The sequence below is a fragment of the Alkalimonas cellulosilytica genome (assembly GCF_036325985.1).
In the GTDB taxonomy this organism is placed as follows: Bacteria; Pseudomonadota; Gammaproteobacteria; order Enterobacterales; family Alteromonadaceae; genus Alkalimonas; species Alkalimonas cellulosilytica.
In genome coordinates this window covers 173015-230685 of sequence record NZ_JAUHLI010000001.1, presented here as the reverse complement: position 1 = coordinate 230685, position 57671 = coordinate 173015, and the positions used below count along the sequence as shown (strand labels likewise).

The window sequence follows — 57671 nt, the reverse complement described above, 5'->3', positions numbered from 1 at the left end:
GTTTGATTGGCTTAGCTTGGCTTGAACGGCGCCCGTCATGTATGGCTGTATATTTACACCCTTTATTGCAAGCATAAGATGTTCAGTAGAAATACCATTCTTCCCTTGGAGTACATGGGCATGATTGTTGACCCAAATTTTTCCCCAGACATACTGGGTAATTGGAAAACCATTTTTGTCTGCAACAGAGCCATCTTCACCCATCAATAAATAAACCCCATCGAATATGTAATCATCAACCCAATCCATTAGAGATGCAGCACCATAATACGGATATGGCCCTTTACGTTTAGCTCTGTCTTGTCCTGATAAAGGAACTCTCTTTGAATCAAAAATCTGAGTTGCTTCTTTTAGGCTTACCCACTCCCACCCCTCCGGTATTAACTCCTGCGGGGATTCCTCCAGGCGGGAAGGGAATAGCGCTTGTATCTCGGGTGGTAAGCTGGGGGCTTGGGTGCCGGCATTGGCGTGCACCGGGTCAAAATCGACAAACCAGGATTTAAACAGCGCCTGGGCGATGGATTCTAAGGTGGCGTTGGTTTCGCGTAGTAGGGCTATGCGTAAGTCTAAGTTTTTCAGAACTGAGAGAATTAAATCTTGAGCTGCAAGCGGTGGAACTGTAATTCGGAATGATCGTAAATAAGCAAGATTAATTTTAGGAACACCGGTGTGTTCAGAATCTCTGAGGATTTTATCTATTGAAGACTTTTGAGACAGATAGTAATAAGCAAAGTCAGGACGAACCAAATCTCTATTCACCCTAAGTCTCATTTGATTTGAAGATAGAAGATACTTTGTGTGAGGAACATGAGGGACTATTCCGACTTGGCCCAAAGTGCCCTTTTTTGTAAAAACTATGTCGTCAGGAATACAGGTCGCTCTCGTAAGCTTTTGCGCAAGTTCCTCGCTAACAAAAACGAACTCGTCTCCTTTGAAACGGACTTCTCCTCGACTTAAATTACTTCCTCGAATTACAGGCACTCCAGAAGGTTTGTATGAATCAGCCGGTAACGCTGAGCCAAAAGGTCCATCAACTAATCCTTCTTTGCCGTTCAGGGCAATTTCAGACAAAGTTAACGTTTTCCACTCAGAACTCATACCCCAGCCCTCCTAACTTCTGGCGAATTAACTGGTCTAGCTCTGCGCCCTTGGCCATTTGTTCACCAAGCTTTTCGGTTAAAGCGGTCATCTTATCGGCAAAGGCTTCGTCGCAATCTTCAACCTCTTCCGCGCCAACATAGCGGCCTGGTGTGAGTACATGGCCATGCTCGGCAATCTCTGAAAGCGGCACGCTGCGGCAGAAACCGGGGATGTCTTGGTAGCCTTGTTCAAAGCCTTCCACGCCGGTCATGTCTTCACCGCGCCAAGCTTTTGCTGTATTGGCAATACGGTCGATAGCGGCTTGGTCCAGCTCGCTTTGCACCCGACTAATCATCTTGCCGAGTTTACGGGCGTCGATAAACAGCACTTCGCCTTTACGCTGCTGCTTTTGCTTGGTTAAGAACCATAAACAGGCCGGTATTTGGGTGTTAAAGAACAGTTGGCCCGGTAGTGCCACCATCACTTCCACCACATCGGCATCGACCATGGCACGGCGGATTTCGCCCTCGCTATTTTGGCTGGAGCTCATCGAACCATTAGCCAGCACAATACCAGCTCGGCCATTGGGTTTTAGGTGATACAGCATGTGCTGCAGCCAAGCATAGTTGGCATTGCCCTGCGGCGGTGTGCCATAGAGCCAGCGCGGGTCCCCTTCTAAACTGCCGTGCCACCAGTCGCTGATATTAAACGGCGGGTTGGCCAGAATATAATCGGCACGCAAATCGCTGTGCTGGTTTTTGGTGAAGGTATCGCCCGGCTCGCGGCCTAAGTTAAAATCGATACCGCGAATGGCCAGGTTCATGGCTGCCAGGCGCCAAGTCGTCGGGTTGGATTCCTGGCCGTAAATCGACACATCACCGAGCTTACCGCCATGCGCTTCGATAAACTTTTCCGATTGCACAAACATACCGCCGCTACCGCAGCAGGGGTCGTATACTTTGCCCTGGTGTGGGTCCAGCACCGCGACCAGGGTATTTACAATCGACTGCGGCGTATAGAACTGGCCGCCCTTCTTACCCTCGGCACTGGCAAACTGCCCTAAAAAGTACTCGTACACCTGGCCTAAAATATCGCGCGCTTTGCTTTGGTCTTCACCAAAACCAATGGTCGAGATCATATCCACCAACTCGCCCAGCTTGCCATCCGGCAGTGGTGAACGAGCATAGCGTTTATCCAGGATGCCTTTTAAGGTCGGGTTTTCCTGCTCAATGGCGGCCAAGGCATCATCAATCCGTTTGCCAATATCGGCCTGCTTGGCATTGGCGCGCAGCGATTCCCAGCGCGCGTTCTCTGGCACCCAGAACACGTTGACCATTTTAAAGTAATCGCGATCTTCCAGCTCTGCCGCTAAGTCGTCTTCGCTGGCATCGGCAAAATACAGCTCATCGCTTGGATCCTTTAAGCGCTTTAACAGCTCGGCCCGGCGGCCGGCAAAGGAATCGGAAATAAACTTTAAGAAAATCAGCCCCAGTACAATGTGCTTGTACTCGGCGGCATCGACATTGGCGCGCAGTTTATCGGCCGTGGCCCACAGGGTTTTCTTGATGTCTTGCAGCATGGTTGGGGTATGTCCTTATGTCGTGCATCGCGCACGCACTATCGTGTTGGTTGGCAAGGCTGCCAGGGTTCTGCAGGTAATTTAACGCATTTAGAAACAGAGGGCTAGTTGTGGGTGGTTTGTGTTGAACTGGCATGGCCCAGAAACCGACCTATACTGTTTGCTATTGAGCTGAAGGAGAATGCTATGGCAACCAAACCGCTGAATCATGACGAGGAAATTGCCTATTTGCGAGCGCTGAAAACCAAGCAGGCCACTGCGGCATCAAGCATGGCTTTTCGGAAATTACTGCAGCATGCAATGCAGGCAGCTGACGCCGCCTGCCCTCCAGTGCAACTTAGCTTGTTCGACAGTAACGAATAAGCCAACAGACGTATGCTAATGTTCACGCATTATGCTCCCTAGCCTTGTGCGTAACCAATGATTAGCTGCAAAGGTTCCGGCGTTTTCCTTTTTGACCAAGCATGGCTCACTGGCAAAATGATGCTGATAGGTTGCCTGGTACTGCTGTATCCATTGCACCTGCTCTGCCCTTTTCATGCCAGTTAAGCAGCCTGCAGCGAAAGTCGTATTCGCCCTGTCTGAGCACAGCGCCGGCGCCAGCAACTGCAAGAGCTCCTGCAGAGGTGCTGTATGCAGCAGATCCAACAGCTCTGTTTTATTGGCTGCAACCGCAGCAATGACAGTGGCATCTGGTGGTGCTTCGGCTACCATTCTTAGCTTGCCTTCAGGTTCCAGATACAACTGAATGCCTGTTTGTTGAAGTTGAATGAGCAATTGGTAGGCAGTCATAGCGTTTGCTCCCAGGTTTGTGTTGCATCATCCTGCAAACAACTTGTACCGGACAATGTCGTGCATGTCGTCTTGTCGTGCTTGGCGTTGTTTTGATCCTTGACGACATCACGACTTGCAAGACTTGCATCCTCTCTCATTTTGCTGATACGCCAATGCACATGGCTGCCTATTTTTCCCAGTGATTTGCACTGAATACCACATTGCCGTAATGCCGGTGCATTGCGCCTGAGTAAATCGCCTAGCCCTTTTGGCGACCTTGGCCAGCTGTCACAGTACTCTGGCCTTTTAAGGCGGCTGAGTATGATTGATAGCGGTGCTTCGATCATGGTTTCGTGTACCATCAACTCAATCAATGCAGCGCAGACTGGGCTTGTTTCTATTGCCCGGCTGATCAACTCTTGCCGATCTTGACTAAACAGTGTCAAAAATTTCTGCTCATCCTTATGCATGTGCTTGGTAATGGCCATGCCCAGCTGGCAAAACTCCAAGAGTCTTGGCCGCTTTTCTGCCGGGATCAGCACCTTGGCTATATGGGCTTCGGCTTTGCAGGCAATATCCAATAACGCAGCCAAGATCTTAGGCAACTGCTGAGTTAAAAGCAGCTTTTGCTCGCGCTCGGCAATACGGCTTTTGATGACCGGGCACTCAATGCTGATCACCCGATCCACCAGGTCCTGCTGCGTGACGCATGCAGAGATGCCATTGAGTATCCAGGGCCGTTTTACATTGATCACGTGCTCATCAGCATCCGAGTAGAGCTTGCGCTTGGCATGCCCGCCACCGGTGGATAAAACACAGAGGTTGTCTTGCATCTCTCCCGACAGATGGCTTAAGTTTTCATAAGCCACAACATGATTGACGCCTGCGGTGACAAAGACGTCCTCTTTTGACTTGGGTGCACTGCGCAAATTGCATGCATTCGGATCCACCAACATGCGAATAATTTCTGCTGTTGTGCTTTTGCCACTGCCTTGCTCACCGATCAACTCCAGGCCGGGGTACACCGTATCAGGTCGCCATGCATCGATGATCCAGGCAATCACAAAGATCTGTTTCGATAGCGGAATATTGCAAAGCTTCCACAGTGCATCTAGCGATGCATCTGATGTTGGGATAGGCAGGGGTTGCATGGCATCGCTTCGCACAAACTCTACCGGTGGGTGCGATACGATGGCCCAGCCGCCGGCATGCCAGCAAATGGCTCTGGTGGTATTGGCCTCGCATAGATCCAAGTAGTATTTGCCATCGTGCTTGGCGACACGCTGATGCACTTCCCTCATGATGTTTTTGCAACGTGCCAATGCACTAAGCTGTGCAATGGTATCGGCAAGGGTTTGTGCACGCAGGGCTTTGGCGTGCTGCTCATAAAAGGTGGTGGAAATTTCATCCCTAAAAGCACGACTGTTCAGTCGCCACACCAAGCCAGTGCTTAGACTTTTGGCATAGCATTCTTTGTTTTGATCATGAAACAGTTCGAACTGAGCCAGCGCATCCTGCAATATCTGATCAAGCAACGACTTCGTTTCCTCCACCTCGATGGGTTTTGGATCAAGCGGCGGAAGCAGGCTGATTTTAGTAGCACTCATGGCAACCCCCTTGTTGCAGCATCCAAAGGTAAAGATCGTTGAAGTCGGTCAGATTGGTTGGTGCGTCATCTGGCCAGGTAGGTTTCGCCCAGCTCGCAGCAATGACTTGAGCTGCATGCTTTGCTGATGCCAGACCAACATTTCGCTGTGATTGACGATCATCATCAGCACAGATCACGATTGGCCGTTTGGGATAACGCGCGCGCAACTCCCGTGCTACATGCACTAGGTTGCCTGCAAACATGGCACATGCGATGGGCAGATCATACTGCATATGCAGCGTTGCCCCAGTGGCCCAGCCTTCGCAAATCAGCAGACGCTCGGTTGCATCCTCAGTACCCAGCGGGCAGAAAGCACCCTGCACACGGCCATGCTTTAAGAAACGTTTTTGACCGTCGGCTGTAATGAACTGTACGTTGCATAGCTTGTCACGATAAAAAAGCGGTACCACAAGTGCGTTGCTGGCTTGTCGCAGGTTAAGAGCAGGAAGTTGTTTTCGCAGCAGGTATGGGTGCTGAATTGCCGGCGTTGCCTGCGTCCAAAGGTGCTGAGCCTTAATCTGGGCTTTAGCTTGCAGCATGATGCGCTCTTGTTCACGCAACAGCTTTTTTTGCTGCCACAATGCCCTGTGCTTTGCTTGTTGCTGCGGGTCCGATTCGGTTTTGCGATCAACTTTGATCATCTTATAGCGGTAAATCACGCCTTCGCGCCAGCTGCCAAATACACCTGAATCATGCTCGCTAACATACCAACAAGCCTTGTTGCCTGTCTTGCCGGTTGGGTCGTCCAAACGGTGCAAGTTGCCGTCGCAGGCAAAGTCGTGATCTACCTGGCCAAACACCTGTGAAAAGGCGTGGCAAATGGAATCAGCTGGTATAAACTGGTACGGTGAATGCTGAACAGAACTCCTTGAGATGTATTCACCCCGACGCCCGGATGCAGCCGGGCGTTTTTTATGGTCACTCATGATCATCTCCTTAGGCAGCATCTTGGTTTGCAGCTTGGCAACGCTCTGCAATCCATTGGTTGATGTCGCTTTCCAGCCAGGCAACACTCTTCCCGCCCAGTGACACTGGTTTTGGAAAGGTGCCGTCTTTGATTCGGTTGTAGATGCTCGCCTTGCATAAGCCGACCCGATCTTGCACGGACGGCATACGCAGTAAACGTGGTGGTGTGGTATGAGGTTGTGTCATGGTAGCCCCCTTTGGCTTGTTGTGGATGACAGGGGCTATTTTGCAAATTCGCGCTAAACCTGTATCGGAGTTATGTAAAACTCCGATTGGTTGATAAAAATTCCGATCTATTTATCCGCCTTCTCCATCCAATCTTTCAGGGTTTTACCATCTGAAACCGGATAACTAACTCCTGCATCTCTGAATAACTGATCCAGTTTTGTGTGGAGCTTGTGTGGACTTTTTAATAAGTCGGGTTCAACTGAAGGTAGGAGGCTAATTAACCCTTTAATCATGGCAGCTTGCTTGTAAGTTTGCTTTTCTACTGCTGTTGGAGCTGGTGAGTATTTCTGAATAAACCCCCGCTCGAGGACATAATGACTATCTAAAACTTCACCTTTAGTAATCGCATCCCGAATTTTTAAAACGTTCTCTCTTGAAAGAAAAACATTATGAAACTGAATTTCAGGAAACTCGATGTCAACTTCGAAGCCAGCTCTTTTAAAATTAAATTCTGACTCCTCCAATAAGATAGATTCAACCTCATTGACCGCAAGTGAAGAAGCAAAGCCATCAACAAAGTTGACGTAGTACTTTGATGCCATCCAATATCCAGAAATATATACTGAAATTTCTTTTAGCTCATCACCCCGGAAAGGGAATAACCTGTTTAGGTACAGCGGCCTCAATTCACTAACTGCTAATTCATCATAGCAATCATCTAATTTGAGATTAGACACAACGCCAATGCCAGATGAAGGCAAAAATAGACAGTATTTATGTGAATCCAATGCATCATCTATGGTTTGCTGGCTGACCAACATAGCTCCTTGCTGATACTGCTCAATTCGTACCATAGGCCAAATGACTCCGACTTCTAGCAGGTGGGCTAAGTCGTCAATTTCTATTGAAAGTAACTTGGCTGCACGAACTAACGAAAAGTATTGCATTGGTGGGATTTCAGCTAATTTGACCATGTTTAATTATCCAAATTGAGCAGTAATCACGTTGCCAGCAACAGCTGCAGCTCTTAACTCGTCCAAATAATCGGCCCAACGCTGCATCATTTCAAAGCGCTGCGGCAAATGTTTGGTGCGGTTGTAGGCCCGACCGTTGGCATCTTTGACGGAATGCGCCAGCTGCTGCTCAATCCACTCCACCCGGTAATTCAGCACCTCATCCAGCAAAGTTCTGGCCGTAGCTCTGAAACCGTGTGCTGTCATTTCCTCATTCGTAAATCCCATAGAACGAAGCGCACTGCGTATCGCATTCTCAGAGATTGGGCGGCTACGTGTTTTGGGGGATGCGAACACGTATTGGCTATCCCCAGTAACCGGTTGCAGTGATTCAAGAATTTCCCTGGACTGCCGGCTGAGTGGAATAATGTGTTCTTGGTGTGTTTTCTCAGCAATGATCTCGATGCGATTGTCAGCCCAGTTCACTTCACTCCACTTAAGGTGCCTGAGCTCACCCGGGCGGCAAAACCACAATGCAGAGCACTTAAGCGCAGCCTGGACGACATAGGTGCCATCAAAGCAATCAATAGCCAACATTAATCGCGCTACCTGCTTTGGCTCTGTCAGTGCCGAGTAGTGACCTTTCTTAGGGGTCTTTAAAGCACCACGCAAGTCTGAAGTCGGATCATGGGGGGCACGTTCGGTCACAACGGCATAGCGGAAAACCTGGCTGGCTGTTTGCTTCACCCGGCGTGCTGTTTCTATGATGCCTTTATCTTCCACCTTTCGAAGCACATCCAACATCATCATGGGTGTGATCTCATGCACCGGCTTACGGCCAATGTAAGGAAACAAGTAGGTTTTGAGCATGCTCTTGGTTCGGGTTTGGTGAGTATCGCTTTTATCCGACATGCGCACCTGGTACCACTCCAGTGCCACAGATTCAAAGCTATTCTCGGCGGCTAAGGTGCTGGCTTTTTTTCTAGCTTGCTTTTCTGCTGAAGGGTCGATGCCTTTGGCAATTTTATTCCGAGCCTCATCGCGGATTTCACGCGCATCCTTCAGGCTGAGATCTGGGTAGGTGCCAATGGCCAGTGCTTTTTCCTTGCCATCGTAGCGGTATTTTAGACGCCAGTACTTGCCACCGGCTTTGGTGACCAAAAGAAACATCCCTTTTTCATCGGTCAGTTTGTAATTTTTTTCTTTGGGTTTGGCTTTTTCTACCTGCAGCACAGTCAATGGCATGGTCGATCCTCCTGATACCCCCTGTTGTGCGGGGGCTCCAACACCGTTTGGGGGTACACAAAGCAGAACAAACCGCTGTTACCCCAGCCGTACCCCCATTAATTGGTGGTACCTGTTGGTTTAAGATAGACCAATCTAGACCGTATGGAAACAAAAAACCCCGCAGTTACGCGGGGTTCTGTGCCTATTTGGACCAGGCTAGTCTTAAATATGGCGGAGAGGGAGGGATTCGAACCCTCGTTAGGGGTTAACCTAAACACACTTTCCAGGCGTGCGCCTTCAGCCACTCAGCCACCTCTCCGATACTCGCCGTAGCGAGCGCCGCTATACTAGGTAAAAAGCGGCTTTGTTGCAACAGTTATCTGTTGCTTCGCTGTTTTCTGCTGGCAAATTAACCAGTTCAGGCATTGCCCTTCACCGCAACCTGCTGCTCTTTGGCAAAGTTCAGCATCCGATCCAGTGGTAGCAAGGCTTTGTGGCGTAATGCGTCATCGACAAAGATTTCATGCCCTTCGCGCTTGACCAGGGCTTCTTCAATCGCTTGCAGGCCATTCATCGCCATCCAGGGGCAGTGCGCGCAGCTACGGCAGGTGGCGCCATTGCCGCCGGTTGGTGCTTCGATAAAGGTCTTACCGGGTGCCTGCTGCTGCATTTTGTAAAAGATGCCTTTGTCGGTGGCGACGATAAAGGTGTCGTTAGGCAGCGTTTGGCTGGCTTTGATCAGCTGGCTGGTGGAACCGACCGCATCGGCCAGTTGCACCACTGAGTCCGGTGATTCCGGGTGCACCAAGACCGCGGCATTGGGGTACTGCTTTTTCAGCTCCAACAGCGCTTTGGCTTTGAACTCGTCGTGCACAATGCAGGCCCCGTTCCATAGCAGCATGTCGGCACCAGTTTGCTTTTGCACGTAGGCGCCAAGGTGCTTGTCCGGTCCCCAGAGGATTTTTTTACCCTGACTGTCCAGATAATCCACCACATCCAGAGCGATGGATGAGGTCACAACCCAATCGGCTCTGGCTTTAACCGCGGCGGAGGTATTGGCATAGACCACCACCACCCGATCCGGATGCGCATCGCAAAAATCGGAGAACTCTTTGGCCGGGCAACCTAAATCCAGCGAACAAGTCGCCTCCAGGGTTGGCATCAGCACAGTTTTTTCCGGGCTTAGGATTTTGGCAGTTTCACCCATAAAGCGTACACCGGCCACGATCAGCGTATCGGCCGGATGTTCTTTACCAAAGCGGGCCATTTCCAGCGAGTCGGACACGCAACCGCCGGTTGCTTCTGCCAGTGCCTGAATTTCAGGATCGGTGTAGTAATGCGCCACTAAGACGGCATTGTGCTGTTGTAATAAGGCTTTAATACGCGCCTTGTACTCTGCAGCCTGCTGCGGTTGCAGCGGCATAGGCTTGCGCGGAAAAACAAACTGCTGTTCGTCGAAATACAAACTTTGTTCCATCGTGCCAGTCTTCGTTACCGATAAAGGGCCGGCATTATACCTTGAGAGCAAGGGAAATGACAAAATTTGCGGTGCGGATTAGGCTAAAAAACAAGAAGTGGTGGGTCATGATGGATTCGAACCATCGACCAATGGATTAAAAGTCCACTGCTCTACCAGCTGAGCTAATGACCCACTAAGGGATATCTGACAAACTGAACCTGGTGGGTCATGATGGATTCGAACCATCGACCAATGGATTAAAAGTCCACTGCTCTACCAGCTGAGCTAATGACCCAGTTCAGATGTATCAAAAAGAGGCGGTGGTGGGTCATGATGGATTCGAACCATCGACCAATGGATTAAAAGTCCACTGCTCTACCAGCTGAGCTAATGACCCTCGCCGCGGACGCATATCTTACTGATTTCAGGCGTCAGTGCAACCAAAAAAACAAAAAAATACCGGTTGCTGCTGCCAAACGCTTAAATTGAAAGCAACTTGCTGAAAATGACAACAGCACAGTAACCTTTTTTCCTAGTTCAGGCTATCGAGCCGGCCCTGTGCCAAGCGCACAGCCGGTGCATTCGGATGCTGCTGCACCACCTGACGATAATACCCTTTGGCGGCATTCAGGTTATTTTCCCGCTCGGCAATTTGACCCAGCTTAAACAGTGCATCCGGCACTTTGCTGCTGTCTGCAAAGTTTTGCACCACCCGCTGAAAATAGGTTTTGGCCTTGGATAACTCGTTATCACGCAGCACCAACTCCCCCAGCCAGTAATTGGCATTAGCGGCATAGACTGAATTGGGGTACTGCTGTAGGAAACGTTCAAACTCGGTGATGGCTGCATCGTAACGCCGATCACGCAATACCATTTGTACCGCACGATCGTAAGCATCATTTTCAGAGACATCGGAAGAGAATGGCGTGGTCGCTGGCTCAATGCTGGTCTGCACCTGTGTTGCCACAGGTGCAGGGCCCGCTGCCATGCGACGCTCTATCTCCTGATAGATATCACGTTGGCGTTGTACAATTTCTTCCAATTGATGGCTGTGCAGTTCTGTTTGCCCCCGCAACTCCGAGACCTCATCCAGCAACTGCTCCAGCTGCTGTTGCATCCGAAGCTGCGCATTGGCACGAGCTTCTACCACCCGCTCCAAGGCCTCCAGCCGCTGCTCAATACTACCGCTTGCCGCTGTAGATACTGCCCCCCGACTCCGACTGATATCAGAAACCGGAGCCGGATTGGCAATGGCAGCTGCAGAGAGCAGACTAGCCAGCACGATCATGGTTTTTTTCATTGTACAACGCTTCTCTTAGCAGGAATTAATACACCAATACAGCGCGACGGTTTTTCGCAAAGCCTGCTTCGGTACGTGACATATCAACCGGACGCTCTTCGCCATAGCTTACAGTGCGCATCTGATTGGCTGGTACACCCAGGTTTTGCAGATACTGTACCACAGCCTGAGCACGACGCTCACCCAATGCAATGTTGTACTCTGGCGTGCCACGCTCGTCGGTGTGGCCTTCAATGGTCACACGCACCGATGGGTTGTTGCGCAGGAACTCACCATGAGCACGCAGGCTTTCTACGAACTCCTGGCGGATGGTGGAACGGTCAAAATCAAAGTAAATCACATTTTCCTGGCGCAGTGCTTCCATCTGCTGACGAACGCGCTCAGCCGGTGTCACCGCTTGCTCGGCCCGCTCAACCTGTACCGCCGCATCGCGCTCCATCTGAGCACGGCGGGCAGCTTCAGCCTCAGCGTCTGAAGCACTGGTTTGCGACGTGGAACTACAAGCCGCCAGTGTCAGGATTGGCAAAGCGATTAAAATCCCCTTTAACGCGTGATGTACGTTCATAGCAACATATCCTTAGTAGATTGAATGATTGAATTTCATTGTTATAAAAATGGTGACCAGGCTGGTGATTTCACTTCACCTTCCGCAGCTGGTAACCGGGCTTTAAAACGACCATCCATAGATACCAATGCCAACACCTGTTTCGACCCATGCATGGTGCTGTAAATCACCATAGACCCATTCGGGGCAATGCTTGGGGACTCATCCAGGCTGGTGGTAGTCAGAACCTGCATAAAGCGGGTCTGTCGATCCATCCGGGCAATCTGGTAACGTCCTCGGGTACGATTCACCATCACAATGGACTGGCCATCCGGCGTAAAAGTGCCAGACAGGTTCATCTCACCTTCGAAAGTCAACCGCCTTGTAGTTCCAGTTTGTAAATTTACGCTATATAGTTGCGGATTTCCACCTCGCTCCGAGCTGAAGATAATTTCTCTGCCATCAGGCGACCAGGCTGGCTCGGTATCGATCGCACGATGGTTGGTTATACGGGTGAGTTCTCTGCTGGCAATGTCCATCACATAGATTTCCGGATTGCCATCTTTCGACAATACCATGGCCATTTTCCGGCCATCCGGGCTCCAGGCTGGCGCACCATTGATGCCAGGCGTGCTGCTAAGTACACTGCGACGACCGGTATAGATATCCTGAATCACAATTTGCGCCTGACGCTGCTCAAAGGTGACATAAGCCAGCTTGGTGCCATCCGGTGACCAGCTCGGTGACATCAAAGGCTCACGTGAACGCAACAAAATCTGTTGGTTGGCACCATCGTAATCGGCAACTGCCAGCTGAAACGGAAACTCAGCATCACGCTGCACCAACACATAGGCTATTTTGGTCAAAAAAGCACCACGGGTACCGGTTAAGCGCTCATAGACAATGTCGCTGATGCGATGGCCAAACTGCCGAACCTGATTGCCGCTAATGGTCGTTTCCCGTGCTTCCAGCACATGCTCCTGACTTTGCACCAGTTGCCCCTGATTCAGCATTTGCCGGCTTAACCCTGCATTACCGCGAACCACATCAATTAATTCAAAGGATACCGTGTAACGATCCGGTCCAGCTTCGCGAATGGTGCCAATGACCAGATGCTCCACGCCTTCTTTGGCCCAGGCGGCATAATCCACGTCACTGGCACGATGTGGTTGCTGTGGCATCCGTACTGTTGGGATGGGGTTGAACTGACCACTGCGCATCAAATCGGCCGCGATCACCTCGGTAATGGTTTCGGTTGGGCGGTTCACGCCTTCAAAACGAAACGGTACCACAGCAATAGGCCGGGCTGAGTCAATACCTTCAGTAATAACAATTTCCAGGGCACTGCGCGCTTGTGCATTCAAGCTAAGCAGCAAGAGTAGAACGAAACTGGCTTGGATAAAGGTTCTCATAATCAAAATTCTGGGATCACCGTTAAGTTAATATTCCGCAGTTGCTCAAACACATCCGGATCTTGCGATACCGGTAAGGTTCCTGCCCGTTCAACTGCCCGCATAGCCGCATCGCACACCACCTGATCACCATTCACCACGCTGACGTTGGTAACAAAGCCATTACTTGCCAGTCGGATATTGATGCGGCACTGTCGACCGCGCATCCGCTCATCGACCCGCAAGTTTTGCTGAATGCGATCGCGGATCATGGCGGTGAAACGCTCCACCTCAGTCACCGTCTGACGCTGACGTGCAACCTGCCTTGCCTGAGCTTCGCGCTCTAACCGCTCCTGCAACTCACGCTCCTGCTGCGCTCGCAGCTGCGCCTCGCGTTCACGTTGCTGACGTTCGGCTTCGGCTCGCTCGGCAGCTTCTTGTTCCTGACGACGCCGTTCAGCGGCGGCTCTGGCCTCTGCCTCCGCCTGCTGACGCTGCTGCTCGGCCTGACGGGCCCGCTCAGCTTCTTGCTGCTGCTGACGTCTTGCCTCGGCGGCTGCCGCAGACGCCTGGCGCGCGGCCTCGTCTTGTTGACGACGTTGTTGCTCCAAACGACGAATACGCTGTTCTTCTTCAGCCCGGGCTTGCTCAGCAGCCCGGGCACGGCGCTCCAGTTCAGCAATCCGTTGTTGTTCAGCCCGCTGAGCCTGCTCACGTTGCTCACGCAGCTGCTGCACACGCTGATCAAATTGCTGCTGGTCAATGGCAACGGCTTCAATAGGCGCGGCCGGGGCTGAACTGGCAGTCACACTCACCGGCGTAGGCTCAAGACTGGGACCTGGTGCAAAATTGCTGACCACCAAAATAAGCACAAAGCCAACATGGAGCAACAGCGACTTCTTCAAAGCTGTTTTAAACTCCGGCTGCATCATAAGCTTAGCCCTCCCCCGGATCGGTCATCAGACCCACCGACGGCGCACCTGCATTTTTCAATAAATTGATCAAGCGAATCACTGCATCGTAACTAACGGTATGGTCACCTTTGACGATCACCTGAGTGCCTGGCTCAATCGTCAACCAACTGGCCACTTCATTGACCAACTCGGCCGAGGTGAAAGGACCATGCTCGGTGCCATCTTTATCAAAATAGTACAAACCAGCTGCATCGACGGTAGCCACCAACGGCAGGTTGCCATCCGTCATTTGCTCCAGCGGCTCCGCTGAGGATTTAGGTAATTCTACCTTCACCCCTTGCGTTAGCATCGGTGTGGTCACCATAAAGATAATCAAGAGCACCAGCATCACGTCAATGTAGGGTACCACATTGATTTCAGCCATCATGCGGCGTTTTTTACGCATGTACATCAGGCTGCTTCCCCGGTGGTGTTTCCTGCCTGGCGGTGCAGAATATTAGAGAACTCCTCCACAAAGTTGAAGTAGCTGCTTTCCAGCAACTCAACCTGATGCGAGAATTTGTTGTAGGCAATCACCGCAGGAATGGCCGCGAACAAGCCCATGGCCGTTGCAATCAAAGCTTCGGCAATGCCGGGCGCGACCATATTTAGTGTGGCTTGCTGCACTGCACCCAGCGCAATAAAAGCGTTCATAATACCCCAGACGGTACCAAACAAACCGATGTAAGGGCTGATCGAGCCTACCGTTGCCAGAAAAGGCAAATGCGTTTCCAATCGCTCCACTTCACGCGACAGACCAACCCGCATCGCACGCTGAGTGCCTTCCATCACCGCTCCTGACGGGCGGTTGTTTTTATGCAAACGAACAAACTCTTTAAAGCCAGACTTAAATAATGCCTCCAACCCAGTCACCTGTCCACGGGCACTGACTTCAGTGTAGAGCTTCGATAAATCAATGCCAGACCAAAACTTATCTTCAAAACGCTTTGCTTCGGCACTGGCCAGCTTCAATACTTTTCTGCGCTGAAAGATCATTGCCCAGGACACAATGGACATGCCCACCAAAGTTAACATCACGGCCTGCACAATAATTCCTGCTTCAAGCAGCAGACCTATAACTGAAATTTCACCGGACACTGGACATTACCTCTGAGAATTCAAATCTGGGATTGATAGTAGCTACTTAAGGTGTTTCGCGCAGTGCCTATCATAGGGCAGCCATATCGCGAACTCAACCAGAGCCAGATAAATGTTGCAAAATACTTTTATACCGCCATTTCACTGACTTTTCAGTAAAAAACAAGTTCCTGCCATGCGTTCAAAAAGCCTGAATATGCGACCAGCTTCCACACTGTTTAGCTTCGGCTAAACAGGCTTGCATGAATTATATTCCTGCGTTGCTGCAAGCTCAGCACAGCAGCTCTCACCAGAATGCAGCTGTATCTATGGCATGCTAAAGATCGTTATACAGTAGCTGGATGAACGGCAAATGAATAAAGCATTAGAAATTTCTATCTGAAAATAGCAATTTTTCTCGTTTGAAGTCTTTACTCTAACTCTCTAGAATACGTCCTGTGTTCTGAGCTAGCGCAAACTACAGCGACTTGTTCGCTGTTTTAGACCAGTTCACAGAGTGGTAGAGGCTGAATTTTCCCAGTTCACTTTATTGCTCGTAGATGTTCCCTGGATTTTATTGAAGCACTTCCTTCAACTTGTTGCATTCGCCCGCTCACTGAGCGGGCTTTTTTTTAGCTGCTATCTGAACAACTGTTTTAAAGCTGGTTAGTTTTCGGGCAAGTCAAAACCAAAATGCTGATAGGCGCGGGGTGCTGCAATACGACCTCGAGGTGTGCGCTGAATAAAACCCTGCTGAATTAAAAACGGCTCGATCACATCTTCAATGGTGTCTTTCTCTTCACCAATGGCCGCTGCCAGGTTATCCAGCCCGACCGGTCCGCCCATAAACTTTTCGATGATGGCCAATAGCAGTTTACGGTCCATGTAATCAAAGCCTTCGGCATCGACATCCACCATCTTTAACGCATCAGCGGCGACTTGCTGCGTCACCTGACCATTGGATTTGACCTGAGCATAATCACGTACCCGCCGTAGCAAACGGTTGGCAATACGAGGCGTGCCGCGTGAGCGCCGGGCAATCTCAGTCGCACCGGCTTCATCCAGCACCAGATTCAAAAAACTGGCCGAGCGCAGAATGATTTGCGTCAGCTCCGAGACCTTGTAAAACTCCAGCCGCTGCACAATGCCAAAACGATCGCGCAGGGGGGATGTCAGGGCGCCAGCCCGGGTGGTCGCGCCAATCAGAGTAAAGGGTGGTAAATCCAATTTAATGGAACGGGCCGCCGGCCCTTCGCCAATCATAATATCGAGCTGGTAATCTTCCATCGCCGGGTAGAGAATTTCTTCCACCACCGGGCTTAATCGGTGGATCTCGTCGATAAACAGTACATCGTTTTCGTCCAGGTTGGTCAACAGTGCGGCCAAATCACCGGCTTTTTCCAGCACCGGACCCGAGGTGGTTTTGATGTTCACCTTCATTTCATTGGCCACGATCATCGCCAACGTGGTTTTACCCAAACCAGGCGGACCAAAAATCAGCAAATGATCCAATGGTTCACCGCGCCCCCGCGCCGCTTCGATAAAAATCGCCATCTGCTCGCACACATGCTGCTGACCGGTGTAATCCGCCAGCAATTTAGGGCGAATAGCGCGGTCAATGGCTTCATCTTCCCGGCTGGCAGTGGGCTGAATAAAACGGTCGGCTTCAATCATGGTTTACATCATGCTCCTGAGGGCGGCTTTGATCAGCATCTCACTGCTCATGTCGTCGGTTTTCACCTGTTGCACCGCTTTACTGGCTTGTTGCTGAGTATACCCAAGGCTCACCAGAGCACCAAGCGCATCCTGCTCGGCTTGCTCAGAGGCGGTCAGGCTGACTGCAACCGGTTTAAGCTGCAAACTACTAAAAGCACTGTCGGCAGGCGCCATACCCCAATCTTTTAACCGATCGCGCATTTCCACCAGCAAACGTTCGGCGGTTTTTTTACCGATGCCCGGCAGTTTGACCAGAGTGGATAAATCGTCCAGTTGCACACAACGGACAAAATCATCGGCGGTTAAACCGGATAAAATGGTCAGCGCCAGTTTAGGCCCGACGCCATTGGCTTTGATCAGTTGACGAAACAAAGCGCGCTCGGTCGCGCTGTGAAAACCATACAGCAGCTGTGCATCTTCACGCACCACAAAATGGGTGTAAAGCACTACCTCCTGGCCCGTCTCCGGCAGCTGGTAAAAACTGGTCAGCGGCAGCTGCACCTCGTAACCCACACCGCCGACTTCCAGCAGCACATCGGGGGCTTGCTTCTCCAGCACAATACCACGCAATCGTCCTATCATCAGGGTTCCTTATCGTAAGCGGCCGCGCACGGTTTTGCGGGCCTGACCGGCCAGGCTGATTAAACTTTGCTGGGTGTGACCATGACAAAGCGCCACAGCCAGCGCATCAGCCGCATCGGCCTGCGGCGTACCGGGTAACTTCAGCATGGCTTTGACCATATGCTGTACCTGAACTTTATCGGCCGCCCCGGTGCCGACCACCGCTTGTTTGACCTGGCGAGCCGAGTACTCAAACACGGCCAGGCCGGCATTGGTGGCTGCGACTATGGCTGCACCACGGGCCTGACCCAGCTTTAACGCAGAGTCTGCATTACGCGCCATAAATACCTGCTCAATCGCAAAGACTGTGGGTTGATGTTGGCTGATAAGCTCGGTCACCGCCTGGAAAATCACTTGCAAGCGTCCGGCCAAATCCGCGTCAGGTAAACGAATGCAGCCGCTTGAGCGGTACTCTAAGCGGCTGCCTTGCTGGTGCACCACCCCATAGCCGGTGACACGGCTGCCAGGGTCAATGCCAAGAATAATGGCCACCCTTACTCCAGGCTCGCCAGCACGTCGTCGCTGATTTCGGCATTGTGAAAGACATTCTGCACGTCATCCAAATCTTCCAGCGTATCCAGCATTTTGAGGAATTTCTTCGCTTGCTCCAAATCCAGGCTCACCTTGGTGCCGGGCACCTGGGTGATTTCAGCGTTGGCCGGAGCAAAGCCTGCCGCAATCAGCGCATCTTTGACATCCGAAAAGGTATCCGGCGTGGTCAGTACATCGAAGGAGTCATCCTCGTTGCGTTGCACGTCTTCGGCACCGGCTTCAAGCGCCGCTTCCATCAGCGCATCTTCGTCGGTGTCGCTGCCATACGACAGCACACCCTGTTTGCTGAACAGGTAGGCCACCGAGCCGTCCGTGCCCAGATTGCCACCATTTTTACTAAAGGCATTGCGCACATCACTGACGGTGCGGTTGCGGTTATCGGTCATGGTCTCCACCAAGACCGCGACCCCATTAATACCATAGCCCTCGTACAGCAGCTCGTCGTAATTCTCGCCTTCACTGGCGCCAGCACCGCGCTTAATCGCCCGATCGATGGTATCGCGCGTCATATTCTCAGCCAGCGCTTTATCGACCGCCACCCGCAACCTGGGATTGGAGCTCACTTCAGGGCTAATGCGTGCTGCCACCGTCAACTCACGGATAATTTTGGTAAAGATTTTGCCTTTTTTGGCATCCTGTCTGGCTTTGCGGTGCTTAATATTCGCCCACTTGCTATGACCTGCCATGCTTACTCCTTGGTTAGCTCTATCATCAACTCCGCCAGCTGAGCCGGATTGGCAAGGCCAGGTGCATCGGTCAGGGGACAGGCCGCAGTGGTGGTTTTTGGAAAGGCCATCACATCACGGATAGAGGTTGCACCGGTCATCAGCATCACCAAGCGATCCAGGCCAAAGGCCAGACCAGCATGCGGCGGCGTACCGTATTTTAAGGCTTCTAACAGGAAGCCGAATTTCTCAGCGGCTTCGTCGTCGCTGATACCAAGCAAACGGAATACCGTGGCCTGCATCACCGGATCGTGAATACGAACCGAACCGCCACCGAGCTCAGTGCCATTCAAGACCATATCGTAGGCATTGGAAAGCGCTTCAGCCGGTGCTTGCTCCAGCGCCGCCGGATCCGGATTGACTGGTGAGGTAAAGGGGTGATGAATCGCCATCAGCTGACCATCGTCGCCCTGCTCAAACATCGGGAAGTCAACCACCCACAGCGGCTTCCAGCCCTGCTCGGTCAGGCCATGCTGTTCACCCAGTTTCAGCCGCAGCGCGCCCATGGCTTCACACACCACCGAATAGCGATCGGCACCAAAGAACAGGATATCACCGGCAGCAGCTTCGGTGCGGCTTAGGATCTCATTGACAATATCATCGCTTAAAAACTTAGCAACCGGCGACTGCACACCTTCGATGCCCTGCCCCACGGCTTTGACTTTCATCCAGGCCAGGCCCTTGGCACCGTAAATACCAACAAAGTCGGTGTAACCATCAATCTCTTTGCGGGAAATGGCTTCTGCTTTGCCCGGTACTTTCAGCGCGACCACGCGGCCTTTCGCATCGTTGGCAGGACCAGAAAACACTTTAAATTCAACTTCTTTTAGCAGATCGGCGACATCAACAAACTGCATCGGATTGCGCAGGTCCGGTTTGTCCGAGCCATACAAGCGCATGGCTTCGGCGTAGGTCATGCGGGGGAAACTGCCCAAATCGACCTGCAATTGTTGCTGAAACAGCTCACGGATCATTTGCTCAGTCACCGCCATCACCTGATCGGCGGTCATAAAGGAGGTTTCGATATCGATCTGGGTAAACTCCGGCTGGCGGTCGGCACGCAGGTCTTCATCACGGAAGCATTTGACGATTTGATAGTAGCGATCCAGGCCCGACATCATCAGCAACTGCTTAAACAGCTGCGGTGATTGCGGCAGCGCAAAAAATTTGCCTTTGTGGGTGCGGCTGGGTACCAGATAATCGCGTGCACCTTCTGGCGTGGCCCGGGTCAGCATCGGGGTTTCCACATCCAAAAAGCCGTGACTATCCATAAAATTGCGCACAAAGCTGGTTACTTTGGCACGAAACTTCAACCGCTCCGTCATCTCCGGGCGCCGCAAGTCCAGGTAGCGGTATTTCAGCCGCTGCTCTTCGCTGTTGTTTTGGTTAGAGTCCAGTGGCAGTGGCGCAGCCTTGCTGAGAATTTGCAGGGTTTTGGCATAGACTTCAACTTCGCCGGTTGCCATGTCGGCATTGACCTGAGACGCCGGGCGAGCACGGACTTTGCCACTGACCTGAATACAGAACTCATTACGCAGGGTGTAAGCCAGCTCAAACAGGGCTTTTTCATCCGGATCAATCACCACCTGCACCAGGCCTTCACGATCACGCAGGTCCAGGAAAATCAAACCACCCAAATCACGGCGACGATTGACCCAGCCACACAATGTAACCTCTGTATCTACCTGCAAAGCGGTTAACGAACCACAATAATGACTGCGCATGCATTCAATCCTTACAAAACTGTCGTGAAAGCCTGCAACCAAGGGAAAACCGGCAGGCATAGTTGGGGGGACATTATAAAGAAAACAACAGCAATGTCACTGCCCGCACCCTCTGCTATGATGGCATTTTTTTTCAAAAGGTCGCTGCTATGCTCTACCTTGGCTGCCCGATGTGGGCCAATGCCAGCTGGAAACACAGCCTGTTTCGTGCAGACTGCAAAACCGCCGATTTTTTGCAGCAATACAGCCAGGTGTTCAACTCTGTGGAAGGCAATACCACCTTTTATGCCGATCCAAAACCTGAAGCCTTGCAGCGCTGGGCCGCGCAGACTCCGGCTGATTTTCGTTTTGTGCTCAAAGTGCCTTCGCGAATCAGCCATCAGGCCAATGCCGATGCCCAGCCAGAGCTTAAAAACTGGTGGCAGTCGCTGCAGCCTCTGCACAGCCGCATCGGTCAGGTACACCTGCAACTACCAGCCACTGCTGGCCCTGAACAACTGGCATGGATTGCCGCAATGCTGGATGCACTGGTCGCTGATGTCCGCTGCTGTGTAGAAGTCCGGCATCTGGCCTTTTTTGATAAAGCCGAGCACGAAGTGGGCTTAAACCGGCTGCTGCGTGATTACGGCGCTGAGCGGGTGGTGTTTGACAGCCGGGCTCTGTTTGCGGTGCCGGCCAGCAATCCGGCACTGATTGATGCCCAGCGCAAAAAGCCCCGTTTACCGGTGCATGCCATTTGCCTGACCGATGCGCCTGTGGTGCGTTTTATCGGCTGCGATGATGCCGCCATCAACCGTCAGCATTACCAGCCCTGGCTGGCTAAAATCCGTCAATGGCTGGATGAAGGCAAAACGCCCTACTGCTACTTTCATACCCCGGACAATGCCTCCGCACCTGAGTTGTGCCGTGCTTTTGTGCAGGATCTGGGCCTGGATCACCCGGTGCTCAAGCAATGGCCTGGTGAGCAACACCAAACAACCAGCGGCATACAGCCGGAGCTGTGGTAAAGCTTAATGAGCGTTATGCCGTTGGCTTTTGCAGCAACACCACATCAGGGCCGCAGAACTCAAGGTCCAGCTGGTAACGTGCAGACAGCCAGCGGAAACTGTCATCGGCAAAAAAACTGATGTGGGTGGGGTCCAGTGTATAGTGCCAGTTGGCAAAAGCCGCATCCGTCGTCAGCCGCTTGGTCATTAGCCCCAGCCAGCCGCCAGGTTTTAGCAGGCCAATCAACTGGCTGAGCACCTGGCCAGGCGCGCTTAGGTGCTCCACCACCTCAGTGCTGACAATAAAGTCGTAGGGCCGGTTTAAACGCTCAGGCTGATGGCAGTAATACAGATCGTAATTGGCACAATGAAAACCGGCTTCTGCAAACATCAGCGCCAGCGTCGGCCCAGGGCCACAACCAAAGTCTAACCCGGCAGCGCCAGGCTGAAGTCGCTGCTGCAATGGTTCAAATACACGGCCTAAAAATTTACGGTAACCCGCATCATCTGGCAGGTTTTGGTGTTGATCGTACACGGCTTTTTCTGCCGCAGCATCCAAATGAAAAGACGCTGGCACAAACACCAATGCGCACTGGTCACAGCGCCAATAATCGCGGACCAGAACCTTAGGGCGTTGCTCCGTATGGTACCGATGAGTTTGGCTGGATTGGCACAGTGGGCAAAGCGGTGGTACGGTATTCATTGAGTGGTGCACTCATTACATGCTGGCATGAGCCTTTGATTTGACATCGAAAACTGCTCGCTCTAGGCTGGTAAGAACCAATAGGCGCTAAGCCTAACCGAACCAGCCTTGTCTGACAACTCGGCACACACCTGTGGGAGCCACCATGACTGAACAAGTTCGCTTGTTACCACTGCCATTTAGCAATAATCACCAGGGTAAGCCCAGACGCATTGGCGTAGAAATTGAACTCAGTGGCCTTGAACTGAACGAGCTCGCTGAGTTGGTCGCGAAAGAGCTGGGGCTGAGCACTGAGCAAAAAGGGCGTTATGATTTGCGTTTAACCGGCGATCTGGCCGGTGACTGGGTGGTGGAGCTGGATTTTCATTTACTGAAAGAGCTGGGTAAAACCGAGCAAGACCCCGGCAGTCTGTCACAAAGTGCTGAGCAGCTGTTGGCCTCATTAGCCAGTCAGTTGGTGCCACTGGAGCTGGTAAGCCCACCGCTGCCGTTTGAGCGCTTAAAGGATATCGAACACATTATTGACCGACTGCAGCAGCAAGGCGCGAAAGGCTCTTCCGATGAATTTCAAAATGCCTTTGGTTTGCAACTGAACCCGGAGATCCCCTCCAAGGATCCGGCAGTGTTGCTGCGCTTTTTGCAAGCCTTTGTCTGCCTGCATGACTGGCTGCTGCAACAAGAGCAAATCGATGTCACCCGTCGTTTAACCAGTTACATCAACCCTTACCCCAAAGATTACCAAAAGTTGATTCTGGCTCCAGATTACCAACCGGATCTGACACAGCTTATCGATGATTACCTGACGCATAATCCCACCCGTAACCGGGCGCTGGATTGTTTGCCGCTGTTTATGGAGCTGGATGAAAGCAGAGTCAAGGCCGCCGTCAAAGACGAACTGGTCAAAGCCCGGCCGACGTTTCATTACCGCCTGCCCAGCTCGGAAATCCAGCTAGCCGGCTGGGGCCTGCACCGGGCCTGGAATGGCTGGATTAAAGTAGAACAACTGGTGGCAAATCCTGACCAACTCAGCGCCTGCGCAGCCGCCTACCTGGAGCTGTTAAACAAGCCACTGGGTAAATTTCTGCAAGACTGGCCACACCAACTGGAGCAACAATGGCTAAACCGGTAATTGCCATTACAGGGCCAGAGCGCGGCGCTTTTGGCCCGCGCTTTTTGGTAGCACTGGCCGTGCGCTTTTATGGTGGAGTTCCCCTGCAGTTGCGGCCATCCCAACACCCACAATCCGTCAGCTTCGATGGCGTAGTAGTAACTGGTGGCCATGATGTAGACCCGGTGCTTTACGCTGCTGAGCCTGAGGTTCACCCGAAGTATGATCCGGAGCGGGATAAACTGGAAATGGCGGTGATCAAGCAAGCCTTGCAGCAGCGTAAACCCTTGCTCGGGATCTGTCGTGGTGCCCAGCTTTTAAATGTCAGCCGGGGCGGAAATTTGCATCAGCAGTTAAAAGAACATCGCTATAAAACCTCCCATCGCTGGACCGTGCTGCCACTGAAAACCTTGTGTTTAGAAGAAGGTAACTCGTTGCTGGCGAAGCTGCTGCATTGCCAAAGATGCAAAATCAACAGCCTGCACAACCAGGCCATCAATCAAGTCGGTGATGGTTTGAAGGTGGTGGCGCGGGATCTGGATCAACTGGTGCAAGCCATCGAAGATCCCAGCTACCCCTACCTGCTGGGAGTACAGTGGCATCCAGAGTTTTTACTCTTTATGCGCCGTCAACGGCACCTGTTTAAAGCGTTAGTGGCAGCAGCGCGTCAGCAGCAAGCAGGTGGATCTGAATAAGAAGTGAAGAGCACCTCGTGCCAGTCTGCAGCCATCCATCGCAGAACAGAGCTAACTTTCTTGCTGCTTGCTGAAAGTTTCCAGCAACTCCAGCGTACGGGCAATATCGCTAGCACTGATATCCAGATGGCATACCCAGCGTAAGCGATGCCACTGGGTTCCGGCATGGCTGTAATTGCTGCCACTCAGTAGCACGCCCTGCTGCTTCAGATAAGGCAACAAAGCAGCAGCCAGCGCTGGCGCCATGTCACAGAACAAAATATTGGTTTGTACCGGCTGCAGCCGCAACTTACCCTGCCAGCAGGCGTAGCGCTCTGTCAGCTGCTGAATCCCCGCGGCCAGTTGTTGACAGTGCTTATGATCATCCGTCAGCCGGGCCACCTGATGCTGCAGAGCGTAGTGCCCGGCGGCTGCCAGCAGGCCGGTTTGCCGCATACCGCCTCCCAGCATTTTCCTTAAGCGGCGAGCCCGCTGTATCACAGCCGCAGAACCCAACAACAGCGAGCCAACCGGCGCCCCCAGGCCTTTCGACAAACACAACGATAGCGTGTCATAGCCCTGGCACAGCTGGCGCGCCATTTGCCAGACATCCTGCTCGCGTTCCGCTGCGAGCTTGGTGGCTGCATTCATCAAACGGGCGCCATCAATATGACAAGCCAACTGATGCTGCCTGGCAAGCTTCGCCACACTGGCCATGTATTCGGGGCTTAAAACTTTGCCGGCAATGGTATTTTCCACCACCACCAGCCGGCTGCGGGCAAAATGAGGGTCGTCCGGTTTTATCGCCGCGGCGATGTCTTCCAGCAACAAGGAGCCATCGGCCTGCACTGGTAATGGCTGTGGCTGAATCGAACCCAGCACAGCGGCACCGCCACCTTCCCAGCGGTAGGTATGCCAGTCCTGGCCCAGGATCACTTCATCACCGCGCTGACAATGGCTCATCATCGCCAGCAGATTGGTTTGGGTACCACTGGATGCAAAGAGCGCGGCTTCAAACCCTAACTGCGAAGCGGCCCAGTGCTGCAGTGCATTGGTGGTTGGGCAGTCCTGAAATACATCGTCGCCAAGCTCTGCTGCCATCATGGCCGCTTTCATCTCTGCAGTGGGTTTGGTGACGGTATCGCTGCGAAAATCAATCATGGAAGATCCTGTTATGTGGCACTTCGGCTCAGTGTCCCCCGAGCCAAGCCCCGACACAATCAAAAAATCGAACACTCAACTGAATTTTATGCAATTTAATCGCAAGGATCCCGCCCCCATAGTGTTTGAAAGTAATCGACAAAGGATCTTCTCATGACTGACTTATTCACCCCACTGGAGCTTGGCCAACTCCGCCTGCCAAATCGTGTTTTGATGGCCCCACTGACCCGCTGCCGGGCCGATGCCGATCATGTACCTACCGACATCATGGCCGATTACTATGCGCAGCGTGCCAGTGCCGGCTTGCTGATTGCTGAAGCGACCATGATCACCGAAGGCAACTCGGCGTTTTGGCGCGAACCAGGAATATACTCAGAGGCTCAAATCACCGCCTGGCGTAAAGTCACCGATGCGGTGCATGCCAAAGGCGGTCGGATTTTCCTGCAAATTTGGCACGGTGGCCGGGCTTGTCATCCAGCCCTGAATGACGGAGCCACTCCGGTCGCTCCATCCGCCATTGCCATTGATGATACGGTGCATACCCCGGAAGGGAAGCTACCTTATGTAGTACCACGTGCACTTGAGCTCAGCGAGATCCCAGCCATTGTCACCGCCTTTCGCCAGGCGGCTCTCAATGCTGTGGAAGCAGGGTTTGATGGCGTTGAAATCCACGGTGCCAATGGCTATCTGCTGGATCAGTTTTTACGCAGCGGCTCCAATCAGCGCAACGATGTCTACGGCGGTTCCCGGGAAAACCGTGCCCGTTTATTGTTTGAGGTGATTGCTGCGGTGACCGATGCCATTGGCCCTGATCGCACCGGCCTGCGTTTATCACCGCTCAATAGCTTTAATAGCATGCTGGACGATAACCCAATTGAGCTGATGCAGTATCTGGCCAGTGAGCTGAACCGCTTTAAGCTGGCCTATTTGCACCTGATGCGGGCCGACTTTGCCGGCATTCAACAGGCGGATGTGGTCTCCGTCACCCGTGAGCACTACCAAGGCACCCTGATTGGCAATATGGGCTACAGCTTCGATGAGGGCAGCTCTGCGGTGGCTAGCGGTCAGTTGGATGCAGTGGCCTTTGGCAGTGCTTATATTGCCAACCCGGATCTGGTAGAGCGCTTTGCCAGGCAGCTGCCACTGGCCGAACCAGACCCCGCCACTTTTTATACTCAGGATGCGAAGGGCTACAGCGATTACCCAGCCTATGCTTAAACACTAAAATTTTGGGTACGATGGCTTCGCACAAATGAAGCCATCGAATCATAAAACTACCAGCAATAACATCACAGTTGGCGTTGATGTAGCCAGTGCTCGAAATCAGCAACCGCTTGCGGCTTGGCAAACAAATAGCCTTGAAAACAGTGGCAACCACTGGTGTGCAACAGTTGCCTTTGAGCTTCCGTTTCAACACCTTCTGCTACCAGCGCCATACCAAAGGTATTGGCAATGCCAATGATCGCTTCCACAATGGCCCAGTCTCTGGTTTTTTGGCCATCGTCACTTTGCCGGACAAAATGTTGATCAATTTTCACTTCATCAAAGGGTAAACGGGATAAGTATGACAAGGATGAATAGCCGGTACCAAAATCATCCATCGCAAAACGCAGGCCCAAAGCTTTGATCTGCTGCATCCGATGTACTGCATCATCCAGATCCGTCAACACTAAACTCTCCGTCAACTCCAGCGTCAGTTTGGCCGGGTTGATCCGATAATGCTGCACCAGGCCGGCCAATAGCTCAACAAAATCCGGTTGGTAAAACTGCCGTACACTGATATTGACTGCAATATTTAAATTCTGGCACAAGGCATCGCTTTGCCACTGTTGAAGCTGCAGACAGGCTTGCTGCAAAACCCAGCGGCCAATGGCTTCAATCTGACCGGACTCTTCAGCCAACGGAATAAAATAGGCCGGCGCTATCATTCCTCGCTCCGGGTGCTGCCAGCGAATCAATGCCTCCGCTCCAACAACGAGCCCGGTATTGGTTAACTTGGGCTGATAAAACAAACAGAATTGTTGTTGCTCCAAAGCCTGGCAAATCGCCTGTTGCAAGGCAAAACGTTGTTCAACTTCAGCCAACATTTCAGGCTGGAAAAAACGCACCTCATTCCCGCCTGCTGCTTTGGCATAGCTCATGGCCAGATCTGCCCGCTTCAGGCATTCGTCAGGTTGCTCCTTTGCATCGAAGACGTAGACACCAATACTGACCGAGCTGCTGTACTGATGACCACTGATGCTAAATGGTCGCTGGAGCAACTGCAACAACAGTTCTGCTTGTTGCTCTGCAATGTCCTGAGCCAGGCTCGAAACGGCTGACAGTCGCCCCAACACCATCACAAATTCATCACTGCTTAAACGACCACAAAAAGTGGTTGCCGGCATGTCCTGCCCCATCCGATTGGCAACCTGCACCAGCAACTGATCACCGGCCTGATGACCAAGGGTATCATTCAGTCGTTTAAAATCATCCAGATCCAGATAGATGACTGAAGCTAAGTGGCTATTTTGATCCATAGCCTGCAACAACTCCTGCAAGCAGAGCAGAATTTTTTTACGGTTATAAAGCCCGGTGAGCTCATCAAAATAAGCCAACCGATGAATGGTTTCTTCAGCAGCTTTACGCTCGGTAATATCGGTAATAAAGCCATACCAACTGATACCATCCGCTTCTTGCTCCGGCACGGAATTCCCCAGTACCCAGCGGCTGTTGCCCTGCTCATCCAGTACCCGGTACTCGAACTGCCACGGGGATAAATTTCTTGCCGAAAGCTCGATGCTACTGAGCATGCCATCTAAATCGTCTGGATGGATTACCCCCATCACGGCCGATGCATCGACCGCTGCCTGTTCGGGCGTAACCCGGTAAATATCCCGGATAGCTTCACTGGCATAGGGAAAAGAAAAGTGACCATCCTGGCTGCGTTTAAACTGATACACCAGACCAGGTACCCGCTCGGATATCCGCTGCATACGCTGGGCCCAAAGCTGCGCCATCTGCTCAGAATGCTGATTGCGACGTTCGACCCGCTGAAGCCGCTGTCGCATCACTACAGCAACCGCAGCTATCAGTAAAATAGCCACCGCCACCATCACAGCTAAGCCCCCTAAGGTTTCCGAGCTAATGCGAAATCCTGCGAGCCCTTGCACGCTGTCGGTAGCCAAATAAACGGTGGCATGCATCGCCATGTAATGCATGCTGGCAATCGCCAGCCCCATCACCACGGCACTGATCACCTTGACCACTTCCGCTTGGCGGATCAAAGGGCTTAACAGAGGGCGAATCGCTAGCGCCAGGGTTGCGAGTATCACGGCAACGACTACTGAAGCGATAAACCAATCCAACCGGTACAAGCGCTCTGCTTCCATGACCATGGCTGCCATGCCGGTGTAGTGCATGATCCCAATACCAGCCCCCATCAAAAGCCCACCAAAGCCAATAGAACGCCACTTCGTTTGGGGCATCGCAACCACCTGCAGCAGCACCGCTGCAGCAAGCACCGCAGGCACGATGGACGCCAAGGTCAACCAAAGCTGGTATTCCACCGCCACTGGCAGTTCCAACGCCATCATGCCGGTAAAGTGCATAGCCCATACACCGGTGCCGAGTGCCATAGCACCCAGTGCATGCCATAGCAAACGGATCTGTCCTGATTGGCTGTAACGCATTAACTGACCGAAATTAAAGCTGGTATGAGCGGCTAAAATGGCGATGCCCAAAGACAATAAAACCAGCTGATGATGATGGGCGCCGCTAAGGGCCAGACTAAAATCGGTAGTTTGATCGGTAAATGCCAACAAGGACATAGCAATTCCTGCTGAAGTTGTGGTACACCCAAATGCCAGGAAAAAATGGCTGCTGCTTGTATCTAAGCACAGTAAACCAAAGGCGTCGAGCCATAAACAACAAACCCGGCCAAAGCCGGGTTTGAATGCAACTTAGTTGCGCTGCTGATCCTGCTCTTTTAAATAATCATCGTAACTACCGGCGAAGTTACGAACACCATCAGCGGTGATTTCAATAATGCGGGTGGCCAGTGAGGACACAAACTCCCGATCGTGGCTGACAAAAATCAGCGTGCCTGGATACTCCAACAGCGCCTGGTTCAGCGATTCAATGGATTCCATATCCAGGTGGTTGGTCGGCTCGTCCATCAACAGAATGTTGGGCCGCTGCAGCATCAGCTTGCCAAAAATCATCCGGCCCTTTTCACCGCCCGACAAAGCCGTCACCGGTTTTAAAATATCGTCTTTGGAAAACAGCATCCGGCCAAGCACGGCGCGCACCGCCTGCTCGTCTTGCTGCGGTTGCTTCCACTGCAACATCCAGTCAAACACCGACATTTTTTGCTGAAACAAATAGGCATGATCCTGGGCGTAATAACCAATCTCGGCATTTTCCGACCATTTCACCAGGCCAGAATCGACCGGGTATTCGCTCATCAGGCACTTTAACAAGGTAGTTTTTCCGATGCCGTTGGCACCAATCACCGCTACCTTTTCGCCCACTTCAATCAGGGCAGAGACGCCTTTTAATACCGGCAGTTCATCGAAGCTTTTCTTCACATCCTGCAGCTCCAGCGCCAGTCGGTACAGCTGCTTATGCTGCTCGAAGCGAATAAAAGGATTCACCCGGCTGGAAGCTTTCACTTCCGCCAACTGAATTTTTTCAATCTGTTTGGCGCGCGAGGTGGCCTGCTTAGCTTTGGAAGCATTGGCCGAGAAACGACTGACAAAGCTTTGCAGCTCGGCAATTTGCTCTTTTTTCTTGGCATTTTCGTTCAGCAGTTGCTCACGAGCCTGAGTAGCCGCAAACATGTACTGATCGTAATTGCCAGGATACAGCCTGAGCTCGCCGTAATCGATATCGGCCATATGGGTACAGACCCGGTTTAAAAAGTGCCGGTCGTGCGAAATAATCACCATGGTGCTGTTGCGTTCGGCCAGCACGTTTTCCAGCCAGCGGATGGTGTGAATATCCAGGTTGTTGGTCGGCTCATCCAGCAGCATGATATCCGGATTGGAAAACAATACCTGCGCGAGCAATACCCGCAGCTTTAAGCCCGGTGCCAGCGTCGACATCAAATCAAAATGTTGCTCGACCGGAATGCCAACGCCAATCAGCAACTCGCCGGCGCGGGCTTCGGCAGTGTAACCATCCATTTCACCGAACTGCACTTCCAAATCGGCTACCCGCATGCCGTCTTCTTCGCTCATCTCGGCACTGCCATAGATGCGATCGCGTTCGGCTTTCACCTGCCACAACTCTTCATGGCCCATAATCACCGTATCAACGATGCTGTACTGCTCGTAGGCGAATTGATCCTGGCGTAATTTACCCACCCTCATATTCGGCTCGACCGAGACATTGCCGCTGGAGGGCTCCAGCTCACCGCTTAAAATCTTCATAAAAGTCGACTTACCACAACCATTGGCCCCGATCAGGCCGTAACGATTGCCTTGACCGAACTTAACAGAAATGTTTTCAAACAGTGGTTTGGAGCCAAACTGCATGGTGATATTAGCGGCAGAAATCATGCTTTTCAGGGTCTCGGATGGTTGCAGCAAAAGGGGCGCTAATCTACGCGAAATGGGGGATTTATTCAATCAAAGTTGCACTTTTTTCGAACTGGCCTTGCATTTCATATGCGAACCAAAACAAGTAAAAGCATCCAATGGGCCTTGCTCTGCAGCTCCAGGCAGCTTAGCGTCGTTTGGTGCTTAACCACAACGATTTATCGCAGCCAGACCAACTAAGAGGTGATCCATGCGTAACTACTGCTGTTGTCTGCTCCTGTTGCTGGCCCCATCGCTCTGTGCCAGTGACTGGCAGGCCTACTATCAACGCTCGGCTGAATTGATGGCGAACGATCAGGATTTTATCCAGGCGGAGCTGAAGTTATTAGGGCAAGCACAACCTGAACTGCCTGCTGCGACGCGCCGCTTTGGCTTTGATACCAAGCAGCCGGTCGACTGGTACCTGACGGAGGAAGGCCAGCAGGTGGTTGCAGCGATATTGTCTCTGCAAACCCCGTCCGGTGGCTGGTCCAAACGCACCGACATGAGCAAGCCTCGCCAACCGGGCCAGGCATTTGGCGTTGAGGCGAACTACATCCCCACCTTTGACAACAGTGCTACCACCACCCAGTTGCGAATACTTGCCAACGCTTATAGCGCCAGTGGTAAGCCGGCCTACCGGCAGGCTTTTGAACGGGGGCTACACTTGATCCTAAGTGCCCAATACCCGAATGGGGGCTGGCCACAGAGCTTTCCGCTTCGCGGTGACTACCACGACCATATTACCCTGAATGATGAAGTGACAGAGGACATCCTCAGTTTGCTATGGCAAAGCCTGCAGGCGGAGCCACCCTTTACTTTTGTCTCAGCAGAACTGCGTACAGCCATTGCCCCTCAGTTTGAAAAAGGGGTAGCCATGGTACTGCGTCTGCAACAGCAAGACAGCGATGGCTTAAGTTTATGGGCCGCCCAGTACCACAAACACAGACTGGAGCCGGCCTGGGCCAGAGCCTATGAAATGCCGGCGCTGGCAACGGCTGAAAGTGCCACCTTGCTGGATTTTCTGATGCAGTTACCTGAGCCTTCAGCCGAGCTGCAGGCCAGCATCCACAGCGCTATGCGCTGGTACCAGCGCCATCAGATCCTGAATCATCATTGGCACCCAACCAAGCGGGTATTACTGCAGCAACCGGGAGCTGAGCCTATCTGGCCTCGCTTTGCTGAGCTGGGTAGCAACCGCCCCATTTTTGGCGATCGGGACGGCTCCCTCTATTACGACGTGCATCAGGTCTCGCTGGAGCGGCGTCAGGGCTATGGCTGGTACACGGATAAGCCTGCAGCCACGCTGGCTCGCTATCAAAACTGGCGGCAGCAGTTCCCTGAGTAGCAGTGCTTCGATTAATCATGGCCCCAGGGTGGTGGCGGGAATTCAGCAAGCGGCTTGGTTAAATCAAAGTCGATGCGCCAACTCCAGTTGTCACCCCGCACGGTCCCGTAGGTGTAACGCACCCCAGGTTCAATTTCGATACGCCAGCCACGAAAGTAACCCGACTCTTCGGTGCGTGAAATGGATTGAAACTGTTGCGTGATGGCCGAGCCTTCGCCAACCGTGAAACCGCCATACATCGTAGTGCTGTCGTCACTGCCATCGGCTTTGCGGTGATCGTGTCGCAGCTCCAGACCATCGGCATGACGGCTGATGATCCAGGTGCGGGAGCGATCCCAGCTTTGGCTGGCTTCCAATTCAATATGAAACGGCAATTTCAGCTGTTCGTCACTGCACTCCCGAAAGTGCACGATCAACAGCTCGGTACCGGTCAGCATATCATCCCCTTCCGGCTCCAGCGTCAGGCCTCCCGGATAGGCCTGGCCACAGTGCTGCGCTAAGGCCTGAAAGAATTGTTTAAAGGCTGGTGTTTCGTGTGCACTGTGCGGTGCAGCCAGCTCAGCAGGCTGACAGCCCACCAAAGCGGCAGCTCCGAGCGCCAGTAGTACTTGTGCTTTCATACCATTCTCCTTTTTTGCTACAGCCTAAGGCATGCCTCTGCCTGATGCAATTCATCCATGCCATTGCAGCAGGCAATTGCTTTGCATCGCAGCGGCGCCTGGTGTACAAATTACATTATATAATGTTCAATCGAAGGGAATGCAGCATGCTGTTTGCACTGGAAAAAATTGCCTTTCGGCTCTATATGGCGGGTTTTAAGCTGGCCACCGCCTTGCTGCCCTTTCGCTGGCCGCAGGTCTTTCGTGGCGCCAACAGCAGCCATGCCTTGCTGGCACACATCGCAGCCCAGCAACACAGTGGTCTTTTATTGGTCAGTGATACCGCTTTAAGTAAACTGGGTGTGCTGGCACCGATTCAGGCCGAGCTGGAGCGGCTTCACATCCCTTACCAGCTGTTTGATCACATCACCCCAGACCCCACCAATGCCCAAATCGAAGCCGGTTATCAAGCACTGCTTGCCGCCAATGCCAGTGCCTTACTGGCGGTGGGTGGCGGCTCGGTGATGGATGCCGCCAAATTGATTGGCGCCAGGGCAAAGAACAACAAGCCGGTGCTTCACATGAGTGGTTTGCTGCGGGTGTGGCGCGGCATGCTGCCGGTCTATGCCATTCCCACTACAGCGGGGACCGGCTCGGAAGTCACCATCGCCGCCGTGGTGTCTGATCCGGTCAATAAGCGCAAGCTGCCGTTAATTGACGTGCGCTTATTACCCAAAGCAGCAGCACTTGATGCCAGCCTGATGACCGGTCTGCCGCCAGCCATTACTGCCAGTACCGGCATGGATGCGCTAACCCATGCCATTGAAGCCTTCTTATCGAAGAACGCCACCCGAGCAACCGATCAGCAGGCACTGGCCGCTGCAAAGGCGATTTTTCGTTATTTACCGCGCGCTTATAAGAGCGGATCCGATCTCGAAGCCCGCCAGCAAATGGCCGAAGCAGCGCATTTAGCCGGCAAAGCTTTTACCGTGGCAGGTGTCGGTTACATTCATGCCATCGCCCATCAGTTGGGGGCCTATTACCACCTGCCCCATGGCCTGGCCAATGCCATAGTGATGCCAACGGTGCTTCAGTTCTCAGAGCCTAAAGCCCGCCGTAAAATGGCGCTACTGGCCAAACACTGTCAGTTGGCAGACGCAGAAGCTACGGAGCAGCAAGCGGCGCATGCCCTGATAGCGGCCATTCGCACACTCAATCAGGACTTTGACATTCCCTGCAGGGTTGAAACCTTGCAGCCGGCCGATATCCCGGCTATTGCCAAAGCAGCGCTCAAAGAAGCCCGTTTTACTTACGCCGTACCACGTTATTTGAATCAACAAGGCGCCGAGCAGCTGATCAGGCAGCTGTTGCCGGATGTTACGGCTGCTTGAGCAGAAAATCCAATGCACCCGCAATAGCCGCCTGCTGCGCCTGTGCGCAGTTTTCCGGCGTACTGCGCGGGCTGTCCGGATACACCTCGGTAGTGGTGACAAAAGCTGCATTCGTCATGCCGGCGCAAAGGCCGGCTGCTTTGGTGTCGTACAAGATCACGCCAGGCTGCACCACCGGCTCCCCAATCAAACAGCCCTGTTCATCCGGTTCAGCAATATGGGTCACTTTGGCCACGGCCTCATTAATGGCTTGCTGAAAGTCGGGCGCCGGCTGTTTGGTATCAGCCACCAGATAAAAACCATCCGGGATATTCCAGTTGGTATTCACGGTGCCGTCACGGGCCGCCTTGGCCGGGCGAAACTCGCTGTTGTCGCTGTCGGTGGTTTCGTGCAAGTCGATGTGCGCCAGCCAGTGCTTGCTTACCGAGTGCACATAGGCCATGGCCAGCGCCGATTCAGCCACCGGGCTGTTGCTGATAAAGGAGCGATTGGGATCAAGCGCTTTGGGGTTCCAGCGGTTGATGGTTTCATAGCCCCAGGGGCTTAAACATGGCAGCACCAAAAGATTGAATGCCTGGCTGTACTCAGACGCCTGCTGCTGCAAAAACGCCAAAGCACCCTGCACGCCGCTGGTCTCATAACCATGCACGCCACCAGTCACCAGCACTGAGGGTTTGGCCGGGTCCCACACCTTGCTTTTCACCGCATACAACGGATACTCGCTGGCACCAAAGGAGCGGTAATCGAGCTGGCCGTAACAAACCAACTGAAAGCCGGCGGGGATGGCGTCCAGTTGGCTGGCAACGTGTTCAAGATAGCTGCGCTTGATGCTTTGCTGGCTTAACCACAGCGCCTTTTCCGCTTCGCCCCAGGGGGTGCCCACCGTGCCAATGGCATAAATCGATTCTGTCATCACGACTCACATCTGCAAAAAAAGCCTATGCTACACCATGATGGATGCCAGAAACAGCGTGCAAAGCCCAAGGTAGATGGTGACGCCGGTAATGTCGGTGATGGTGGTCAGCACCGGCCCGGTCATCATGGCCGGATCCTTGCCCCAGCGTTTAATTAAAAACGGCATCGAGCCACCAACCACACCAGCCACCAGCACGTTGCAACCCAGCGCGATGCCGGCGACCAGTCCCAGTACCAGGTTGCCTTCCAGCAAAAAAGCCACCACACAGAACAAAGCGCCAAGCGCCAGGCCATTGAACAGCCCAATGTACACTTCTTTACGCACTGCCAGCCAGAAATCCCGTAATCGGGCTTCACCTAATGCCATGCTGCGAATGGACACCGACAACGCCTGAATGCCGACATTACCACCCATATCGGTGATCATCGGCAAAAATGCTGCCAAAATCGCCACCTGCACTATGGTGCTTTCAAAAGAGCTAATGACGACCACAGCGCCTAAGTTTAAGAAAATATTGGCTGCCATCCAGGGCAAACGCTTTTTAATTGCTTGCTTGGGCGGGGTAAAAAAGGACTCATCCGGTGAAGCTGCATTGATGGCGACAAAATCATCAGCCAGATCATAGGTTAGCAACTCCATCGCCTGCTCAATGCCAATCACCCCCACCAGTTGCTCATGTTGGTTGATCACTGGCAGCATCTTTAAGTGGCGTGAGCGAATGCGCCGTGCGGCCTCCATCGCCTCATCCTGCACCCCGATGGCAAACACATCCGGCACCATAAAACGGCCAACCTGTTCATCGGCTTTGCTAAGCAAAAGCTCTCGCAGCGATAGCACGCCTTTCAGGTGATTGTTGTCATCCACCACATAAATGTAAGCAGTGCGGGCTAATTCGGCTGGTGCTTCCCGAACCGCGGCAATCACTTCTTTGACCTGAGCATCTGCAGTCACCGACAAAAAGTAGGGGCTCATTTCAGCACCAGCAGTGCCTTCCGGGTAGCTGCGAAGCTCAGCCACCTGCTGCTGCAACTCAGCGTCTAACTGCTGCAGTAAGGTATCAGCCACAGACTTTGGTAATGCAGCGGTTAAATCAGCAATGATTTCCAGGGACATTTCAGCCAGTAAAGAGCCAGCATCATCCAAACTCATCTGTTGCAGCAATTGCACCACCATTTCCTGTGGTAAATGCGCCGCCACCTGCCCGGCTTTCACCCAACCCACTTCAGCAAAGTACTGCAATATGCTGCCGGTCGGAATATCCAGCAGAATTTGAGCGGTTCGGGCGGCAGACACTTTATCTTCCATCTTGCGGGCCTGCACAAACTGCTCGGCCAGCAAGGCCGCTTTTAATTGATCAGCAAAGCCCTGCATTTTCTGCGATAGCAATAGCATAGAAAAACCTTTCTTATTGAAGTGATTGAAGTTATTCAGTAAAGCTTAGCTGAAAACCGGCAGAAATGCAGCGGCACCTCACCACACGCTTAGCGAACATCGACTGGGTTTCACTGTCTGATCATGCTAAACTCGCGCCCGTGTTAAGTCGTTTTTCACAACCAACAGAGTCGTTTATGCGCAGCGTGATCCGCTTATTCTTTTGTTTTATCCGCCTTATTTTAACACCCTTCATGCTGATTGCTGAAAAGCTCAGTACACCCAAACCGCTGCAGCGAGAGCCCGCAGCACAGGCAGAGATCGATAAAGCCTGCCAGCAACTGGTGATGTATCAGTTTTTAGCCTGCCCTTTTTGCATCAAGGTACGCAAAGAAATCAACCGGCTTGGCCTTGCCATCGAGCAGCGGGACGCCCAGCACAATGCCGCTCACAGGGCTGAACTTGAAGCAGGTGGTGGCCGGGTAAAAGTGCCTTGTTTACGGATTGAAAATGACCAGGCGGAAGTTCGCTGGCTGTATGAGTCCAACGACATTATTGCTTACTTGCAACAGCAATTTGCGCCGAAATAACCAGCACCACCCAATTCGGGTTGATCTGGCCAACATTTGTACTAGAGTTAAGCAATTCTTTTAGATTTGAGGCCACGCAATGGCCGTTGATCTTAGTAAAGCCCCCCACATCCTGGTGGTGCATGGGGTGCAAACCGGCACCAACCAGCAGATTTCATTGGATAAGTCCGTTCGCCAACTGGTGGATACAGTACTGGCTGCCAGCCATATCCATGAAGATTATCAGGTACTGCAATACCTGTACGAAGATAAAAACGACGCGCATCCCAGTGTCCAACTGGGTAAGCAGCTGGCAGGCGCGATTGCCAAAGGCCGGCCGCTGACCCGTCGCGCGCTCAGTATGACAGTAGATTTGATTGGCGATGTGGTGATTGCCGCCGGTCAGGGCAGTACAGCAGCGAGCATTCGCGCTGGTCTGCGCCAGCAAATCCTGCACTCCCACCAGCAAGGCCACCGGGTGCTATTGCTGGCCCATAGCCTGGGTAGCTTTTATGCCTTGCAGGTACTGAACGAACTGATTGCAGAGCCTGGCCTGTTTCAGGGCGAAGACCGTCGCTTCTGGCCAGTACAGGGGCTGGTAACCATTGGCAGCCCGCTGGGGCTGAATTTACAAATCGGTCCCTGGCCCATCTTTCCCAAAGTCACCCTGCATCCCCTGCCCGCAGAGCATGAACGCCTGCCCTGGCACAACTTTTACAGCAGACATGATCCTATTGTCAGTGGCCGGGTATTTGGCAATAAAGTTGAAGTAGAGGGCACAGAAGGGCCTCTTGAGTTGCGCTATCGCCAAGGCTGTGATGACAAAGGCTGGTTGTTGCATGGCCATTACGTCAATACCGGCCAGCGCTGGTTACTGGCCCATACCGCCTACTGGCAAGATCCGTCTTTAGGCTTACGTTTAGTGGCGATGCTGTGGGGGTAACATGAAAACACTACTTTTTCTACTGGTACTGAGCTTGTCGGGCTGCAGTATTGTGCATTACACCGCCGAGGCTGATTTGCCGGATGCAGAAGCACGGGCAGCCATCTTGCACTATCGCCAGGGCGACAGCGTCTTGCATATTGTTCGCTGTGGAGCCGTACCACTGCAGTTGGTTGGCGGTTTGCAAGGCCAACAGCCACTGCAAAGCCTTGATTATCGGGACAGCAGCGGGGCTAGCTGTGTGTTGTTGCAGCAGGCTGGCCAGCCGGTGATGCTCAATGAGCTTGCTCAGGAGCAAAGCTACGATCTGGTTGTGCAGTGCCAACAGCAACCACTGCCGCTGGCAAACACCTATTCATTCAGTCCGCTTAAGCGCAAGCGACAGTGGCTTTGGCCCGGGAATACAGCACCCTGGACACCAAGCCCCTGTGCAACTGGCGATTAGCATTTTACCAAACTAAGGCTCCAGCCGGTAAATCACATTCACCGATTGCTGAATACGGATGTGCTTCGGCAGCACCAGACTGCTTTCAGCCATATCAGCACTGGCAGTTCTCATCACACCATAAACACCGCTGCCCGCGCCAAAACCAAAATCAGAGCTTAAACTGCCCCAGCTTCGGCTGCCTTCACTGATGGCAAAAACCGAGTGAATGCCTGCTCCCTGCGCTTTTGCCAACCGTTCAGCGCGCTGACGGGCATCGGCTCCGGCTTTAGCCATCAGCTCCTGCTCCAATTGCTCTTTCTTGCTGGTTTCAAACTGGCCCTGAATGGAAAAAATAGCCGGCTGCCTGAACAGATGATCCATAATATCGATGTAATGCTCAATGCTGCGTAGCTGGACAAATACTGGCTGAGTTGCCGCATACCCAGTAATAACCCGGCTGCTGTAATCCTGATAGGTCGCTTCTTTGTTGATCTGGGCTGCTTCAATATCGCCTAAATCCACGCCTTTGCTTTGCAAATAACTCAGCAGACTGCGACCTTGCTGATACACCGCACTGGTGGCTGCATCCGCAGTTTCGGCATTGGCCCGGATCACCAGCGTAATACGGGCTGAATCCGGTGCCACTTCCATCTGGGCAGAGCCCGTCACCGTCACAAAAGGAAAGTCCGGCACCGGGCTGGCTTGGCTTGCAAAAGGCAGAAAGGCACTAAAAGCCACGGTCAGTAGCATGGTTCGCATGGTAAACCTCTTAACAAAAACGAAAGTCAGGCCAAGCATAGCCCGCCAGGGTGAACCCTGCCTTAACTGCCTGACCATCCGGCTATGTGCTTGCAGGATGGTCAAGAGCAAAGCACAAAACAAAGCTTAAGGCTGCAGGTAACGCCCGATAAACAAAATGGCACCGGTGTCCTGCTCTTCAATCAAATAAATAAAAGGTCGGTTCACCTGCAGCTCGGCCAGAGGTGGCAAGCTGACCACGCCCATCTCCACGGCCGTTGCCGCTGCGGCTTCGGTACCGTACTCATCCACATCAATGACTGCCTGGTGCACCGCCGAGCCAATAAACAACGCTTGAGTACCGTCTATCGCGGAGAAATCCGCGACGCCAGGCTGAAAAGCGTCCTGCATACCAAAGTCCTGCAGTGCTGCTTTCAAATTGAGTTCGTGCTGCCATTGGAACTTTGGCAGGCTCAAATCCACCAGATGTTCACTAAGTTGCTGGCGGATTTGCTGCAACCGATTCAGATCCAGCTCAGTTTCAAAGGCCGTGAAATTGCCCTCAGCCGGCACCAGCACGAGCATGGCAAACTTCTGGTTGGCATAGGCTAAACGAATGGCCTGATAGCCAGCGCCTTCCGCATACAAGGTGCGAACCGCATCCTGCTGCATCATCGGAACCTGGACTGTATTGCCAGAAAGTGGATAAAAATCAGCCTGATGGGTATACTGGGGCTGAAACGGAAGCGCCCAATTGGCTTTAAAATGCATGGTATTGAGCAACAGCAAGCGGGTATCAGTAGTCACACTGCCATCAACCAACAACTCGGTCAGTTTGCCTTCGGTTTGCTCGGCCACCCAGTTATTGATGGTGTCTCTGGCTTTGCCGGGTTGCTCTTTAAAATCAATCTGATGTACGCCAGCGCCGTAATGCACCGCCAGCAGATCCAGGTACTCAGGCAGGACGGAATAGCTTTGCTCCAACCAGCTGGCCTGAGTGAGATTCAGCGTCATCGGATAATCACCGGCAGCGGCAGTTTCATGCAACCGAAGCTGCAGCTGATTCATGGCCGGATGCAGTTGCTCGTCCGGCAATTGGAAGTTCAGTGCCGTCGCCATTTCAGCTGCCGTCTGCTGGCTGGCCCCGGCGTAACTCATGGCCATTGCCAGGGATACCGATAAAGGCGCAAAAAACAGATTCTGGTCGCTCCCGGCCTGCCATTGGTACAGGCTTAAAGCAAAATCATTGTTGTTGCTAATCAACTGTTCAAATGCAGCTGCACTCACTTCAGGCTGCACATCCCGCGGCAGATTGGATTGGCTGAACTGATAGCCAACCGGCGCTGGTTCCTGTTGTACCGGTGGCGCTAATGTCTCAGAGTCACCACAGCCAGTAACCAGCAGCAGACTAAAGACAAGGCTCAGATATCGCATCGCATCCTCCTTATACTTTAAGGCATGAATTCAGGTTATCAGTATAGGAGCGCACAGGGTGTAAACTGTGACTAAGTGTTATAAAATCTATCGCATTCTGTACTACTCAGACGACGAAGACGGCTATGCTAAAAGCCATTCACCATGTTGCCATTATTTGCTCGGACTACCAGCGTTCGAAAGCCTTTTACCATCAGTTGCTTAAGCTGCCAATTTTGGCAGAGCACTACCGGGCCGAACGCGACTCCTGGAAGCTGGATTTGCAACTGCCAGACGGCAGCCAACTGGAGTTGTTTTCGTTCCCATCCCCACCGCCAAGGCCCAACCAACCCGAAGCACAAGGCTTGCGCCATTTAGCCTTTGTAGTGGAGGATGTCGCCAGGGTGAAAGCCTATCTGGAGCAGCATGGCGTGGCCGTCGAACCCATTCGCATTGATCCCTATACCGACAAAGCCTTCACTTTCTTCCAGGATCCGGACGGATTGCCGCTGGAACTGTATCAGGCTTAGTTATATTTCAGTTTGCAGTTAATTCTGCAAAGTATAGTGTTTTTCTGTATACGCAGACAGGGTTTAATTGACACTAAAAACCCCAGAGTTTAACATTGTAGAAATAATAGAAAGATAAAGTTTAAAAAATCTAGATTTTCAGCAAAGGGACTTATAAATGGCTTCACCACTACCGCTTGGCCTCAATTCATATAATGAACAAAACCTTCGTCGTCGTTTGTCTCATCTAATAAATCAAGATCGTCTTTTCAGGGCAATTGATGATGATATTTCTCTTGTTGGTGCTGGAGTTATGTTCATTGATAGTCGAGGTACTGCCGTTACCCTAAGGGAATTTGAACCACTTTGTTTTATTAAACCAGTAAATATTGTGCTTCGTGAACCACCTGTTGGCCTTTCCGCATCAACGTATATATCTGAAGTAAAGAATAACCCACGAGAAAGTCGTATCGTATCTGAAGCCACAGGGGCTGTTTTATCATGTGGTGCCGCAGCCCTTAGCTGGTTTGTCGTTTTTACATCTGGCGCTGCAATTCCTTTCAGTGGTGGTAGTTCGAGTGTTTTCACTGTAATGGCCTATGGCGCAGCAGCTGCAAGCTCCATACAGTGCGGCAACAGCATCATGCGAACTAGAAACGAGATTGTAGCCCCAAACAGAAACGACGAACTTGATAGCGAACTTTGGTACCAAAACGCAACTATGGCACTTGATATAATCTCCATCGGTGGGGCGACCACTGCTGGTTTAATGACTATACGTGGTATCAAAGTTCTTAATGCTAGCGGTATCCCAACCCGTGAAGCATTACAAGGCTTGAACCGTCAACAACGTCGGCGCTTGTCCAGAGAAATAGCCCGCTCAAATGCCCCAGGCATTTCAAACTCTACCCTCAAAATGATGGAAAGAGCCGGCCAGATTGAGCGTCGCTATTCCAATGCGGCAATTCAAGCAACAACGCTTCGCCAAATCAAAGATGCAACAGGTGCAGGTCTGGCATATGCTGGAAGTGCTCTCGGGGGTAGCTTTAGACAATTAGCGATTGTAGTAGTTAAGGAAGAATAGTGCCCAAAAAGAAAAGTCACCAAAATAGAAGCTCCTTACCAGAGTATCAGATGTTCCCAACTGGTATGTGGCATATGCTTACGGCCGTTTTCTTGATGGTTATTTGTCTATCACTTTCGGTACTCATAGTTTCCTCTCTGTTGTCGTCTTGGTTAAGTGAGTCCTCACTGGCCTATTTTGAGCTTGGTTCGATAGTCTTACTGATGCTTATCCTTGCAACAGCAACCTTTCTGGTTACAAGGGGATGGTCGGTTTTCCATGGATTTCTGATTTGGTTTAACAGAGCATGCCTGGCCACTCTGTTTGTTGGAACTTTGCTTGCCTTCCTTGCTGGCACATATGGTGTTGGTTTAACTGGATTGGTAGGAATAGCTCTGGCTAGTCTCGCACATCAATTGTATGGCTCTTCAAAGTATCGCCAAGGTGTGGAGCACTACCGAAACATTTGGAGCTACCATCGCTCAGTCGGCTCTCAAAAATGAAAGCGGCCAGATAACTTCAATCTAACTGTGTTCCAATACCTCAAATTTACACTAGCCGGCCCTGCGCCGGCTTTTTTTGTGCAAAAAAACCACAAAAGCACCTTGACACCTTTACTGTGTGTCACCTAGTATACATTTACTGTGTCACATACAGTATGCGGCACACAGTAAGCAGGAATCAACGATGACCTCAGCGCAACTGGACAAAATGCGGCTGGAACTGCGGCGCGGTGTGCTGGTACTGGCAGTACTCAGCTCATTGAAAGCCCCTCACTACGGCTACTCGCTGCGCAAGCAACTGCAAGATGCCGGTATTGATATCGACGAAGGCACCCTCTACCCGCTGGTGCGCCGACTGGCCGATCAGGGGCTGCTGGACAGCGAATGGCGTCAGGGCGAAGGCCGGGAGCGGCGCTACTACCAACTGTCAGAAGTAGGCGCCGACTTGCTGGCGCAGTTAACGCAGGAATGGCAACAACTAAACAGCGCCTTAGGGCCACTACTGGAGCACTAGCCATGGACTTATTAGAACGCTATCTGGCCGCCGTGCAGCAAGAGCTGCCAAAAGAGAAACAGCAGGATGTCACTCGCGAATTGAAAGCCAATATTCTCGATCAGCTGGATGCTCTGCAAGAGCAAGCACCCAGTCTAACCGATGAAGAACGGATACACAGCGTACTGAAACAGCTTGGTCCGCCGAAACAAATGGCGCATCAGTTTGCCCCGCCAACCCCTTTAATCCCAATCGGGCTGATGCCGTTATTCAGCTACACCCTGGCCATGGTGTTTGGCATTCTGTTCCTGATCCAGGTCATTCAATCCAGCCTGCTTTGGCTTGGCAATGAACAGGTTGGGCTATTGTTGATGTTAAAGCATATGGCAGGCGGATTTATTCGCGATGCGACCTTTGCTTTTAGTGTGATCACACTGATTTTTTGGATGATTGGGAAAGAGCAAGGCAGTGCTTGTAAGTCTACAACCAGCTGGGATCCTGCCAAGCTGCCTCAATTAGCGAAACCTTGGCAACAAATTGAACTAAGTGATATTTTCACCGATCTGGCGACGTACTTGTTCCTGTTGCTGCTGATTTGGTACCCGGTTTTTGGGCAGAACCTTGCATCGGTAGAGCTCAGCATCACCAGTCGTTTCTTGCTGCAGGCCTTTAGCCCTTTGCTGCTGCTGGGAATTGCCCTGAGTGCATGGCAACTGAAGCAACGTTACTGGTCAGCTGCCCTGCTGAAATCCAACCTGGCACTCAATGCCCTGCTGGTAACAGCCATTGTTATTCTGGCATGGACCAGTCCTTTCTTTAGCGGTGTGCCGGCCCAACTGCCCTGGCTGACGACGGAGCAGCTGGAGCGCAGCATCACCATCACTTTACTGATTATCGCTCTGTTTCCGGGCTGGGAAGTCATTCGTGACTGGCGACGCTTGCAACGCATGTAAATGCATATATCTAAGTCAGGAAGCAACAGGCAGCCCGCGCTGCCTGTTTTTTTCAGCAGAAACCAGCAAGGGTCCCTTAAAAATGAATCCATTATGGTAGTCTAAGGCTCTGTCTATCGTTCATCAGCATGCCTTGTATGAAAATTATCCACACCTCCGACTGGCACCTCGGCCAAAGCTTTTTCACCAAAAGCCGCAAAGCCGAACATCAGGCTTTTTTGCACTGGCTGCTGGCACAGGCAGAGCAGCAGCAGGTCGATGCCATCCTGGTAGCCGGTGATGTGTTTGATACCGGCACCCCACCCAGTTATGCCCGCGAGCTGTACAACGAATTTGTGGTGGCCTGTAACCGGCTGGGTGTTTGTCTGGTGGTGCTGGGTGGCAACCACGATTCGGTATCGGTATTGAATGAATCGCGCCAGTTGCTGGCTTGCCTCAATACCTATGTGGTGGCCAGTGTGGCCGATGAACCCGAGCAACAACTGCTGACCTTGCCAAAACGCGATGGCAGCCCTGGTGCCCTGCTGTGCGCTGTGCCTTTTGTCCGACCGCGCGATGTGCTGCAAAGCCGTGCCGGCGATAGTGGTCTTGCCAAGCGTCAGGCGCTGGGCACAGCCATTTCGCAGCACTACCAGCAGCTGTACCAGTTGGCCCTGACCAAGCGTGAGGCGTTAGAAAAGCCGCTACCGATCGTGGCGACAGGCCACTTAAGTGCTTTAGGGGTGAGCCAGTCCGAGTCGGTGCGCGATATTTACATTGGCACCTTGGATGGCTTTGCCGCCGATGGTTTTCCACCGGCCGATTACATTGCCCTTGGCCATATTCACCGGCCGCAAATCGTCGGAAAAAAGCCACATATTCGCTACAGCGGCTCGCCGATTGCGCTCAGTTTCGATGAGCTGGGTAGCAGCAAGCAGGTACTGCTGGTGCAATTTTCCGATGACAAACTTGCGGAAGTGACACCACTCGAAGTACCACGCTTTCAGGCCATGGCGCTGCTAAAAGGCAATTTGAGCGAACTGGAGCAGCAACTTAGCCAGTACCCGGAGCAAGCAGAGCAGCCTACCTGGCTCAGCATTGAAGTCACATTGGATGATTACCTGCCCGATCTGCAGCAACGGATTCAGGCACTGTGCGACGGGAAAGCGGTGGACGTGCTGCAGCTGCGCCGGGCCCGCAGCAAACAACGCCAGTCGCTGAGCCAGCAGCAACAGGAAACCCTGACCGAGCTGACCCCGCAGCAGGTGTTTGAACGCCGGCTGGCGCTGGAGCACTTCGACGATGAAAACACCTGCGCCCGAAAAACACGGCTGGAGCAGCTGTTTACTCAGGTACTGAATGATGTTGCACAGGGAGATAGCGGGGAGAGCCCGGCATGAAAATTCTGAGTTTGCAATTTGCCAACCTCAACTCCTTAAAGGGCCAGTGGCGCATTGATTTTACTGAGCCACCTTTTGCCGACAATGGCCTGTTTGCCATCACCGGACCAACCGGTGCCGGCAAAACCACCATTTTGGATGCGATTTGCCTGGCGCTCTACCACCAAACGCCACGGCTAGGTCTTATCACCCAAAGCAGCAACGACATTATGACCCGTGGCTGTAGCGACTGCCTGGCCGAAGTGGAGTTTGAGGTTAAAGGCAAAATCTACCGCGCCCACTGGAGCATGCGCCGCGCCCGCGGCCAGGCCGATGGCAAGCTGCAGCCGGCCGATGTCGAGCTGGCTGAAGTTTCAAGCGGCAAAGTACTGGCCAGTCAACTAAAACAAAAAAACGAACAAGTTGAGCAACTGACCGGGCTGGATTTTGCCCGTTTTACCCGCTCGATGATGTTGTCGCAAGGCCAGTTTGCCGCCTTTTTGCTGGCCAATGAAAGCGAGCGCGCCGAACTGCTGGAAGAGCTGACCGGCACCGAAATTTATGGCCAGATCTCGATGCTGGTGCACGAGCGTTTCAGCCAGGCCAAACAGCAACTGGACACCTTAAGCGCCAAGGCCGATGGCATGCAGCTGCTAACCGATACCCAGCAAGCTGAACTGAAAACGCAGCAACAGAGCCTGCAGCAACAACTGCAGCCACTGCGCCAGCAGCAAGACAGCCTACGGGCTCAACTGGCCTGGCATAAGGCCTACCAACAGGCACAACAACAGCAACAAGCAGCCCAGGCCGCTTTGCAAGAAGCCGAACAGGCGCAGCAGCAAGCCGCCCCGGCACTGCAGCGGCTGGCCGACAGTGAGCCCGCCGAGGCGCTGCGCGGTCTGTATCAGCGCTGGCAAGACAGCCAGCAGCATGCGCAGCAGGCCGAAGATCAGCTAAAAGAGCGCCAACAGCAGCAGCCCGAGCAGGCAGCCCGGCTCAAAAGTGCAACCACCGAAATGCAGCAACAGCAGGCAGCACTGCAAGCGACCAAAAGCCAGCACAAAGCGCTTGAGCAGCTACTAAGCGAGCAGGTTGTGCCCTTGGATCTGAGCCTGAAGCAACGGACAGCTCAGCACCAACAACAGCAGGCAGAGTACAGCAGCCAGCAGCAAAAGTTGCAGCAACTGGAGCAGCAACGTAGTGACAAAACCCGGCAATTGACAGAGCTGACCAAGACCTTGCAGCAACTGGATAGCTATCTGCAGGAGCACCAGGGCGATGCGCAGCTTGGCCGTGAACTGGGCCGCTTGCAACAGCTGCATCGAAGCTGCCTGCAACTGCAACAACGACTGAGCGAAAAGCAGCAACAGCTGACCCACTGCCAGCAGCAACTGACAAACAGCAGCGCCCAGGAAACGGAACTAAGCAACCGCTGCCAGACATTGGAAAAACAGCTGCAACCGGCGCAGCAACAAATTGCAGAGACACAGCAATTGCTGCAAGAAGTTGGACAAGGCCGTCCACTGGAGCAGGACGAAGAGACACGGGATGCCATCAACCAGCAGTTGCCCCACTGGCATGCCTTGCAGCAAGTGCACAAGCATTACCAACAAAACGCCGCCCAGCAGCAGGAAAGGCAGCTGAAGTTGCAGCAAGTGAGCCAAAAACTGCAAGCATTGCAGCAGCAGCACCAAAACCTGACAACACAATACCGCCAGCAGCGCCAACTGAGCGAGGCTCTTAGCAAGCTGGTGACGCAAGATGAGCAACTGGCGCAGTACCGATCAGAGCTTGCACCCGGCAGCCCCTGCCCGCTCTGTGGTAGCAAGCAGCACCCGGCACTGGATGGGCATGCGTACAACCCGGCTGAGCACATTAAGCAGCGCGATCAGGCCCTGGCTGAGCTCAAAGCCCTCGAAGAGCAAGGCAAACAACTGCGGGCTGAACTGGATAGCTGCCAGCGCCATCAGGCTGAGCTTCAAACGGCCTGCGAGCAACTGGTCACTGAGCAACAGCAATTGCAGCAGGAGTGGCAGCAGTGCCTGGCCAGGCAAACAGCAGTGCCAGCAACCATGGCGATTGACGACGGTACAGCGTTAAGCACTCTTTTGAGCAGCAAACAGGCAGAGCTCGAGCAGCTAAGCGCCCGTATTCAGCGACTGCGCACACTGAACCAGCAATTACAGCAACAACAGCAGCACTGCCAGCAACTCGAACACCAGTTGCAGCAAGCCAGGCAGCAGCACCAGGCGTGCCATCAGCAGCAAACAGAGCAGCAAGAGCGGCTGACTAGCGAACAAGCCGCGCTCAGTAAGTTGGAACAAGAGCTAAGCGCCGAGTGGCAACACATCAGCCAACTGTTGCAGGCACAGCAGCAAAGTATGCCAGCGCCGGCTGAATTTCCCGACTTTCTTGTAAAAAAACAACAGGATGCTGAGCTGTGGCAACACAAACAACAACAGCTGCACGAGTTAAAACCGCAGCTGGAGCGCCAGCAAAGCGAACAGCAGTATTTGCAGCAACAACAGCAGGAGCTGACAGAGTGGCTGCAAAACCGTAGTGCTTTCCTGCAAGAAAGTGACGCAGAGCTCGACCAATTAAAGCAGCAACGGCAACAGCTGTTTGCCGATAAAGATCCCGCTGTCGAGCGCCAGCAAAGCTTGCAGCGGCTGGAGCAAGCTGAGCACCAGCTGCAGCAAGCCGAGCTGCAACGTCAGCAGCAACAACAAGCCTGGGATCAGCTAAGCGCCAGCATCCAAAGCCTGCAACAGAGCCAACAGCAATGGCAAGAGCGCAGCCAGCAGCAGCGACAGGCATTTGAGCAGGCCTTGCAGGCTTCAATTTTTGCCAACGAGCAAAGCTTCCTGCGCGCCCTGCTCACCCCTGAAGATAAGCAGCAACTGCAGCAACTGCGTGAGCAATTGCTGCAGCAAAAGCAACAGGCAGAATTTGCCAGGCAGCAGCTCGATCGGCAGTGGCAGCAATTGCAGGATGACGCCCATGCCAGCCAGTATGCCCAAACCGATGCCAGCGACACCGAGCAGCAACTCGATAGCCTGCACCAGCAGTTGGATGCCCTGAACCAGCAGTTTGGCGGCATCAGCGGTCAGTTGCAGCAGGATGAACGCCTGCGCAGCGAGCAGCAGCAGTTGCTGTCAGACATCAGCTCTAAGCGCGAGCAGTTGGATGACCTCAGCTACTTGCATGGGCTGATAGGCTCACGCGATGGCGCCAAATTCCGCAAGTTTGCCCAGGGGTTAACGCTGGATCATTTGATTTATCTGGCCAATCAGCAGTTGGAGCGGTTGCATGGCCGCTATCAGTTGCAACGCAAAGCCGGCGAAGGACTGGAGCTCTGCGTACTGGATACCTGGCAAGGCGATGCGGTGCGCGATACCCGCACCTTATCCGGCGGCGAAAGCTTTCTGGTCAGTCTGGCACTGGCGCTGGCGCTGTCCGATCTGGTCAGCCACAAAACCAGCATCGACTCATTATTTTTGGATGAAGGCTTTGGCACTTTGGACAGCGAAACGCTGGATATTGCGCTGGATGCGCTGGATAACCTCAATGCCAGCGGCAAGATGATTGGGGTGATTAGCCATATTGAAGCGATGAAAGAACGCATCCCCACCCAGTTGGTAGTGACGCGTAAAAGTGGCATGGGTGAAAGCCGGCTGGCCAGTCGCTATGCAGTGGCTGCTGTTGATTAGAGCGCGATTTCTTAGACCCCAGGTGCCTTCGAGTCCGCCTGCTCGGGCGCAAGCTCTGGTTTAACAGTGGCCTTTGCGGTGTCCGCTTGCATTTGGGCAGCCACCAAGCGTTTGCCTGCCAAACGAGCGCCAAAACGGCGCAGGTGTTCAAAGCCAAACAGACAAATCGCCACCGCCAGCAAAGCCACAGCCATGCCACCGAAGCCCAACACACTTTGCTCGGAATACAGGGTCCAGACAAACTGGCCAACACAGAGGGTGGATACCACCAGCAAAGTCGGCTTGCGGCCAATTTTCGCCACAATATAGACACCGAGCGGTGCCCCCAAGGCCACCACAGGGGCGGCTGCCAGCCAGTTTTCAAACACGCCGGGCGCAAGGCCAGGGCCAAGCACCACTTTAATAAAGACACCCAGCACCGAGGCAAAGGCCATAATCACTACCGAGGTCGGTATCGCGATTTTCAAATCGGCCCGGCTAATCAGCACCAAAGCGGTATAGAGCACCATATCAATGCCAACACCGGTCACCGAGACCACCAAAGCTCCGGCCAGCACCCCAATATTCAGCCCGAGGCGAAAGTCCCAGCGCTCATCAAATTCGGTCATGCCGCTATGGCCGGCAATTTCCTGCAAGCGCCACAGATGCAGCACCCCAAAACTGGCCCAGACCACGGCAAACAGCAGTTTGATCCAAAGCTCTGGCACCAGAGGGGCTAACAGAAATATGCCTAGCGGCAAGCCCAACAAACAACCCAGCATGGCACCTTTCAGCATGGCCCAGGCAATCGGCTGTCGCCTGGCCAGAATAAAAATACTGGCGCTGACCATGCCAATGGATTGAATGGCAAAACTAAAATCGCGCCCCAGGCTGGCTGGCAGCTCAAACAGCAGCACCAACACCGGAAAGCCAACGGTACCACCGCCCATCGGGGTGGAACCGGCGGCGTAGCTGCCAATCGCCATCGCCAGCGCCATTGGCCAGTGCTCCAGCGCTACCGGCCAAAGCCCCCACCCCACAACTAAATAGAGCCAGGCACTGAAAAACAGCGCTAGCCAAAGCAACCAAAGCCATAACCGGGGTTTCAAAGGGGATTGAGGCAGCATTCAACACATCATCGAAAAATCAACAACGGAACATGCTACTCCAGTTGCCGCGGGCTCGCAATCTGGACAGCCATCACCTGATCTTCTAGGCTTGGAGCAAGTAAACTTAAGGGAACTGCTGCATGCCCAACTACCTCATCGCCCTTGATCAAGGCACTACCTCTACCCGGGCGATTCTTTACAACCGGGAACTGAACCCCATCGCCAGCATCAGTGAAGAACTGCCCCTGAGTTATCCGCAAGCTGGTTGGGTCGAGCAGGATCCTGAGGCAATCTGGCAAAGCGTGCTTCATTGCATTCAGCAACTGCTGCAACAAAACGACATGCTACCCGAACAAATCGCAGGCCTGGCACTGACCAATCAGCGGGAAACCACTTTGCTGTGGGAGAAAGCCAGTGGCAAAACACTGTACCCGGCGATTGTCTGGCAAGACAGGCGCACCGCCGATGAGTGCCTGGCCCTGAAACAAAACGATGAAGCCAGCATTCGCGCCAAAACCGGTTTGCTGGCCGATCCCTACTTCTCAGCCAGCAAACTGCAATGGCTGCTGGAGCAGCTGCCTGAAGCGCGGCAGCGTGCTGAGGCCGGTGAGCTTTGCTTTGGTACCATCGATAGCTTTTTGCTGTGGCGACTGACCGGCGGCAACGTCCATGCCACCGAAGCCAGCAATGCCAGCCGCACCCTGCTGTTTAATATTCATCAGCTACAATGGGATCCGGAGCTGCTGACACTTTTTCAAATACCCGCTGCCCTCTTACCTGAGGTACGCGACAGCGCGACTGACTTTGGTCACTGCAGCGCCGGGTTGTTTGGCCACCCTATTCCCATTCTGAGTATGCTGGGTGATCAACAAGCCGCTCTGCTGGGGCAGGCTTGCGTTAAGCCAGGCATGCTGAAAAGCACCTATGGCACCGGCTGCTTTGCCATGGTCAATACCGGCGACAGCCCCCTGCAAAGCCAGCATCAGTTGTTAACAACGGTGGCCTGGCGCATTCAAGGGAAAGCCACCTATGCGATGGAAGGCAGTATTTTTATGGCTGGTGCCACTGTGCAGTGGCTGCGCGATAAGCTGGGTATTATTCAGCAGGCCAGCGATAGCGAGACCCTGGCCGAAGGGATAGATTACCAGCAGACCGAGCTATTGATCCCGGCCTTTACCGGCCTTGGCGCTCCTCACTGGCAGCCGAAGGTGCAAGCAGCGCTGTTTGGGCTTAGCCGAAACAGCGGCAAAGCAGAAATCTGCGCGGCAGCCTTGCGCAGTGTGGCTTATCAAACCCAGGATTTGCTGCTGGCAATGGCGCAGGATGGCATCAGCATTGCCGATATACGGGTCGATGGCGGCATGACGGTCAATCACTGGTTTTTGCAAGCGCTGGCCGATCTGACCCAGCACAGCATTAGCCAAAGCAAAATCAGCGATGCCACGGCTTTTGGTACCGCCTTTCTGGCGGCCAGGCAGCTTGGCTGGGTCAGTACATTGGATGCAATCCAGTCACTTTGGCAACGCGCAGCCCAGTTCAGCCCCCAATTAAGCCCCGGGCAGCAAAGCATCTGCTATCAAAACTGGTGTTCGGCGATGGGCCGCCTACTGGCGGATCCGTCATAACAGAAGAGAACAAAAAAGGATTGTTTGCTGTTAAATCCAGCAATCGTCAGCGCTTAGACTTGATTCGATGCGACAATTCCGCACAATGCGCTCTATGCTCAACTTAATCTCTGCCACAACATGACCAACGACATTCGCTATCGCTTTGCTACGGCTCAGATTGCCTATCGCTTTTTAAATGAATTGAAGCACTGGCCGGTGGCGGATGTAAAAACCAGCCTGCTGGATGGCGGTCTGGTAGTGAAAGTCCGTTACCAGTTTGATGACAAGGGCTTTGATTATACCCTGGCAGAGCTGGATGAGATGGCCGCCAAACATGGCGGCACTGAAGCCACTTAGAATGGTGCCATTAAGAGGCGGTGTCTTGCTCTGGTAAGGCTGCCGTCTCAGTGACCTCCTCGTGTTTAACCAGGCAAATACGGTACCCCTTGTACTTCAGTTGCAACGCTTCACGCAAACACAACAGCGATACGGGTACGGCAACCAGATAGCTCGCTATAGTTGCTAATTGAATGGCCAGCTCAACCTGGCCAATGATCATACCAATCACTCCACCGGCGAACCCCAGTATTAAGCCAAGTACGGCTCCGATCAGAGTTGCCCGCCAGAAAAATGCCCACCAAATCCGGCTTGCCCTGCCCCAGCTTAGTTCTATCGTTTCCATCATCACTCCTTGCATGTCATTGGGTGTTCCTTCCCTGATTTATTGGGGGCGACACCACGCCTCTACAGTAGAGGATTGTATTCCAGATAAAGAGTTAACACAATGAAACAAATAGAACACAGCTAAAACAAGGTTGTTTCATAACAAACACTGACGCCAATCCATCCAAACTCTGGTAAAAAACACTGCAACAAACCGCATAGCCAAGTTCTGGGCTATGCCTGAATGCAAAATCTGAGTGCTTAGTGCCACAGGCGCATATCAAACTCGGTCAGGCAGCGGATTTTCGCATCGGCGATACCAAACTTCTCATGGTGCCACTCTTCGGCTGCCGGAATCGCCACCACCGTCATACCGGCCGCTTTGGCTGCGCTTATCCCGGTGTAAGAGTCTTCAAATACCAGACAATCGGCCGGTGCTACCCCCAGTTTACTGGCAGCCAACAGGTAAATATCTGGCTCTGGCTTACCCTTTGCCACCATCTCGACACAACAATGCGCAGCAAAATAATGCCGAATGGCTAAGGTATCGAGTGTAGTATCCATCAAATACTGCGATGAATTGGTAGCCAGCCCCACAGGCAAACGGCGCTCACGCAAATACTGCAACAAAGGCTGAACCCCTTTTTTAGCTTCACCCTTGGTTGCGATCGACCGCGCTACCTGAGCAATCACCGCTGCCTCTGTCTCTGCCAAACTCATGCCTTGCCAGGGCGATTGCTGATACCAGAACTTAGCAACAGCCTCGGTGGTCATGCCGGCAGTTTGCCGGGTTTGCTCGGCGGTCAGGGTGACACCGAGCTGACTAAATACCTGCAGCTCAGCCTGTTGCCACATGGGCTCTGAGTCAATCAAAACCCCATCCATATCAAAAATAACGGCCTTAACCATCTGACAACTCCTGATTTTTTCCTGGCTGCTCTGGACAGTGCCCTAGTCTAACCGGTTGAAGCCGTCGCGACTACTTTCACCTTAACAGTCACGGACGGGCTGTGTTTATGCCCTGCTCTGCGCTAGACTTTAGTCGCAATACAGCCAGTAATGCTTTATCCACCCGTTAATTCTGCCATAGTAATCAGAAGTCTCGCCTGAGTTCTGGAATGACTATGTTGCTTTGGCTATTGCATGCTTTTCTCGCCCTGGTATTACTGGCAGGTTATTGGCTGAGCAGTGCCAGCCTGCTGAATAGCCTGCTACTCCTGCTGCTACTCTTGGCCTTTTTTGTACTGTCCCACAGGTTCAACCGTACAGCATCGGTAGCCAAAACCTCCGAGCCATCTCCAGCCTTTGATATCTCCAACATTGAGCTTTCAACGTCCAGACTTGCCATTGGCTCAGCCGAAGTATCTTTTTTTATCGACAGCCTCAACAGCGATATTAAACACAGCGCCCAAAACAGTGCCAGTATCGCCACCAACAGCAAAGAGCTGGCGCATACCAGTAGCCTGCTCAATACAAGCTTACAAAACCTGAACCAAAGTATTCAGTTGACGGCCAGTGCCTGCCTGCAAGCCGATAGTCAACTGGACATTAGTGTCAAAAACCTCGAGCAATTAGCTGGCTCAGTCAGTCACTCGGCACAGGAACTGGAACAACTTCGCAGCAGCGCCGACGATATTCAACGGATCACCGAAGTGATCAATAATGTGGCCGAACAAACTAATTTATTGGCATTGAATGCCGCTATTGAAGCAGCCAGAGCCGGCGAGCAAGGCCGGGGTTTTGCGGTAGTAGCAGAGGAAGTTCGGGCACTGGCGCAAAAAACCTCTGGTGCTACCGCCGATATCGCCAAAATGCTGACAGAAATTCGTCAGCAAAGCAGACATACCGCCGAGCAAATGAACTTACTGGTGAGCAAAACCAGCGAGGTACAGCAACAACTGCAGGAGGTTGCATCGGGCTTTGCCAGCATTAACCATGAAGTCAACCAAGCTGCTGCCGCCAGCAGCGAGCTGGAAGATGCCGGCAGCCAGTTAGAGCTCACCAGTACCGCCATCACCCAATCCATTACTAACATCAGCGAGGGTCTGGGGGCCATTGAGCAAAAAGGCAACAACATCGCCAATCAGGCGGTGGATTTATCGATGGAGACAGAGAGCATCTACCGCGAACTGAACCAACTGCAACACGATAGTTTTTACAGCGGTATTTTAGCTGAAGCAGAACAGGCAGCAAGCGCTATTGCCGAGCTGTTACAGCAAGGCATTCAAAACGGCCAATTTAGTGAGCAACAGCTGTTTGCCAACGACTACCGCCCCATTGCCAACACCAACCCACAAAAATTTCATACCGCCTACGATAACTACACCGACAAGGTGTTTCCGCAGGTGCAAGAGCCTATCTTAAGCCGTAACAGCCAGGTGCTTTATGCCGGAGCGGTCGATAGCAAAGGTTACTTCCCTACCCACAATAAGAAGTTCAGCCAACCACTAAGCGGTGATTATCAAAAAGATTTACTGACCAACCGCACCAAACGTATTTTTTCCGATCGTACCGGCAGTCGCTGTGGCTCCAACACCGAAGGTATGCTGCTACAAACCTATAAACGCGATACCGGTGAGATCCTGCATGACCTATCGGTCCCCATTTATGTCAACGGCAAACACTGGGGTGGTTTTCGTATTGGGTTTAAACGCTGACTGTGGCTGGCTTTTAATTATTAAAGTGCATTTGAAAATCAGCCGCCTACTTATTATTACCAATAATGCAAAGGTGACTTATTACTCAAACCCACCTTGATATGCAATCATAAGTGAGCCTGAAACAGTATTGCGAGTCTGGTACGGGCATTAATTTTCAGGCACGCAGCTTTTAACTACCGAGCCCTCGCAGCATAAACTATGCCTTACCACCACTCACTGCGCCTGACCAGCCAGTCGCAGCAAACGCTGCGCCTGCTTGTTAAGTGCTTGCCTGAGCTCCGGTGGCTCCAGAATGGTGAAATCAAACGGCAGTTGGCTCAGCCAGAGGGCGATGCAATCGCAGTTGTCGATTTGAAAGCTCAGCAGCAAACCACCGACCTGCGGTTTTAACAAGGAGGCGGTTAAACCAAGATGCTCAGCAGCCGTCGTTAAGTCGGTATGCAGCATAACTTTTACCGACAAATTACCCGGCATCTGATTCAGACTGACATTAAAATGCTCTGCCGCATTAAAGTTCGCTGGCCGGATAAAGGTCTGCTCAAGCAATGCCAGTTGCTGAATACGATCCAACCGGAAAATACGCAGATCCTGGCGCAGATGGCAGTAACCGCTCAGGTACCAGTGCTGGCGGCGAAACAGCAAGCCAAAGGGATCCACCCGCCGCTCTACCGGTTCGGTATGGTAGGACGCATAGCGGATCTGCACCGCGCGCTGCTGCTCCAGCGCATCCAGCAACGGCGATAATGGCAATCCCCGACTGGCGGGTGCAGGCTCCGGCAACATCAGATTGATGGTATCGGCAATCAGCCGGGTTCGGGATTTCAACTTCGCCGGCATCACCCGTTCCAGTTTCGCCTGCACACTGCTGATAGCCGCTTCCGTCTCGGCCAGGTTTAACTTTTTCGCGGCCAACAAACCAAGTGATAACGCCAGGGTTTCTTCATGGGTAAACATCATCGGCGGCAATTTGTAACCAGCCACCAGCATATAGCCGCCATCGCGGCCCTGCTCTGTGGTCACCGGTATGCCCAATGCTTCCAGCGCCTGAATATAGCGTCGCACCGTGCGCTTATCCACACCAAGCTGCTGCGCTATCTCAGTGCCGTTTAAACGCGAATGCGATTGCAACAGTTCCAGCAAGGTCAGTACCCGCACCGTGGGGCCACTCATAACAGCTGCCTTTGTGTCATCCCATCCCCCAGTGCTTTGCTATGCTTTATGCACATAATCGCTCTGCTGTCTGCAAACGATCAAAGTGAAACTAAAAGTGCAACTATAGCCGAAAATTAGGACGTATTCTGCCCTAGATGAGTTGTACTCTTGGATCAGCGGAAAACCGCCACACTGCCAGGCCAGATCACTGACCAGGTGCAAAAGTTACCAGCAACAAGGAATACCACAATGGCAATGCACGAATTAACCTTATACACCAACCCCAACTCCCGCGGCCGTATTGTCCGCTGGCTACTGGAAGAGCTGGCGGTCCCTTACCAGGTGAAGCTGCTGCAGTACGGTGGTGAAATGAAGTCCGCCGATTTTCTGGCGCTGAACCCCATGGGCAAAGTACCGGCACTGACCCACGGCAATCTGGTAGTCACCGAGGCCGCCGCCATCTGTGCTTACCTGGCCGATCACTTTGCTGAAAAGCAACTGGCACCCGATCCACAAAGCCCGGAGCGCGCGGCCTACTATCGTTGGCTGTTCTTTGTTGCCGGGCCACTGGAAATGGCAACCAGCGCCAAAGCCTACGACTGGCGCATAGATGCCGACAATGCGCCGGCAGTGGGTTCTGGTTTTTATCAGGATACGATCAAGACGCTGGAAACAGCGTTAGCCAATGGCCCCTACCTCTGTGGTGAGCAGTTTACCGCTGCCGATGTCTATGTGGGCAGCCATATCATGTGGGGCCTGATGTTTAAAACAATCGAACCACTGCCAGCCTTTTTGGATTATACCGAGCGGTTAAATGCCCGGCCGGCAGCCATCCGGGCCAATCAACTGGATGATGCGCTGCTGGAAAAAACCACTCAGGGCTAACCCTTGCTGCTACAAGCCGGGGCAACCCCTCTGTTCGGACGCTCACGGCAGCTTGTCGTAGCGTCCTTTTTTGGGCCAACTGCGTACAGCTCGGTTTAGCGAAGCTGCTCGCGGCGTATTTAATCCCTGGTCAGGCTGGCATACAGCTTTTTCAATTCCTCCAGCAGCCATGAAAACACCGGGCCATGCGGCTCGCCTTTGCTAAAAATCAGGTCCACCGGTACCGACCAGGTGACATGGTCAATCGCCAGCTTCATCCGGTGCAGCTGCCCATTATCCAGCAAGTGCTGCGCCATAAAACGCGGCAAGTAGGCCCAGCCCAATTGGCGTTCAACCAGAGAAAGCGCCTCACTGTAACCGGAGCACCACCAGACTTTGGAAGCAATGCTGAGCAGTAAGGACGATTCGCGCTTGTCTTTGCCCCGCACTGCAATTTGCCGGTAAGGCAGCAAGGTGGAAATGCTGATGTGCTCCAGCGTCGCCAACGGGTAGTTGGCGTGGCAAACGGCAATCATCTCCAACTGGCCAACAAAACAAAAATCGGTGGTTTTGGCCGCTTCCACTTCCGAGAACATCACCCCCAGTTGAACCTCCCCACTTCGCACCACCGCAGCCATATCGGTCGAAGGTAGGGTCAGCAGTTCCAGCTCGAGTGTAGGAAAACG

General features: G+C 52.8%; 54 protein-coding genes and 4 tRNA genes (2 of these 58 running past the window's edge). 20 read left to right on the top strand and 38 right to left on the bottom strand.

Going from position 1 to position 57671, the window contains the following annotated elements; translation table 11 throughout:
- Positions 1-1098 carry the 5' portion of a restriction endonuclease subunit S gene (locus QWY20_RS01070; protein ID WP_330127183.1) on the bottom strand. Its footprint begins 204 nt before the window's first position, so 1098 of the gene's 1302 nt are visible here — the first part of the coding sequence; its start codon is at positions 1096-1098; the stop codon falls past the left edge of the window.
- Positions 1088-2659 carry a class I SAM-dependent DNA methyltransferase gene (locus QWY20_RS01065; protein ID WP_330127182.1) on the bottom strand — a complete coding sequence of 524 codons (1572 nt, stop codon included), beginning with the start codon at positions 2657-2659 and terminating at the stop codon, positions 1088-1090. Before QWY20_RS01065 ends, QWY20_RS01070 begins: the two co-directional genes overlap by 11 nt.
- Positions 2660-2845: 186 nt before the next feature.
- Between QWY20_RS01065 and QWY20_RS01060 the strand changes: the two genes are divergently transcribed.
- Positions 2846-3022, top strand: a complete 177-nt coding sequence (locus QWY20_RS01060) for a hypothetical protein (protein WP_330127181.1) — start codon at positions 2846-2848, stop codon at positions 3020-3022.
- Positions 3023-3037: 15 nt separating this feature from the next.
- Here the strand turns inward: QWY20_RS01060 and QWY20_RS01055 are convergent, their stop codons facing one another.
- From QWY20_RS01055 to aspS, 22 genes are all read right to left on the bottom strand, one after another.
- Positions 3038-3451 (bottom strand): hypothetical protein, encoded by a 414-nt coding sequence (locus QWY20_RS01055; RefSeq protein WP_330127180.1) that lies wholly within the window; start codon positions 3449-3451, stop codon positions 3038-3040.
- Positions 3448-5040 carry a hypothetical protein gene (locus QWY20_RS01050; RefSeq protein WP_330127179.1) on the bottom strand — a complete coding sequence of 531 codons (1593 nt, stop codon included), beginning with the start codon at positions 5038-5040 and terminating at the stop codon, positions 3448-3450. The genes QWY20_RS01055 and QWY20_RS01050 overlap by 4 nt, the downstream gene beginning before the upstream one ends.
- Complete coding sequence (locus QWY20_RS01045; RefSeq protein WP_330127178.1) at positions 5027-6007, bottom strand: toprim domain-containing protein; 981 nt, start codon at positions 6005-6007, stop codon at positions 5027-5029. The genes QWY20_RS01050 and QWY20_RS01045 overlap by 14 nt, the downstream gene beginning before the upstream one ends.
- 10 nt (positions 6008-6017) lie before the next feature.
- A complete protein-coding gene (locus QWY20_RS01040) occupies positions 6018-6233 on the bottom strand; it encodes a helix-turn-helix transcriptional regulator (protein ID WP_330127177.1) in 216 nt (71 codons plus the stop codon).
- A 107-nt stretch (positions 6234-6340) separates the two neighbouring features.
- Positions 6341-7189 carry a hypothetical protein gene (locus QWY20_RS01035; protein WP_330127176.1) on the bottom strand — a complete coding sequence of 283 codons (849 nt, stop codon included), beginning with the start codon at positions 7187-7189 and terminating at the stop codon, positions 6341-6343.
- Positions 7190-7195: 6 nt separating this feature from the next.
- The gene (locus tag QWY20_RS01030) at positions 7196-8413 is read right to left on the bottom strand and encodes a tyrosine-type recombinase/integrase (RefSeq protein ID WP_330127175.1); all 1218 of its coding nucleotides are present in this window, start codon (positions 8411-8413) and stop codon (positions 7196-7198) included.
- Positions 8414-8624: 211 nt separating this feature from the next.
- Positions 8625-8714: transfer RNA gene (locus QWY20_RS01025), tRNA-Ser, on the bottom strand.
- 99 nt (positions 8715-8813) lie between these two features.
- Positions 8814-9872: a quinolinate synthase NadA gene (gene nadA, locus QWY20_RS01020; RefSeq protein WP_330127174.1), complete on the bottom strand. Its 1059-nt coding sequence runs from the start codon at positions 9870-9872 to the stop codon at positions 8814-8816.
- A 98-nt stretch (positions 9873-9970) separates the two neighbouring features.
- A tRNA-Lys gene (locus QWY20_RS01015) sits at positions 9971-10046 on the bottom strand.
- Positions 10047-10073: 27 nt separating this feature from the next.
- Positions 10074-10149, bottom strand: a tRNA-Lys gene (locus QWY20_RS01010).
- 26 nt (positions 10150-10175) lie between these two features.
- Positions 10176-10251 (bottom strand) — tRNA-Lys (locus QWY20_RS01005).
- A gap of 135 nt (positions 10252-10386) precedes the next feature.
- On the bottom strand, positions 10387-11154 hold the full coding sequence (gene ybgF / locus QWY20_RS01000) for a tol-pal system protein YbgF (protein ID WP_330127173.1): 768 nt from the start codon (positions 11152-11154) through the stop codon (positions 10387-10389).
- A gap of 25 nt (positions 11155-11179) precedes the next feature.
- Complete coding sequence (gene pal / locus QWY20_RS00995; RefSeq protein ID WP_330127172.1) at positions 11180-11719, bottom strand: peptidoglycan-associated lipoprotein Pal; 540 nt, start codon at positions 11717-11719, stop codon at positions 11180-11182.
- A 41-nt stretch (positions 11720-11760) separates the two neighbouring features.
- Positions 11761-13110 (bottom strand): Tol-Pal system beta propeller repeat protein TolB, encoded by a 1350-nt coding sequence (tolB, locus tag QWY20_RS00990; RefSeq protein ID WP_330127171.1) that lies wholly within the window; start codon positions 13108-13110, stop codon positions 11761-11763.
- A 2-nt stretch (positions 13111-13112) separates the two neighbouring features.
- The gene (gene tolA / locus QWY20_RS00985) at positions 13113-14021 is read right to left on the bottom strand and encodes a cell envelope integrity protein TolA (RefSeq protein ID WP_330127170.1); all 909 of its coding nucleotides are present in this window, start codon (positions 14019-14021) and stop codon (positions 13113-13115) included.
- A 4-nt stretch (positions 14022-14025) separates the two neighbouring features.
- On the bottom strand, positions 14026-14454 hold the full coding sequence (tolR, locus tag QWY20_RS00980; RefSeq protein WP_330127169.1) for a protein TolR: 429 nt from the start codon (positions 14452-14454) through the stop codon (positions 14026-14028).
- Positions 14454-15140 (bottom strand): protein TolQ, encoded by a 687-nt coding sequence (tolQ, locus tag QWY20_RS00975; RefSeq protein ID WP_330127168.1) that lies wholly within the window; start codon positions 15138-15140, stop codon positions 14454-14456. The genes tolR and tolQ overlap by 1 nt, the downstream gene beginning before the upstream one ends.
- A 645-nt stretch (positions 15141-15785) precedes the next feature.
- A complete protein-coding gene (gene ruvB, locus QWY20_RS00970) occupies positions 15786-16793 on the bottom strand; it encodes a Holliday junction branch migration DNA helicase RuvB (protein WP_330088334.1) in 1008 nt (335 codons plus the stop codon).
- 3 nt (positions 16794-16796) lie between these two features.
- Complete coding sequence (gene ruvA, locus QWY20_RS00965) at positions 16797-17417, bottom strand: Holliday junction branch migration protein RuvA (protein WP_330088333.1); 621 nt, start codon at positions 17415-17417, stop codon at positions 16797-16799.
- Between the two features lie 9 nt (positions 17418-17426).
- Positions 17427-17948, bottom strand: a complete 522-nt coding sequence (gene ruvC, locus QWY20_RS00960) for a crossover junction endodeoxyribonuclease RuvC (RefSeq protein ID WP_330127167.1) — start codon at positions 17946-17948, stop codon at positions 17427-17429.
- Between the two features lie 2 nt (positions 17949-17950).
- Positions 17951-18694, bottom strand: coding sequence for a YebC/PmpR family DNA-binding transcriptional regulator (locus QWY20_RS00955; RefSeq protein ID WP_330127166.1), 744 nt, complete (start codon positions 18692-18694; stop codon positions 17951-17953).
- A 2-nt stretch (positions 18695-18696) separates the two neighbouring features.
- Positions 18697-20457 carry an aspartate--tRNA ligase gene (gene aspS, locus QWY20_RS00950; protein WP_330127165.1) on the bottom strand — a complete coding sequence of 587 codons (1761 nt, stop codon included), beginning with the start codon at positions 20455-20457 and terminating at the stop codon, positions 18697-18699.
- 149 nt (positions 20458-20606) lie between these two features.
- Between aspS and QWY20_RS00945 the strand changes: the two genes are divergently transcribed.
- Positions 20607-21464 carry a DUF72 domain-containing protein gene (locus tag QWY20_RS00945; RefSeq protein ID WP_330127164.1) on the top strand — a complete coding sequence of 286 codons (858 nt, stop codon included), beginning with the start codon at positions 20607-20609 and terminating at the stop codon, positions 21462-21464.
- A 13-nt stretch (positions 21465-21477) separates the two neighbouring features.
- Here the strand turns inward: QWY20_RS00945 and QWY20_RS00940 are convergent, their stop codons facing one another.
- Positions 21478-22146, bottom strand: coding sequence for a class I SAM-dependent methyltransferase (locus tag QWY20_RS00940; RefSeq protein WP_330127163.1), 669 nt, complete (start codon positions 22144-22146; stop codon positions 21478-21480).
- Between the two features lie 145 nt (positions 22147-22291).
- Here QWY20_RS00940 and QWY20_RS00935 point away from each other — a divergent pair, with 145 nt between their 5' ends.
- Positions 22292-23275 (top strand): amidoligase family protein, encoded by a 984-nt coding sequence (locus QWY20_RS00935; RefSeq protein WP_330127162.1) that lies wholly within the window; start codon positions 22292-22294, stop codon positions 23273-23275.
- On the top strand, positions 23260-23949 hold the full coding sequence (locus tag QWY20_RS00930) for a gamma-glutamyl-gamma-aminobutyrate hydrolase family protein (protein WP_330127161.1): 690 nt from the start codon (positions 23260-23262) through the stop codon (positions 23947-23949). Before QWY20_RS00935 ends, QWY20_RS00930 begins: the two co-directional genes overlap by 16 nt.
- Before the next feature lie 51 nt (positions 23950-24000).
- Here QWY20_RS00930 and ltaE read toward each other — a convergent pair whose 3' ends face one another.
- Positions 24001-25089 (bottom strand): low-specificity L-threonine aldolase, encoded by a 1089-nt coding sequence (gene ltaE, locus QWY20_RS00925; protein ID WP_330127160.1) that lies wholly within the window; start codon positions 25087-25089, stop codon positions 24001-24003.
- A gap of 153 nt (positions 25090-25242) precedes the next feature.
- Here ltaE and QWY20_RS00920 point away from each other — a divergent pair, with 153 nt between their 5' ends.
- Positions 25243-26307: an alkene reductase gene (locus QWY20_RS00920; RefSeq protein WP_330127159.1), complete on the top strand. Its 1065-nt coding sequence runs from the start codon at positions 25243-25245 to the stop codon at positions 26305-26307.
- Positions 26308-26378: 71 nt separating this feature from the next.
- Here the strand turns inward: QWY20_RS00920 and QWY20_RS00915 are convergent, their stop codons facing one another.
- Both QWY20_RS00915 and QWY20_RS00910 read right to left on the bottom strand, forming a co-directional pair.
- Complete coding sequence (locus QWY20_RS00915; protein WP_330127158.1) at positions 26379-28898, bottom strand: bifunctional diguanylate cyclase/phosphodiesterase; 2520 nt, start codon at positions 28896-28898, stop codon at positions 26379-26381.
- Positions 28899-29030: 132 nt separating this feature from the next.
- Positions 29031-30629 (bottom strand): ABC-F family ATPase, encoded by a 1599-nt coding sequence (locus QWY20_RS00910; protein WP_330127157.1) that lies wholly within the window; start codon positions 30627-30629, stop codon positions 29031-29033.
- Between the two features lie 229 nt (positions 30630-30858).
- On the opposite strand from QWY20_RS00910, the gene pelA reads away from it, so the two are divergent.
- A complete protein-coding gene (gene pelA / locus QWY20_RS00905; RefSeq protein ID WP_330127156.1) occupies positions 30859-31995 on the top strand; it encodes a pectate lyase in 1137 nt (378 codons plus the stop codon).
- An 11-nt stretch (positions 31996-32006) separates the two neighbouring features.
- Here the strand turns inward: pelA and QWY20_RS00900 are convergent, their stop codons facing one another.
- Positions 32007-32615 carry a hypothetical protein gene (locus tag QWY20_RS00900; protein ID WP_330127155.1) on the bottom strand — a complete coding sequence of 203 codons (609 nt, stop codon included), beginning with the start codon at positions 32613-32615 and terminating at the stop codon, positions 32007-32009.
- A gap of 146 nt (positions 32616-32761) precedes the next feature.
- On the opposite strand from QWY20_RS00900, the gene QWY20_RS00895 reads away from it, so the two are divergent.
- On the top strand, positions 32762-33985 hold the full coding sequence (locus QWY20_RS00895) for an iron-containing alcohol dehydrogenase (protein WP_330127154.1): 1224 nt from the start codon (positions 32762-32764) through the stop codon (positions 33983-33985).
- Here QWY20_RS00895 and QWY20_RS00890 read toward each other — a convergent pair.
- Together QWY20_RS00890 and mgtE are read right to left on the bottom strand one after the other, a co-directional pair.
- Positions 33972-34898: a M14 family metallopeptidase gene (locus QWY20_RS00890; RefSeq protein ID WP_330127153.1), complete on the bottom strand. Its 927-nt coding sequence runs from the start codon at positions 34896-34898 to the stop codon at positions 33972-33974. The two genes, QWY20_RS00895 and QWY20_RS00890, sit on opposite strands and share 14 nt — an antisense overlap.
- A gap of 30 nt (positions 34899-34928) precedes the next feature.
- Positions 34929-36293: a magnesium transporter gene (mgtE, locus tag QWY20_RS00885; protein ID WP_330127152.1), complete on the bottom strand. Its 1365-nt coding sequence runs from the start codon at positions 36291-36293 to the stop codon at positions 34929-34931.
- Positions 36294-36469: 176 nt separating this feature from the next.
- Between mgtE and QWY20_RS00880 the strand changes: the two genes are divergently transcribed.
- The 3 genes from QWY20_RS00880 to QWY20_RS00870 all read left to right on the top strand — a co-directional run bounded on the left by QWY20_RS00880 (position 36470) and on the right by QWY20_RS00870 (position 38229).
- Positions 36470-36862, top strand: a complete 393-nt coding sequence (locus QWY20_RS00880) for a glutaredoxin family protein (protein WP_330127151.1) — start codon at positions 36470-36472, stop codon at positions 36860-36862.
- 79 nt (positions 36863-36941) lie between these two features.
- Positions 36942-37784 carry a hypothetical protein gene (locus tag QWY20_RS00875; protein WP_330127150.1) on the top strand — a complete coding sequence of 281 codons (843 nt, stop codon included), beginning with the start codon at positions 36942-36944 and terminating at the stop codon, positions 37782-37784.
- Position 37785: 1 nt separating this feature from the next.
- A complete protein-coding gene (locus QWY20_RS00870) occupies positions 37786-38229 on the top strand; it encodes a hypothetical protein (protein ID WP_330127149.1) in 444 nt (147 codons plus the stop codon).
- Positions 38230-38241: 12 nt separating this feature from the next.
- Here QWY20_RS00870 and QWY20_RS00865 read toward each other — a convergent pair whose 3' ends face one another.
- Together QWY20_RS00865 and QWY20_RS00860 are read right to left on the bottom strand one after the other, a co-directional pair.
- Complete coding sequence (locus QWY20_RS00865; protein ID WP_330127148.1) at positions 38242-38970, bottom strand: SIMPL domain-containing protein; 729 nt, start codon at positions 38968-38970, stop codon at positions 38242-38244.
- Between the two features lie 126 nt (positions 38971-39096).
- Positions 39097-40383: a serpin family protein gene (locus QWY20_RS00860; RefSeq protein ID WP_330127147.1), complete on the bottom strand. Its 1287-nt coding sequence runs from the start codon at positions 40381-40383 to the stop codon at positions 39097-39099.
- A gap of 125 nt (positions 40384-40508) precedes the next feature.
- Here QWY20_RS00860 and gloA2 point away from each other — a divergent pair, with 125 nt between their 5' ends.
- From gloA2 to QWY20_RS00830, 6 genes are all read left to right on the top strand, one after another.
- Positions 40509-40892, top strand: a complete 384-nt coding sequence (gloA2, locus tag QWY20_RS00855; RefSeq protein ID WP_330127146.1) for an SMU1112c/YaeR family gloxylase I-like metalloprotein — start codon at positions 40509-40511, stop codon at positions 40890-40892.
- Between the two features lie 157 nt (positions 40893-41049).
- Positions 41050-41955 carry an NAD synthetase gene (locus tag QWY20_RS00850; protein ID WP_330127145.1) on the top strand — a complete coding sequence of 302 codons (906 nt, stop codon included), beginning with the start codon at positions 41050-41052 and terminating at the stop codon, positions 41953-41955.
- A gap of 666 nt (positions 41956-42621) precedes the next feature.
- Complete coding sequence (locus QWY20_RS00845) at positions 42622-42951, top strand: PadR family transcriptional regulator (protein WP_330127144.1); 330 nt, start codon at positions 42622-42624, stop codon at positions 42949-42951.
- A 2-nt stretch (positions 42952-42953) separates the two neighbouring features.
- Complete coding sequence (locus tag QWY20_RS00840; RefSeq protein ID WP_330127143.1) at positions 42954-43883, top strand: hypothetical protein; 930 nt, start codon at positions 42954-42956, stop codon at positions 43881-43883.
- Between the two features lie 137 nt (positions 43884-44020).
- A complete protein-coding gene (sbcD, locus tag QWY20_RS00835; protein ID WP_330127142.1) occupies positions 44021-45262 on the top strand; it encodes an exonuclease subunit SbcD in 1242 nt (413 codons plus the stop codon).
- Entirely contained in the window at positions 45259-48951 is a 3693-nt protein-coding gene (locus QWY20_RS00830) for an SbcC/MukB-like Walker B domain-containing protein (protein ID WP_330127141.1), read from the top strand. The genes sbcD and QWY20_RS00830 overlap by 4 nt, the downstream gene beginning before the upstream one ends.
- A gap of 11 nt (positions 48952-48962) precedes the next feature.
- Here QWY20_RS00830 and QWY20_RS00825 read toward each other — a convergent pair whose 3' ends face one another.
- Positions 48963-50057, bottom strand: a complete 1095-nt coding sequence (locus QWY20_RS00825; RefSeq protein WP_330127140.1) for a sulfite exporter TauE/SafE family protein — start codon at positions 50055-50057, stop codon at positions 48963-48965.
- Between the two features lie 122 nt (positions 50058-50179).
- On the opposite strand from QWY20_RS00825, the gene glpK reads away from it, so the two are divergent.
- Together glpK and QWY20_RS00815 are read left to right on the top strand one after the other, a co-directional pair.
- The gene (gene glpK / locus QWY20_RS00820) at positions 50180-51664 is read left to right on the top strand and encodes a glycerol kinase GlpK (RefSeq protein ID WP_330127139.1); all 1485 of its coding nucleotides are present in this window, start codon (positions 50180-50182) and stop codon (positions 51662-51664) included.
- A 120-nt stretch (positions 51665-51784) separates the two neighbouring features.
- Positions 51785-52003 (top strand): hypothetical protein, encoded by a 219-nt coding sequence (locus QWY20_RS00815; protein ID WP_330127138.1) that lies wholly within the window; start codon positions 51785-51787, stop codon positions 52001-52003.
- 10 nt (positions 52004-52013) lie between these two features.
- Here QWY20_RS00815 and QWY20_RS00810 read toward each other — a convergent pair whose 3' ends face one another.
- Together QWY20_RS00810 and hxpB are read right to left on the bottom strand one after the other, a co-directional pair.
- The gene (locus tag QWY20_RS00810) at positions 52014-52328 is read right to left on the bottom strand and encodes a hypothetical protein (protein WP_330127137.1); all 315 of its coding nucleotides are present in this window, start codon (positions 52326-52328) and stop codon (positions 52014-52016) included.
- 242 nt (positions 52329-52570) lie between these two features.
- Positions 52571-53218, bottom strand: coding sequence for a hexitol phosphatase HxpB (gene hxpB / locus QWY20_RS00805; RefSeq protein WP_330127136.1), 648 nt, complete (start codon positions 53216-53218; stop codon positions 52571-52573).
- 215 nt (positions 53219-53433) lie between these two features.
- On the opposite strand from hxpB, the gene QWY20_RS00800 reads away from it, so the two are divergent.
- Complete coding sequence (locus QWY20_RS00800; protein WP_330127135.1) at positions 53434-54966, top strand: methyl-accepting chemotaxis protein; 1533 nt, start codon at positions 53434-53436, stop codon at positions 54964-54966.
- Between the two features lie 216 nt (positions 54967-55182).
- On the opposite strand, the gene QWY20_RS00795 is transcribed toward QWY20_RS00800, so the two are convergent.
- Positions 55183-56139, bottom strand: a complete 957-nt coding sequence (locus QWY20_RS00795; RefSeq protein ID WP_330127134.1) for a helix-turn-helix transcriptional regulator — start codon at positions 56137-56139, stop codon at positions 55183-55185.
- A gap of 237 nt (positions 56140-56376) precedes the next feature.
- On the opposite strand from QWY20_RS00795, the gene QWY20_RS00790 reads away from it, so the two are divergent.
- Complete coding sequence (locus QWY20_RS00790; RefSeq protein ID WP_330127330.1) at positions 56377-57006, top strand: glutathione S-transferase family protein; 630 nt, start codon at positions 56377-56379, stop codon at positions 57004-57006.
- A gap of 119 nt (positions 57007-57125) precedes the next feature.
- Here the strand turns inward: QWY20_RS00790 and QWY20_RS00785 are convergent, their stop codons facing one another.
- On the bottom strand, positions 57126-57671 hold the 3' portion of the coding sequence (locus QWY20_RS00785) for a LysR family transcriptional regulator (protein ID WP_330127133.1). Its footprint extends 348 nt past the window's final position; the window shows 546 of its 894 coding nt (coding positions 349-894); its start codon lies off the right edge, out of view — the gene reads right to left on this strand; its stop codon occupies positions 57126-57128.

Coding starts and splice junctions, on each gene's coding strand:
- QWY20_RS01065 (WP_330127182.1), bottom strand. CDS start 2,659: ATGCTGCAAGACATCAAGAAAACCCTGTGGGCCACGGCCGATAAACTG.
- QWY20_RS01060 (WP_330127181.1), top strand. CDS start 2,846: ATGGCAACCAAACCGCTGAATCATGACGAGGAAATTGCCTATTTGCGA.
- QWY20_RS01055 (WP_330127180.1), bottom strand. CDS start 3,451: ATGACTGCCTACCAATTGCTCATTCAACTTCAACAAACAGGCATTCAG.
- QWY20_RS01050 (WP_330127179.1), bottom strand. CDS start 5,040: ATGAGTGCTACTAAAATCAGCCTGCTTCCGCCGCTTGATCCAAAACCC.
- QWY20_RS01045 (WP_330127178.1), bottom strand. CDS start 6,007: ATGAGTGACCATAAAAAACGCCCGGCTGCATCCGGGCGTCGGGGTGAA.
- QWY20_RS01040 (WP_330127177.1), bottom strand. CDS start 6,233: ATGACACAACCTCATACCACACCACCACGTTTACTGCGTATGCCGTCC.
- QWY20_RS01035 (WP_330127176.1), bottom strand. CDS start 7,189: ATGGTCAAATTAGCTGAAATCCCACCAATGCAATACTTTTCGTTAGTT.
- QWY20_RS01030 (WP_330127175.1), bottom strand. CDS start 8,413: ATGCCATTGACTGTGCTGCAGGTAGAAAAAGCCAAACCCAAAGAAAAA.
- nadA (WP_330127174.1), bottom strand. CDS start 9,872: ATGGAACAAAGTTTGTATTTCGACGAACAGCAGTTTGTTTTTCCGCGC.
- ybgF (WP_330127173.1), bottom strand. CDS start 11,154: ATGAAAAAAACCATGATCGTGCTGGCTAGTCTGCTCTCTGCAGCTGCC.
- pal (WP_330127172.1), bottom strand. CDS start 11,719: ATGAACGTACATCACGCGTTAAAGGGGATTTTAATCGCTTTGCCAATC.
- tolB (WP_330127171.1), bottom strand. CDS start 13,110: ATGAGAACCTTTATCCAAGCCAGTTTCGTTCTACTCTTGCTGCTTAGC.
- tolA (WP_330127170.1), bottom strand. CDS start 14,021: ATGATGCAGCCGGAGTTTAAAACAGCTTTGAAGAAGTCGCTGTTGCTC.
- tolR (WP_330127169.1), bottom strand. CDS start 14,454: ATGTACATGCGTAAAAAACGCCGCATGATGGCTGAAATCAATGTGGTA.
- ruvB (WP_330088334.1), bottom strand. CDS start 16,793: ATGATTGAAGCCGACCGTTTTATTCAGCCCACTGCCAGCCGGGAAGAT.
- ruvA (WP_330088333.1), bottom strand. CDS start 17,417: ATGATAGGACGATTGCGTGGTATTGTGCTGGAGAAGCAAGCCCCCGAT.
- QWY20_RS00955 (WP_330127166.1), bottom strand. CDS start 18,694: ATGGCAGGTCATAGCAAGTGGGCGAATATTAAGCACCGCAAAGCCAGA.
- aspS (WP_330127165.1), bottom strand. CDS start 20,457: ATGCGCAGTCATTATTGTGGTTCGTTAACCGCTTTGCAGGTAGATACA.
- QWY20_RS00945 (WP_330127164.1), top strand. CDS start 20,607: ATGCTCTACCTTGGCTGCCCGATGTGGGCCAATGCCAGCTGGAAACAC.
- QWY20_RS00940 (WP_330127163.1), bottom strand. CDS start 22,146: ATGAATACCGTACCACCGCTTTGCCCACTGTGCCAATCCAGCCAAACT.
- QWY20_RS00935 (WP_330127162.1), top strand. CDS start 22,292: ATGACTGAACAAGTTCGCTTGTTACCACTGCCATTTAGCAATAATCAC.
- QWY20_RS00930 (WP_330127161.1), top strand. CDS start 23,260: ATGGCTAAACCGGTAATTGCCATTACAGGGCCAGAGCGCGGCGCTTTT.
- ltaE (WP_330127160.1), bottom strand. CDS start 25,089: ATGATTGATTTTCGCAGCGATACCGTCACCAAACCCACTGCAGAGATG.
- QWY20_RS00920 (WP_330127159.1), top strand. CDS start 25,243: ATGACTGACTTATTCACCCCACTGGAGCTTGGCCAACTCCGCCTGCCA.
- QWY20_RS00915 (WP_330127158.1), bottom strand. CDS start 28,898: ATGTCCTTGTTGGCATTTACCGATCAAACTACCGATTTTAGTCTGGCC.
- QWY20_RS00910 (WP_330127157.1), bottom strand. CDS start 30,629: ATGATTTCTGCCGCTAATATCACCATGCAGTTTGGCTCCAAACCACTG.
- pelA (WP_330127156.1), top strand. CDS start 30,859: ATGCGTAACTACTGCTGTTGTCTGCTCCTGTTGCTGGCCCCATCGCTC.
- QWY20_RS00900 (WP_330127155.1), bottom strand. CDS start 32,615: ATGAAAGCACAAGTACTACTGGCGCTCGGAGCTGCCGCTTTGGTGGGC.
- QWY20_RS00895 (WP_330127154.1), top strand. CDS start 32,762: ATGCTGTTTGCACTGGAAAAAATTGCCTTTCGGCTCTATATGGCGGGT.
- QWY20_RS00890 (WP_330127153.1), bottom strand. CDS start 34,898: ATGACAGAATCGATTTATGCCATTGGCACGGTGGGCACCCCCTGGGGC.
- mgtE (WP_330127152.1), bottom strand. CDS start 36,293: ATGCTATTGCTATCGCAGAAAATGCAGGGCTTTGCTGATCAATTAAAA.
- QWY20_RS00880 (WP_330127151.1), top strand. CDS start 36,470: ATGCGCAGCGTGATCCGCTTATTCTTTTGTTTTATCCGCCTTATTTTA.
- QWY20_RS00875 (WP_330127150.1), top strand. CDS start 36,942: ATGGCCGTTGATCTTAGTAAAGCCCCCCACATCCTGGTGGTGCATGGG.
- QWY20_RS00870 (WP_330127149.1), top strand. CDS start 37,786: ATGAAAACACTACTTTTTCTACTGGTACTGAGCTTGTCGGGCTGCAGT.
- QWY20_RS00865 (WP_330127148.1), bottom strand. CDS start 38,970: ATGCGAACCATGCTACTGACCGTGGCTTTTAGTGCCTTTCTGCCTTTT.
- QWY20_RS00860 (WP_330127147.1), bottom strand. CDS start 40,383: ATGCGATATCTGAGCCTTGTCTTTAGTCTGCTGCTGGTTACTGGCTGT.
- gloA2 (WP_330127146.1), top strand. CDS start 40,509: ATGCTAAAAGCCATTCACCATGTTGCCATTATTTGCTCGGACTACCAG.
- QWY20_RS00850 (WP_330127145.1), top strand. CDS start 41,050: ATGGCTTCACCACTACCGCTTGGCCTCAATTCATATAATGAACAAAAC.
- QWY20_RS00845 (WP_330127144.1), top strand. CDS start 42,622: ATGACCTCAGCGCAACTGGACAAAATGCGGCTGGAACTGCGGCGCGGT.
- QWY20_RS00840 (WP_330127143.1), top strand. CDS start 42,954: ATGGACTTATTAGAACGCTATCTGGCCGCCGTGCAGCAAGAGCTGCCA.
- sbcD (WP_330127142.1), top strand. CDS start 44,021: ATGAAAATTATCCACACCTCCGACTGGCACCTCGGCCAAAGCTTTTTC.
- QWY20_RS00830 (WP_330127141.1), top strand. CDS start 45,259: ATGAAAATTCTGAGTTTGCAATTTGCCAACCTCAACTCCTTAAAGGGC.
- QWY20_RS00825 (WP_330127140.1), bottom strand. CDS start 50,057: ATGCTGCCTCAATCCCCTTTGAAACCCCGGTTATGGCTTTGGTTGCTT.
- glpK (WP_330127139.1), top strand. CDS start 50,180: ATGCCCAACTACCTCATCGCCCTTGATCAAGGCACTACCTCTACCCGG.
- QWY20_RS00815 (WP_330127138.1), top strand. CDS start 51,785: ATGACCAACGACATTCGCTATCGCTTTGCTACGGCTCAGATTGCCTAT.
- QWY20_RS00810 (WP_330127137.1), bottom strand. CDS start 52,328: ATGGAAACGATAGAACTAAGCTGGGGCAGGGCAAGCCGGATTTGGTGG.
- hxpB (WP_330127136.1), bottom strand. CDS start 53,218: ATGGTTAAGGCCGTTATTTTTGATATGGATGGGGTTTTGATTGACTCA.
- QWY20_RS00800 (WP_330127135.1), top strand. CDS start 53,434: ATGTTGCTTTGGCTATTGCATGCTTTTCTCGCCCTGGTATTACTGGCA.
- QWY20_RS00795 (WP_330127134.1), bottom strand. CDS start 56,139: ATGAGTGGCCCCACGGTGCGGGTACTGACCTTGCTGGAACTGTTGCAA.
- QWY20_RS00790 (WP_330127330.1), top strand. CDS start 56,377: ATGCACGAATTAACCTTATACACCAACCCCAACTCCCGCGGCCGTATT.